The organism is Poseidonocella sedimentorum (genome assembly GCF_900116005.1).
GTDB classification, from domain to species: domain Bacteria; phylum Pseudomonadota; class Alphaproteobacteria; order Rhodobacterales; family Rhodobacteraceae; genus Poseidonocella; species Poseidonocella sedimentorum.
This window is the reverse complement of record NZ_FOYI01000004.1, coordinates 224996-281433: the sequence shown is the minus strand read 5'-3', so window position 1 is coordinate 281433 and position 56438 is coordinate 224996. Positions and strand designations below refer to the sequence as shown.

51 protein-coding genes and 1 riboswitch (1 of these 52 cut by a window edge) are annotated in these 56438 nt (G+C 68.6%); of the genes, 29 read left to right on the top strand and 22 right to left on the bottom strand.

The genetic code is table 11. From position 1 onward, the window contains the following. Nucleotides 1-181: 181 nt before the first annotated feature. The 3 genes from BM353_RS08320 to cynS are packed head-to-tail and all read left to right on the top strand — an operon-like array spanning nt 182 to nt 3297. Entirely contained in the window at nt 182-1015 is an 834-nt protein-coding gene (locus BM353_RS08320) for a formate/nitrite transporter family protein (RefSeq protein ID WP_092079194.1), read from the top strand. A gap of 60 nt (nt 1016-1075) precedes the next feature. Then, on the top strand, nt 1076-2812 hold the full coding sequence (locus tag BM353_RS08315) for a bifunctional protein-serine/threonine kinase/phosphatase (RefSeq protein WP_092079191.1): 1737 nt from the start codon (nt 1076-1078) through the stop codon (nt 2810-2812). Nucleotides 2813-2853: 41 nt separating this feature from the next. After that, nucleotides 2854-3297, top strand: coding sequence for a cyanase (gene cynS / locus BM353_RS08310; protein WP_218155473.1), 444 nt, complete (start codon nt 2854-2856; stop codon nt 3295-3297). Nucleotides 3298-3385: 88 nt separating this feature from the next. Here cynS and BM353_RS08305 read toward each other — a convergent pair whose 3' ends face one another. From BM353_RS08305 to BM353_RS08295, 3 genes are all read right to left on the bottom strand, one after another. After that, the gene (locus BM353_RS08305) at nt 3386-3985 is read right to left on the bottom strand and encodes a fasciclin domain-containing protein (RefSeq protein WP_092079188.1); all 600 of its coding nucleotides are present in this window, start codon (nt 3983-3985) and stop codon (nt 3386-3388) included. A gap of 173 nt (nt 3986-4158) precedes the next feature. Next, complete coding sequence (locus BM353_RS08300) at nt 4159-6192, bottom strand: ASKHA domain-containing protein (RefSeq protein WP_092079186.1); 2034 nt, start codon at nt 6190-6192, stop codon at nt 4159-4161. A gap of 154 nt (nt 6193-6346) precedes the next feature. After that, nucleotides 6347-7168, bottom strand: a complete 822-nt coding sequence (locus BM353_RS08295; RefSeq protein WP_092079253.1) for a hypothetical protein — start codon at nt 7166-7168, stop codon at nt 6347-6349. A gap of 198 nt (nt 7169-7366) precedes the next feature. Here BM353_RS08295 and miaB point away from each other — a divergent pair, with 198 nt between their 5' ends. From miaB to BM353_RS08275, 4 genes are all read left to right on the top strand, one after another. After that, nucleotides 7367-8689 carry a tRNA (N6-isopentenyl adenosine(37)-C2)-methylthiotransferase MiaB gene (miaB, locus tag BM353_RS08290; RefSeq protein WP_092079184.1) on the top strand — a complete coding sequence of 441 codons (1323 nt, stop codon included), beginning with the start codon at nt 7367-7369 and terminating at the stop codon, nt 8687-8689. A gap of 166 nt (nt 8690-8855) precedes the next feature. Next, nucleotides 8856-9092 carry a hypothetical protein gene (locus BM353_RS16905; RefSeq protein ID WP_092079181.1) on the top strand — a complete coding sequence of 79 codons (237 nt, stop codon included), beginning with the start codon at nt 8856-8858 and terminating at the stop codon, nt 9090-9092. Nucleotides 9093-9096: 4 nt separating this feature from the next. Next, nucleotides 9097-9447 (top strand): hypothetical protein, encoded by a 351-nt coding sequence (locus tag BM353_RS08280; protein ID WP_092079178.1) that lies wholly within the window; start codon nt 9097-9099, stop codon nt 9445-9447. Nucleotides 9448-9594: 147 nt separating this feature from the next. Next, nucleotides 9595-10608, top strand: coding sequence for a PhoH family protein (locus BM353_RS08275; RefSeq protein ID WP_092079176.1), 1014 nt, complete (start codon nt 9595-9597; stop codon nt 10606-10608). A gap of 6 nt (nt 10609-10614) precedes the next feature. Here the strand turns inward: BM353_RS08275 and htpX are convergent, their stop codons facing one another. After that, nucleotides 10615-11535, bottom strand: coding sequence for a zinc metalloprotease HtpX (htpX, locus tag BM353_RS08270; RefSeq protein ID WP_092079173.1), 921 nt, complete (start codon nt 11533-11535; stop codon nt 10615-10617). Nucleotides 11536-11617: 82 nt separating this feature from the next. Between htpX and ybeY the strand changes: the two genes are divergently transcribed. The 5 genes from ybeY (at nt 11618) to trmB (ending at nt 16682) form a co-directional block, all read left to right on the top strand. Further along, nucleotides 11618-12121, top strand: coding sequence for an rRNA maturation RNase YbeY (gene ybeY, locus BM353_RS08265; protein WP_092079170.1), 504 nt, complete (start codon nt 11618-11620; stop codon nt 12119-12121). An 18-nt stretch (nt 12122-12139) separates the two neighbouring features. Beyond that, nucleotides 12140-13027 carry a hemolysin family protein gene (locus tag BM353_RS08260; protein ID WP_092079167.1) on the top strand — a complete coding sequence of 296 codons (888 nt, stop codon included), beginning with the start codon at nt 12140-12142 and terminating at the stop codon, nt 13025-13027. After that, nucleotides 13024-14553 carry an apolipoprotein N-acyltransferase gene (gene lnt / locus BM353_RS08255; RefSeq protein ID WP_092079164.1) on the top strand — a complete coding sequence of 510 codons (1530 nt, stop codon included), beginning with the start codon at nt 13024-13026 and terminating at the stop codon, nt 14551-14553. Before BM353_RS08260 ends, lnt begins: the two co-directional genes overlap by 4 nt. 35 nt (nt 14554-14588) lie before the next feature. Beyond that, nucleotides 14589-14637: riboswitch (SAM-SAH riboswitch) on the top strand. Nucleotides 14638-14644: 7 nt separating this feature from the next. Next, entirely contained in the window at nt 14645-15826 is a 1182-nt protein-coding gene (gene metK, locus BM353_RS08250) for a methionine adenosyltransferase (protein WP_092079161.1), read from the top strand. A gap of 139 nt (nt 15827-15965) precedes the next feature. Next, on the top strand, nt 15966-16682 hold the full coding sequence (gene trmB, locus BM353_RS08245; protein WP_092079159.1) for a tRNA (guanine(46)-N(7))-methyltransferase TrmB: 717 nt from the start codon (nt 15966-15968) through the stop codon (nt 16680-16682). Between the two features lie 70 nt (nt 16683-16752). Here the strand turns inward: trmB and BM353_RS08240 are convergent, their stop codons facing one another. Together BM353_RS08240 and BM353_RS08235 are read right to left on the bottom strand one after the other, a co-directional pair. Further along, on the bottom strand, nt 16753-18045 hold the full coding sequence (locus BM353_RS08240; protein ID WP_092079156.1) for a surface lipoprotein assembly modifier: 1293 nt from the start codon (nt 18043-18045) through the stop codon (nt 16753-16755). 58 nt (nt 18046-18103) lie between these two features. Further along, nucleotides 18104-19006 carry a transferrin-binding protein-like solute binding protein gene (locus BM353_RS08235; RefSeq protein ID WP_092079153.1) on the bottom strand — a complete coding sequence of 301 codons (903 nt, stop codon included), beginning with the start codon at nt 19004-19006 and terminating at the stop codon, nt 18104-18106. A 222-nt stretch (nt 19007-19228) separates the two neighbouring features. Between BM353_RS08235 and aroA the strand changes: the two genes are divergently transcribed. Genes aroA through BM353_RS08220 form a run of 3 tightly spaced genes read left to right on the top strand, consistent with a single transcriptional unit; the run spans nt 19229 to nt 22186 of the window. Next, a complete protein-coding gene (gene aroA / locus BM353_RS08230; RefSeq protein ID WP_092079150.1) occupies nt 19229-20581 on the top strand; it encodes a 3-phosphoshikimate 1-carboxyvinyltransferase in 1353 nt (450 codons plus the stop codon). Beyond that, nucleotides 20578-21192, top strand: coding sequence for a (d)CMP kinase (gene cmk, locus BM353_RS08225; RefSeq protein WP_092079148.1), 615 nt, complete (start codon nt 20578-20580; stop codon nt 21190-21192). Before aroA ends, cmk begins: the two co-directional genes overlap by 4 nt. 7 nt (nt 21193-21199) lie before the next feature. After that, complete coding sequence (locus BM353_RS08220; RefSeq protein WP_092079145.1) at nt 21200-22186, top strand: aldo/keto reductase; 987 nt, start codon at nt 21200-21202, stop codon at nt 22184-22186. 42 nt (nt 22187-22228) lie between these two features. On the opposite strand, the gene BM353_RS08215 is transcribed toward BM353_RS08220, so the two are convergent. Beyond that, complete coding sequence (locus tag BM353_RS08215) at nt 22229-22603, bottom strand: winged helix-turn-helix transcriptional regulator (protein WP_092079142.1); 375 nt, start codon at nt 22601-22603, stop codon at nt 22229-22231. 149 nt (nt 22604-22752) lie between these two features. Here BM353_RS08215 and BM353_RS08210 point away from each other — a divergent pair, with 149 nt between their 5' ends. The 11 genes from BM353_RS08210 (at nt 22753) to BM353_RS08165 (ending at nt 33533) form a co-directional block, all read left to right on the top strand. Continuing rightward, nucleotides 22753-23397: an NAD(P)H-dependent oxidoreductase gene (locus tag BM353_RS08210; protein ID WP_092079139.1), complete on the top strand. Its 645-nt coding sequence runs from the start codon at nt 22753-22755 to the stop codon at nt 23395-23397. 563 nt (nt 23398-23960) lie between these two features. Further along, complete coding sequence (locus BM353_RS08205) at nt 23961-24608, top strand: P-loop NTPase fold protein (protein ID WP_092079136.1); 648 nt, start codon at nt 23961-23963, stop codon at nt 24606-24608. Nucleotides 24609-24718: 110 nt separating this feature from the next. Further along, nucleotides 24719-26497: a 30S ribosomal protein S1 gene (rpsA, locus tag BM353_RS08200; protein ID WP_281248112.1), complete on the top strand. Its 1779-nt coding sequence runs from the start codon at nt 24719-24721 to the stop codon at nt 26495-26497. Nucleotides 26498-26820: 323 nt separating this feature from the next. Continuing rightward, on the top strand, nt 26821-27108 hold the full coding sequence (gene ihfB, locus BM353_RS08195) for an integration host factor subunit beta (protein ID WP_092079130.1): 288 nt from the start codon (nt 26821-26823) through the stop codon (nt 27106-27108). Then, complete coding sequence (locus tag BM353_RS08190; RefSeq protein ID WP_092079127.1) at nt 27108-27458, top strand: LapA family protein; 351 nt, start codon at nt 27108-27110, stop codon at nt 27456-27458. Before ihfB ends, BM353_RS08190 begins: the two co-directional genes overlap by 1 nt. Before the next feature lie 39 nt (nt 27459-27497). Continuing rightward, complete coding sequence (locus tag BM353_RS08185) at nt 27498-28139, top strand: phosphoribosylanthranilate isomerase (RefSeq protein WP_092079124.1); 642 nt, start codon at nt 27498-27500, stop codon at nt 28137-28139. Beyond that, on the top strand, nt 28136-28582 hold the full coding sequence (locus tag BM353_RS08180; RefSeq protein ID WP_092079121.1) for a GNAT family N-acetyltransferase: 447 nt from the start codon (nt 28136-28138) through the stop codon (nt 28580-28582). Before BM353_RS08185 ends, BM353_RS08180 begins: the two co-directional genes overlap by 4 nt. Before the next feature lie 72 nt (nt 28583-28654). Continuing rightward, a complete protein-coding gene (trpB, locus tag BM353_RS08175; protein WP_092079250.1) occupies nt 28655-29890 on the top strand; it encodes a tryptophan synthase subunit beta in 1236 nt (411 codons plus the stop codon). A 216-nt stretch (nt 29891-30106) separates the two neighbouring features. Continuing rightward, nucleotides 30107-30274 (top strand): hypothetical protein, encoded by a 168-nt coding sequence (locus BM353_RS16900; protein ID WP_177220496.1) that lies wholly within the window; start codon nt 30107-30109, stop codon nt 30272-30274. Between the two features lie 317 nt (nt 30275-30591). Continuing rightward, entirely contained in the window at nt 30592-32895 is a 2304-nt protein-coding gene (locus tag BM353_RS08170) for a cache domain-containing protein (RefSeq protein ID WP_245759603.1), read from the top strand. Next, nucleotides 32892-33533 carry a response regulator transcription factor gene (locus BM353_RS08165; protein WP_092079118.1) on the top strand — a complete coding sequence of 214 codons (642 nt, stop codon included), beginning with the start codon at nt 32892-32894 and terminating at the stop codon, nt 33531-33533. Before BM353_RS08170 ends, BM353_RS08165 begins: the two co-directional genes overlap by 4 nt. 9 nt (nt 33534-33542) lie before the next feature. Here the strand turns inward: BM353_RS08165 and pth are convergent, their stop codons facing one another. Beyond that, nucleotides 33543-34268 (bottom strand): aminoacyl-tRNA hydrolase, encoded by a 726-nt coding sequence (pth, locus tag BM353_RS08160; RefSeq protein ID WP_092079115.1) that lies wholly within the window; start codon nt 34266-34268, stop codon nt 33543-33545. Nucleotides 34269-34338: 70 nt separating this feature from the next. Here pth and hmuQ point away from each other — a divergent pair, with 70 nt between their 5' ends. The 3 genes from hmuQ (at nt 34339) to BM353_RS08145 (ending at nt 37817) form a co-directional block, all read left to right on the top strand. Beyond that, complete coding sequence (gene hmuQ / locus BM353_RS08155; RefSeq protein ID WP_092079113.1) at nt 34339-34650, top strand: heme-degrading protein HmuQ; 312 nt, start codon at nt 34339-34341, stop codon at nt 34648-34650. Nucleotides 34651-34830: 180 nt separating this feature from the next. Continuing rightward, the gene (locus tag BM353_RS08150; RefSeq protein WP_092079110.1) at nt 34831-35553 is read left to right on the top strand and encodes a cyclic nucleotide-binding domain-containing protein; all 723 of its coding nucleotides are present in this window, start codon (nt 34831-34833) and stop codon (nt 35551-35553) included. A 2-nt stretch (nt 35554-35555) separates the two neighbouring features. Beyond that, on the top strand, nt 35556-37817 hold the full coding sequence (locus tag BM353_RS08145) for a CHASE2 domain-containing protein (RefSeq protein ID WP_092079107.1): 2262 nt from the start codon (nt 35556-35558) through the stop codon (nt 37815-37817). Here the strand turns inward: BM353_RS08145 and BM353_RS08140 are convergent. The 14 genes from BM353_RS08140 to BM353_RS08075 form a co-directional block, all read right to left on the bottom strand. Continuing rightward, nucleotides 37814-38725 carry a FecR family protein gene (locus BM353_RS08140; protein WP_092079105.1) on the bottom strand — a complete coding sequence of 304 codons (912 nt, stop codon included), beginning with the start codon at nt 38723-38725 and terminating at the stop codon, nt 37814-37816. The genes BM353_RS08145 and BM353_RS08140 overlap by 4 nt on opposite strands. Then, on the bottom strand, nt 38725-39933 hold the full coding sequence (locus BM353_RS08135) for a porin family protein (protein WP_092079102.1): 1209 nt from the start codon (nt 39931-39933) through the stop codon (nt 38725-38727). The genes BM353_RS08140 and BM353_RS08135 overlap by 1 nt, the downstream gene beginning before the upstream one ends. 141 nt (nt 39934-40074) lie before the next feature. Then, nucleotides 40075-40560 (bottom strand): hypothetical protein, encoded by a 486-nt coding sequence (locus tag BM353_RS08130; protein ID WP_092079099.1) that lies wholly within the window; start codon nt 40558-40560, stop codon nt 40075-40077. Nucleotides 40561-40580: 20 nt separating this feature from the next. Next, the gene (locus BM353_RS08125; RefSeq protein ID WP_092079096.1) at nt 40581-43931 is read right to left on the bottom strand and encodes a DUF6519 domain-containing protein; all 3351 of its coding nucleotides are present in this window, start codon (nt 43929-43931) and stop codon (nt 40581-40583) included. 57 nt (nt 43932-43988) lie between these two features. Then, on the bottom strand, nt 43989-46073 hold the full coding sequence (locus BM353_RS08120; RefSeq protein WP_092079093.1) for a hypothetical protein: 2085 nt from the start codon (nt 46071-46073) through the stop codon (nt 43989-43991). Beyond that, entirely contained in the window at nt 46070-48766 is a 2697-nt protein-coding gene (locus tag BM353_RS08115) for a putative baseplate assembly protein (protein ID WP_092079090.1), read from the bottom strand. Before BM353_RS08115 ends, BM353_RS08120 begins: the two co-directional genes overlap by 4 nt. After that, nucleotides 48766-51300: a baseplate J/gp47 family protein gene (locus BM353_RS08110; protein ID WP_092079087.1), complete on the bottom strand. Its 2535-nt coding sequence runs from the start codon at nt 51298-51300 to the stop codon at nt 48766-48768. The genes BM353_RS08115 and BM353_RS08110 overlap by 1 nt, the downstream gene beginning before the upstream one ends. Beyond that, nucleotides 51297-51680 (bottom strand): GPW/gp25 family protein, encoded by a 384-nt coding sequence (locus BM353_RS08105; RefSeq protein ID WP_092079084.1) that lies wholly within the window; start codon nt 51678-51680, stop codon nt 51297-51299. Before BM353_RS08105 ends, BM353_RS08110 begins: the two co-directional genes overlap by 4 nt. After that, on the bottom strand, nt 51677-52000 hold the full coding sequence (locus tag BM353_RS08100; RefSeq protein WP_092079081.1) for a hypothetical protein: 324 nt from the start codon (nt 51998-52000) through the stop codon (nt 51677-51679). Before BM353_RS08100 ends, BM353_RS08105 begins: the two co-directional genes overlap by 4 nt. A gap of 14 nt (nt 52001-52014) precedes the next feature. Then, on the bottom strand, nt 52015-52530 hold the full coding sequence (locus tag BM353_RS08095; RefSeq protein WP_092079078.1) for a phage baseplate assembly protein V: 516 nt from the start codon (nt 52528-52530) through the stop codon (nt 52015-52017). Next, complete coding sequence (locus tag BM353_RS08090; RefSeq protein ID WP_092079075.1) at nt 52527-53672, bottom strand: hypothetical protein; 1146 nt, start codon at nt 53670-53672, stop codon at nt 52527-52529. The genes BM353_RS08095 and BM353_RS08090 overlap by 4 nt, the downstream gene beginning before the upstream one ends. 10 nt (nt 53673-53682) lie before the next feature. Beyond that, on the bottom strand, nt 53683-54042 hold the full coding sequence (locus BM353_RS08085) for a hypothetical protein (protein ID WP_092079072.1): 360 nt from the start codon (nt 54040-54042) through the stop codon (nt 53683-53685). Next, a complete protein-coding gene (locus BM353_RS08080) occupies nt 54039-54683 on the bottom strand; it encodes a hypothetical protein (protein WP_092079070.1) in 645 nt (214 codons plus the stop codon). Before BM353_RS08080 ends, BM353_RS08085 begins: the two co-directional genes overlap by 4 nt. Further along, a protein-coding gene (locus tag BM353_RS08075) for an eCIS core domain-containing protein (RefSeq protein WP_177220495.1) crosses the window boundary here: on the bottom strand, nt 54683-56438 show its 3' portion. 575 nt of this gene lie beyond the right edge of the window; 1756 of the gene's 2331 nt are visible here — the last part of the coding sequence; its start codon lies off the right edge, out of view — the gene reads right to left on this strand; its stop codon occupies nt 54683-54685. The genes BM353_RS08080 and BM353_RS08075 overlap by 1 nt, the downstream gene beginning before the upstream one ends.

Here is a 56438-nt window from a genome sequence, read left to right as displayed (position 1 = left end):
TCCTCTGCGAGCTCATCCACAGCAGCAAAGGATCGAAACCCGGCAGCCACGCCCCCGCCTTCATACCCCCAACACCTGCTGCGTGCGGCCGCCCGACGACCTCGCCGCATCACCCTTCGGGGCCTTGCCAGACGCGCGGCCCCCAACGCCAGATCAACCAGATACAGAAGGACAGATCGAGATGTCATATGTTCAACCCGCCGAGTTCGCCGCCAAAATGGTGGATGCCGGTGAATCCAAAGTCATGATGTCCACCAAGGACACGCTCATCCGCGCCTACATGGCCGGCGCCATCCTCGCGCTGGCCGCCGCCTTTGCCGTCACCGTCGCGGTCAACACCGGCAGCTTCATCATCGGCGCGCTGCTCTTCCCTGTCGGGTTCTGCACGCTCTATCTGCTCGGCTTCGATCTGCTCACGGGCGTCTTCACGCTGGTGCCGCTCGCGCTCTTCGACAAGCGCCCCGGCGTGACCACGAGCGCCATGTTGCGCAACTGGGGTCTGGTCTTCGTCGGCAACTTCGCCGGCGCGATGACCACCGCTGTCTTCATGGCCATCACCTTCACCATGGGCTTCACCACCGAGCCCAACGCGGTGGGCGATCGGTTGATGAACATCGGCCACTCCCGCACCATCGGCTACGCCGAAGCGGGCGGCGGCGGGATGCTGACGCTCTTCGTGCGCGCCGTGATGTGCAACTGGATGGTCTCCACCGGCGTGGTCGCGGCGATGATGTCGACCTCGGTTTCCGGCAAGATCATGGCGATGTGGATGCCGATCCTGATCTTCTTCTATCTCGGGTTCGAGCACTCCATCGTGAACATGTTCCTCTTCCCCATCGGCATCCTGCTCGGCGCGGATTTCACCTGGGGCGACTACCTGCTTTACAACGAGATCCCGACCGTGGTCGGCAACCTCGTGGGCGGGCTGACCTTTGTCGGCGCGATGCTCTACTCGACCCACTACAAGACCTCGCCCAAACGCGTGGTCCAAGCTGTCGGCACCCCGGCCGAATAAGCCCCACCGCAGGCCGGGCCCCGCGCATCGCCGCGGGGCCCGATTGCGTCCGAGCGCCTCATGCCAAAAGACACCGCCAGCACCCTCGCCCTGCGTATCGGCCAAGCCTCCTCGGCGGGGGTGAAGCCGGTCAATCAGGATTTTCACGGCGCGCTCGTGCCCCGGGGCCGCGCGCTGCACCTCAAGGGCGCGGCGCTCGTTCTGGCCGACGGGATCTCCACCTCCCAGGTCAGCGCCGAGGCCGCCGAGATGACGGTCAAAGCCCTGCTCACGGATTATTTCGCGACCCCCGCCTCCTGGACCGTGCGCACCGCCGCGTCCCGCGTGATCGCCGCCACCAACAGCTGGCTCCATGCCCGGAGCGGCTTTGCCGGGCTGGCGGGCGATGCCGATCGCGGCCATGTCTGCACCCTCGCCGCGCTCATCCTCAAGGCCCGCAGCGCCCATCTGTTTCACGTCGGCGACAGCCGCATCTGGCGCCTTTCGGGCCAGAGTCTCGAACCGCTGACCGAGGACCACCGCATCGCGCTGGAGGGGGCGGAAAACGTGTTGACCCGCGCCATGGGCGCCGCGCCGCGTGTCGAGCCGAGCTATCGCTGCGTGCCGGTCGAGCCGGGCGATGTCTTCGTGCTGAGCACCGACGGCGCGCATGAGCACTGGTCGGCCCGGGCCGTGGCCGCGCGCATCGCCGAGGGCCCCGATCTCGATACCGCCGCGCGCGGCATTCTGGACGATGCGCTGAAGGCGGGCAGCGATGACAACCTCACCGTCCAGATCGTGGCCATCGACGCGCTCCCCGCCGCCGAGGACACCGGGTTCGAGACCGAGCTTGAGGCGCTCCCCGTCCCGCCGCTGCCGCGCGACGGCGACGTGATCGACGGGATCACCATCCTGCGCCAGATCCATTCGAACCACCGCTCACACATCTATTTCGCGCGCCTCCCGGGTGGGCGGCGCGTGGCGCTCAAGATCCCGTCGTCCGACGCCCGTCAGGATCGCGACTGGCTCCGCCGGTTCCTCATGGAAGAATGGATCGCCCGGCGCATCGACAGCCCCCACGTGCTCGGCGCGCCGGACCTTCCGCAGGAGCGCAGCAGCCTCTACGTCGTCACCGATTTCATCGAAGGCCAGACCCTGCGCCAATGGATGCGCGACACCCCCGCGCCCGATCTCGAACAGGTCCGCGACATCGTGGAACAGGTGATCCGGGGCCTGCGCATGTTCCACCGCCGTGAGATGCTGCATCAGGATCTGCGCCCCGAGAACATCATGATCGACCGCGACGGCACGGTGAAGATCATCGATTTCGGCGCGGCCTATGTCGCCGGGGTGCAGGAGGCCGCGCCGGCGCGGGCCGAGGATGGCGTCATGGGCACGGTGCAATACTCTGCGCCGGAGTATTTTTCCAACGATCCGGTGAGCTGGAGCGCCGATCTCTTTTCGCTCGGGGTCATCACCTACGAGATGCTGACCGGCGCGCTGCCCTATGGCAATCACGTCGGCCGGATCCGCAGCCCGCGGGATCGGATGCGCCTGCGCTATCGCTCCGCGCGCGATGCGGCGCACCCCATCCCCGGCTGGCTCGACGATGCGCTGCGCCGCGCGGTGCATCCCGATCCGGCCCGCCGCCACCCCGCGCTCTCGGAGTTCGCCGCCAACCTGCGCGCCCCGAGCCTCGCCTATCGCGCGCGCCATCAGGTCCCGCTCGCCGAGCGCGACCCCGAGCGTTTCTGGAAGACGCTCTCGGGCCTTCTGGCGCTGCTCTGCCTGATCCTCGCCGTGCTGGCGATGCGCTGAGACACACCACACCAACCCCGACAGAAAAGGACAAAAGCCCCATGATGACCAAGGAAGACGTCACCGCGATGATCATTTCGGCCAAGAAACAGGCCGGGCTGACATGGGAGGATATCGCCGAGAAGATCGACATGTCGCCGGTCTTCACCCATTCGGCGTCGATGGGGATGAACGCCTTCCCCGAAGCCAAGGCCGAGGCGCTGGTCACGGCGCTCTCGCTGCCGCAGGAGGCGGCCGCGGTGCTGGCCGAAAGCCCCAACAAGGTCTGGGAGCAGACCGTCCCGACCGACCCGTGCGTCTATCGGTTCTACGAGATCGTCGGCGTCTACGGCCCGACGCTCAAGGCGCTGATCCACGAGAAATTCGGCGACGGGATCATGTCCGCGATCGATTTCGAGATGTCGGTCACCCGTGAGCCCAACCCCAAGGGCGACCGCGTGAAGGTCGAGATGTCGGGCAAGTACCTGCAGTACAACGCCTGGTGACGGGGGTCACGCGCGCGAAAAAAGACCGCCCGGAGCGCGATGCTTCGGGCGGCCTTGGCGGCAGGAATACCAGCCGTCGTCGGTCGTCTTACGACGCGGGCATCAACACACCGTCGATCACGTGGATCACGCCGTTCGAGCCGGCGATGTCGCCTTCGATGATCTTGATGCCGACTTCTTCGCCGCCCAGCGTGCTGGACACGTAGGTCGCATCGCCAACCTTCTTGAACGTCACGTCAGTGCCGATGGTCAGCGTGTCGACCGAAAAGCCTTCGCCTTCGACCTCGGTCACGGCGATGTCGAGCCCGCCGTCGTCATCATCCAGCAGCAGCTTGTCGATGTCCGCGTGGGTCAGCTCGGCCGGGATCACGTGGGCGCGCAGCAGGCTTTCCAGCTGGGCCATGTTCTCGGGCTTCAGCAGCTCCTCGACCGTGCCTTCGGGCAGTTCGGCAAAGGCGGCGTCGGTCGGGGCGAGGATGGTGTAGGGGCCTTCGCCCATCAGGTCATCATCCAGACCGGCGGCTTTGACCGCGGCGACGAGCGTCGAGAAGTTCTGCACCTTCATCGCGTTTTCCACGACGGTCTTGTTTTCGTCGAGCAGGTGGCCGTTGATGATCTCGGCGCTCACCGGAGCGGCGGCGGTCAGGATCGTTGCGCTAAGCAGTGCGGTTTTACCAAAGCGGGTCATGGAAGACTCCTTTTCATAACAGTTCACAGTCATGCAGCGCCCGTCTCGGACGCCGCTTGGGGAGACAACTGGCCCCGCGGTGAAAAGGTTCAGATTTTTATCGGGGTTTGACCGGTGCGGCGATCAAGTCATTGTCAGATCGCTGTTGGGAACCCCGCTGCGCCGGGGCCCTCTTACCGGCGCCTGCGCCGCCGCCGCCCGCCGTCCTCGGTCTGTCCGGTGTTGAACGAGACATCGGGCAGGCGCACCACCTGCGCGAGGTGGGGGAAGGGCTCGGCGGCGTTGGGCAGCGCCGAGGCGTTGACGAAATGCTCCTGAAAGCGCGGCTCGATGGCGGTCTCGATCTTCTCGATCTGCCGCACCGTCGCCTCGATCTCGCCGCGGGCGGCCTTGTTCAGCAGCGCGATCCGCGCGCCCGTGCCCGCCGCGTTGCCCGCGCTCGTCACCTTGTTCAGCGGGGCATCCGGGATCATGCCAAGCACCATCGCGTGTTTGGGCGAGATATGCGCGCCGAAGGCCCCGGCAAGCACCACCCGGTCCACCACATCCACGCCGCGCTTGTCCATCAACAGGCGCGCGCCCGCGTAGAGCGCGGCCTTGGCCATCTGGATCGCGCGCACGTCGGGGTTGGTCACGGTGATGACCGGCCCGCCCTCGGCGCTGCCGTCGTGCAGCAGGTACGCGTGGGTCCGCCCGTCGGCGATGCAGCGCGCGGTGCCGGTCTGCGCGGCCGAGCCGATGAGGCCGGAGGCGTCCACGAGGCCCGCCATGCGCATCTCGGCAATCGCCTCGATGATGCCCGAGCCGCAAATCCCGGTGATCCCGGTCTCGGCCGTGGCGGTGGCGAACTCTGGATCGGTGGACCACAGCTCGCAGCCGATCACCTTGAAGCGCGGCTCCTTGGTCTCGGGGTCGATCTCGACGCGCTCGATGGCGCCGGGCGCGGCGCGTTGGCCCGCGCTGATCTGGGCGCCCTCGAAGGCCGGGCCGGTGGGCGAGGAGCAGGCGAGCACGCGGGTCTTGTCGCCCAGCTGGATCTCGGCATTGGTGCCCACGTCGACGATGAGCACGAGGTCCTCGCTCTTGTCCGGCGCCTCGGAGAGCGCGACGGCGGCGGCATCGGCGCCAACGTGGCCGGCGATGCAGGGCAGCAGGTAGGCCCGCGCCGCCGGGTGCAGCTCCAGCTCAAGATCCCGCGCCATGAGGCGCAGCGCGTCGGAGGTGGCCAGCGCGAAGGGCGCCTGCCCAAGCTCATAGGGGTCGATCCCGAGAAAGAGGTGGTGCATCACCGGGTTGCAGACGAAAACCGCATCCATGATCAGCCCGCGCTCGATCCCGGCCTCCCCGGCGATCTGGCCAAAGAGGGTGTTCATCCCCTCGCGCACCGCCGCGGTCATTTCGTCTGCGCCGGTCTCGTTCATCATCGCGTAGCTCACGCGGCTCATCAGGTCCTCGCCGAAGCGGATCTGGGGGTTCATGAGCCCGGATGACGCCACGACCGCGCCGGTGCGCAGATCGCACAGATGCGCGGCGATGGTCGTGCTGCCCAGATCGACCGCGAGCCCGTAGATCGCGCCCTCGTAGAGCCCCGGCCAGAGGTGCATGATGCTGGGGCGCGGGCCCGCGTCATGATGCAGCGCGACGGTGATTTTCCACCCGCCCTTGCGCAGCGCGGTCTGAAGCTGGCCGAGGATTGCCAGATCGGCCTCCACCTCGGGGATCTCCCACTGCGCGGCCAGCGCCGCCTTGACCCGCTCCAGATCGCCGGTCGGGTCGTGCATGTCGGGCTCGGCCACCTCGATGTAATGCAGCCGCACGGTCGGGTTGAGGGTGATGTCGCGCGCCTCGGCGCGTTTGCGCACCACCTGTTTGTGGACCTGGCTTTCGGGGGGCACGTCGATCACCACATCGCGCTGGATCGTCGCCTGACAGCCCAGCCGCCGCCCCGGTTTCAGCCCGCGTTTCTCGTCGTAGCGCTGCTCGACCTTGTTCCACTCTGAAAGCGCGTCGTCATGGACCGTCAGCCCGTGTTTGGCGAATTCGCCGTAGGAGGGCTGGACCTGGCATTTCGAACAGATGCCCCGCCCGCCGCAGACGCTGTCGAGATCGACACCAAGCTGCCGCGCGGCGGTGAGCACGGGCGTGCCCGCCGGGAATCGGCCGCGTTTGCCCGATGGGGTGAAGATGACGAGCGGGTCTTGGGTCATGGGTCGCCTCTGGGGTCGCCTCTGGCTTGGTTCGGGCGCCAACATAGCGGGCCGGGCGGGAAGGGGAAGGGAGGGGATGGCGAAATCGGATGCAGGCAAAGTTGGTGCTGGAGGGCGCGGCTCGGGGCTGGTCGCCCCGCGCCAGCTTACCTGCTCAAAACCACTGCCCCGGCTCCATCAGCCCCAGATCGAGCAGTTGCCCCGAGGACCACTCGAACCGCACCGAGTTGCGCCACATGAAGCTGGGGATGTCGAAGCTGCTGCCGGGATTGCGCTTGAGCGCCTTGGCGGTGCGGAAGGAGACGACCGCGGCGGTGAGGTTGTGGTGCCAGGGGCAGGCGTAGGTGTTCATTTCCTCGTCGTTCAGCCGGTGGTCGGGCAGCAGGCGCAGGCCAGCGCGCGCGCGGAAGAGGGCGATGCGGTCGATGCGGCGGCGGTCCTCGGGGACGTGTTCCTCGAAGCGCCAGCGCAGGCCGCCGAAGAAGTCGAGTTGCCGCTCCTTCGGGTGATCGTCCTCGCCGTCGCGCCGGGCAAGCGCGTAGTAGCCCGCGCTGTCGAGAAAGGCGTCCTGCCGCGAGACGGCGCCGGGATGGGCCTCCAGATCGTCGGCATAGAGATCGACCACGTAAGCCAGCATCGCCGCGCGCCGTTCCTCGCCGTGAAAGGTCAGCATCTCGCCAATGCTGCGACTCTCGCAGAACGGGTAGTAGAGGTACTCGGCGTTGTAGCCATAATAGAACCAGACCCCGGGCGCGGCGGCGATGAGCGCGTTCATCGCCTCGGTCAGCATCCCCGGCGCGCGGGTGTCATAGGCCACGGGCTGGACCGTCTCGGGCAGGGCGTCCGACAGGGCGATATCGGCGGGGGCAAAGGCGAGGACGGTGCGAAAGCCGCGCGCGGCGTGGTGGCGCAGGGTGCTTTCGATCTCGACCTCGTCCTCGATGAAGATCGCGGCCACGGGCCCCGAACCGAGCATCTCCACCCGCGCGGTCAGCACGTCCTGCAACGTGAGCGCGCCCTTGTCCGGGGTCTGAGCCGCCATCCGATCCCTGCCTGCCTTTGTTGGTCGGCGCGGAGAGTCGGCCAATTTCCGCGCCATTGCAAGCACGCGCCCGGTGCGCTATGCCCGCGCCTTGATCCCGCACGCCTACCCGCCCGCGAAGGACCCCTCGACATGACCGCGCCCAAGAAGCTCTTCATCAAGACCTATGGTTGCCAGATGAACGTCTATGACAGCGAGCGCATGGCGGAGGCTCTGGGCGGGCAGGGCTATGTCGAGACCAAGACCCCCGATGACGCGGATATGATCCTGCTCAACACTTGCCACATCCGCGAGAAGGCGGCCGAGAAGGTCTATTCCGAGCTGGGGCGGTTTCGCGGGCTGAAGGCGGAAAATCCGGACCTCAAGATCGGGGTTGCCGGCTGCGTGGCCCAGGCCGAGGGCGAGGAAATCATGCGCCGCCAGCCGCTGGTCGATCTGGTGGTCGGCCCGCAGAGCTATCACCGCCTGCCGGAGCTGGAGGCCAAGGCGCGCAGCGGCGAGAAGGCGCTCGACACCGATTTCCCCGAGGAAGACAAGTTCGAGCGGCTCAAGGCCCGGCCCAAGGCGGCGCGCGGCCCCACCGCGTTCCTCACCGTGCAGGAGGGCTGCGACAAGTTCTGCGCCTTCTGCGTGGTGCCCTATACGCGCGGGGCCGAGGTTTCGCGGCCGGTGTCCCGCATCCTCGACGAGGCGCGCGATCTGGTGGAGCGCGGCGTGCGCGAGATCACGCTGCTGGGCCAGAACGTCAACGCCTATCACGGCGCGGGCCCGGACGGGCGGGACTGGACGCTGGCGCAGCTGATCTGGGCACTCGACGGGATCGACGGGCTCAAGCGCATCCGCTTCACCACGAGCCACCCCAACGACATGGACGACGCGTTGATCGAGGCGCACGGCTCTTGCGCCAAGCTCATGCCCTACCTGCACCTGCCGGTGCAATCCGGCTCGGACCGCATCCTCAAGCGGATGAACCGCAAGCACACCGCCGAGAGCTACCTGCGCCTGATCGAGCGGATCCGCGCGGCACGGCCCGATATCCTGATCTCGGGCGATTTCATCGTCGGCTTCCCCGAGGAGACCGAAGAGGATTTTCAGGCGACGATGGATCTGGTGCGCGCGGTCCGCTACGGCACCGCCTATTCCTTCAAGTATTCGACCCGCCCCGGCACCCCCGCCGCCGAGCGCGCGCAGGTTGACCCGGAGGCCGCGACGGACCGGCTCCACCGGCTGCAGGCGCTCCTCACCGAGCAGCAGCGCGCGGTGCAGGACGAGATGGTCGGGCGCGAGCTTGACGTGCTGATCGAAAAGCCGGGGCGCAAGCCGGGCCAGATGGTCGGCAAATCGGGCTATCTGCACGCGGTCCATATCGAGGATTGCACGGCTGCGCGGGGCGAGATCGTCCGGGCACGGATCGTCGAAAGCGGGGCCAACTCGCTCGCCGGGCGGATGATCTGAGCGGGGTGGCGCCGCGCCACGAGCCCGCGCAGTTTTGCCCTTTTCCCGGACGGCGGATGGGCTAAGCTGAGACCAGATCAAAGGCCTCGCCGCGCGCCCGCCCGCGCGGCACTGCATGGGAGTGGGTATGATGAATGGTACGGTCCGGTTGAGCCGCCCGGGACGCATGGTAACAGGGGCCCTGCTGGCCGCGGCGCTCGGCGCGCCGGCGCTGGCGCAGGAGAGCCTTCCGGTCACCGGCTATATCGAATGGGGCATCTGGGTCGATCCCGACGGCTGCACCCACTGGGTCGCCGATGGCGGGTTCGAGGGCTACATGGTCCCGCGCATCAACCCGGCGACGGGCCGCCCGATCTGTGGCGCGCGCCCGAGCACGACGTCCCAATCCCAGGCCGGGAGCTGAGCCGATGAAGACAGCACGTCTCCTCTCCGCCGCCGTGACGCTCGGCCTTGCCGGCTGCGGGATCGAAGGCACAACCTCCTATTTCGGGCCCGACTCGCTCATTGCCCGCGCCGATGATGCCGGCGATGGCACCGGCGCGATCCCCGACGGGGCGGCCGCGCTCGCGATCCTGCCCGATGGCTGCCAGATCTGGCTCATCGACAACGGTGTCGAGGGCTATGCCACGCCGCGCCTGAGCCGCTCTGGCCGCCAGATCTGCAACGACCGCTACCCGCCCGGCGCGGTGCTCGGGCGCTACGACTGGAGCAACGCCGGCGGCGAGGATGGCGTCTTTCGCCGGGCGGCCGCGCGCTGAGCCCCGCCCGCGAATTGAGCAGAATCGGTAACGGTCTGATGACATTTTCACCGCGGCGCTTGCCATATGGACACCGGCGCGGCACATTTTCCCCATTGGCCACGAGACGGGCCCTCCGCGAGAGCGCCCCCTGAGCAGGAGATCTGATTGCCCACAACCGCGCTGCCTCCGCGCCCCGATACCGGAACCCCGGCGGAAATCCTGCTCGAGTTCCCTGACAACCGCCTGTTGATCGAGCTCTGCGGCGAGTTCGACTGTAACCTGGCCGAAATCGAGGCGCGCCTGTCGGTGCAGATCCTGCGGCGCGGCAACCAGCTTGCGGTCCACGGCGAGGAGGAGCTTCAGGCCGAGGCGGTCAAGGTGCTCCGCGCGCTCTATCAACGGCTCGAATCCGGGCGCGGCATCGAGCCGGGCGACATCGACCGGGAGATCCGCATGGGCGAGAGCGTCGAAGAGACCGGCACCCGCGACGGCGACCAGCTGGAGATGTTCCGCGGCGGCCGGGTCGAGATCCACACCCGCAAGAAACGCGTCGAGCCGCGCACCGAGGCCCAGAAGACCTATGTCCGCGCGCTGATGGAAAACGAGCTCGGCTTCGGCATCGGCCCGGCGGGCACCGGCAAGACCTATCTCGCCGTGGCGGTCGGGATCTCGCTCTTCCTCGAAGGGGCGGTGGACCGGATCATCCTGTCGCGGCCCGCGGTGGAGGCGGGCGAGAAGCTCGGCTACCTGCCCGGCGACATGAAGGACAAGGTCGATCCCTACATGCAGCCGCTCTACGACGCGCTCAACGATTTCCTGCCCGGCAAGCAGGTGGCCAAGCTGATCGAGGAAAAGAAGATCGAGATCGCGCCGCTGGCCTTCATGCGCGGCCGCACGCTGGCCAACGCCTTCGTCGTGCTCGACGAGGCCCAGAACGCCACGACCATGCAGATGAAGATGTTCCTCACCCGTCTGGGCGAGGGGAGCCGCATGGTCATCACCGGCGACCGGAGCCAGGTTGACCTGCCCCGCGGCGTGACCTCTGGGCTGGCCGATGCCGAGCGGCTGCTGGGCCATATCGACGGGATCAGCTTCAACTATTTCACCGCCAAGGACGTGGTGCGCCACCCGCTCGTGGCCAAGATCATCAACGCCTACGACGCCGACAATCCGGCCTGACCGGCATCAGCTCCACGGCCCCTTGCGGCCAGTCGAGCGGCCAGTCGAGCGGCCAGTCGCGCGGCTCGGCGCGCGCGCGGGCCGCGCGGCGGGGCGGGCCATCTCGCCCGCCATCTGGCGCAGCGCCGCGATGCGGTTTTCCGTCGCCGGGTGGGTGGCGAAGAGGTTGTCGCGCTTGTGGGCGTGCAGCGGGTTGATGATGAACATATGCGCCGTGGCGGGGTTGCGCTCGGCGGCGTCGTTGTCGATCCGCGCGGCCCCGGCCTGAATCTTGGCGAGCGCGCCTGCGAGCCAGAGCGGGTGGCCGCAAATCTCCGCCCCCGCCCGGTCGGCGGCATATTCCCGCGTCCGGCTGATCGCCATCTGCACCAGCGCCGCCGCCAGCGGCGCAAGGACCATGAGCGCCAGCGTGCCCAGAAGCCCCGCGCCCCCCTCGCGCCGCCCGCCGAAGAAAATCGCGAAATTGGCCAGCATGGTGATCGCGCCGGCGAAGGTCGCCGTCACGGTCATGATCGCGGTGTCGTGGTTGCGGATATGGGCGAGCTCGTGGGCGATGACCCCGGCGAGTTCCTCGCGGCTGAGCCGCTGCATCAGCCCGGTGGTCACCGCCACGGCCGCGTTGGCCGGGTTGCGCCCGGTGGCAAACGCATTGGGCTGGGCCTCGTTGATCACGTAGGTCGCGGGCGTGGGCAGGCCGGCATTGGCGGCCAGCTCGGCCACCATCCGGGGCAGCTCCCCGGTCGTCACAAGCTCGGCGTTGTGCATCCGCAGGACCATCCGGTCCGAATTCCACCAGGTGACGGCATTCATCCCCGCCGCCACGACAAGCGCGATCACCATCCCGCCGCTGCCCGCCAGCAGGTAGCCGATCCCCATGAAGAGCGCCGTCATCGCGGCCATCAGCATCGCGGTCTTGACATATCCCATAAGCTCGCCTCCAAAGCGCCGGTGTCTCGCCCCTTGATATAGGCGCGGCGCGTGCGGGATGAAGGGCAGGCCGGGAGCGCCGATGATCGTCGAGACCATGATCGAGGAGGCCCGCTGGGCCGAGCTGGAGCTGGAGGCGCTTGCCGAGCGGGCGGCGGCGGCGGCATTGGTGCATCTGGGGCTCGGGGAGGCGTGGGAGATTTCCCTGCTGGCCTGCAACGATGCGCGGGTTGCGGAGCTCAACGGGGAGTTTCGCGCCAAGGACCAGCCGACCAACGTGCTCTCCTGGCCCTCCGAGGAGCGCGGGGCCGAGGCCGACGGCGGCGCGCCGATCCCGCCCGATCCGGCAGGCGATCCCGAGCTTGGCGATATCGCCATCGCCTGGGAGACCTGTGCGCGGGAGGCCGACGCGGCGGGCAAGCCGATGGCCGATCATGTGACCCATCTGGTGGTCCATGCGGTGCTGCACCTGTTGGGTTATGACCACACCCGGGAGGCAGATGCGACCCTTATGGAAGATTTGGAGCGCGAGATACTTGGCAAACTGGGGCTGCCTGACCCATATTCATTGGATAATGGAGTATGACTCCCATGGAAAGGGACGATGGGCGAGAGTTCTGACGGGTCTTCTGCTGCGGCGCAGAGCGCGCAGCCGGAAGGCCAGAGTAGTAGTGTGAAGGGCGGCGGGTTCCTGCGCCGTCTGTTTGGCGGGCCTGGGCCCGGAGCGGTACAGGGGCCGCAGTTCAACACCGATATCGTGGACGTGGCCAAGCGGCCAAAGCACGGGCTGTTCAACCTGCGCCAGAAGCGGGTCGAGGATGTGGCGGTGCCCAAGGCCGAGATCGTGGCCGTGCCGGACGATATTTCCAAGGATGACCTGCTGGGCGTGTTCCGCGAAAGCGGGCTGACGCGGCTGCCGGTGTTCAAGGGCACGCTCGACACGCCCATCGGCATGGTCCACCTCAAGGATTTTGCACTCACCCACGGGTTCAACGGCTCCGGGCGCTACACGCTTTCGGAAATGCTGCGCCCGCTTGTCTTCGTCCCACCGTCGATGCCGCTCGGGGTCCTGCTCGCCAAGATGCAGACCGAACGGCGGCACATGGCGCTGGTGATCGACGAATATGGCGGGGTCGACGGGCTGGTGACGATCGAGGATCTGATCGAACAGGTCGTGGGCGAGATCGAGGACGAGCACGATCTGGAGGAAGACACGCTCTGGACCGAGGAGCGGCCGGGCAGTTTCCTCGTTCAGGCGCGCGCGCCGCTGGCCGATTTCGAGCACGCGGCGGGGCTTGCGCTCACCGATGATCCCGAGATCGACCGCGAGGAAATCGACACGCTCGGAGGGCTGGTCTTCATGCTGGCGGGCCGGGTGCCCGCGCGCGGAGAGGTGGTCCCGCACCCGTCGGGCCTTGAGTTCGAGGTGGTCGACGCCGATCCGCGCCGGATCAAGCGGCTGCGCGTCCGGTTGCGCGAGGCCGCGGAGTGACAGCAGACAAGGCCGCCCCCGCCGGGGCAGCACCGAAGGCCGCGCGCCGAGCCGCTCGCGGGGGGCGTGTGCTTGCCGCGCTCGGAGCCGGGGCGCTGGCCGCGGCGGGGCAAGCGCCTGTCAACCTGCCGCTTCTGGGTCTCGCCGGTCTTGTCCTCGCGGTCTGGCTCTTCGGCCGGAGCGGGACGGTGCGCGCGGCGCTGCTGACCGGGCTCTGCACCGGCGTCGGCTATTTCGCGATTTCGCTCGCATGGATCGTCGAACCCTTCCTCGTGGATGTGGCGCGCCACGGCTGGATGGCGCCCTTTGCGCTGGTGCTGATGGCCGGCGGGCTCGCGCTCTTCTGGGCGGGGGCATTCGGCGCGGCTCGCTATCTCGTTCCGGCGCGCGGTGCTGTGCTGCCGGCGCGGGCGGCGCTTGTCGGGCTCTGGACGCTGGCGGAACTCACCCGCGCCCATGTGCTGACCGGCTTTCCCTGGGCCATGCCGTCGCAGGCGCTGGTCGATGTCATCGCGGGGCAGGGGGCGGCCTTGATCGGCCCCCACGGGCTCAACCTCGCGCTCTTCGCCGCCGCCGCGCTCATTGCCCCGCCGAGCCCGCGCGCCTGTGCCATTCCCGCCGGGCTCGCTGCGGCCGCGCTCCTGCTCTGGCCCGTGCCGCCCGCGCCGCCCGGCCCCGAGGACCGGCCCACCGTGCGCCTCGTGCAGCCCAACGCGCCGCAGGATGAGAAGTGGGATCCGACCCGGACCCATGTTTTCCTCAACCGCGCGCTCGACTATACCGCCGCGCCGGGCGCGCCGGACGTTATCGTCTGGCCCGAAACGTCGGTGCCCTACCTGCTGGACTACGCCGAGCCGCTGCTCGCGGACATTGCCGAGGCCGCCCGGGGCGCACCGGTCGCGGTCGGGGCGATGCGCTTTGAGGGCGAGGCGCTGCATAATTCGCTGGTGCTCGTCGGGCCGGAGGGGCGCGTCTCGGCGCTCTACGACAAGCACCGGCTGGTGCCCTTCGGTGAATACATGCCGCTCGCGGGGCTCGCCGCCCGGTACGGGCTCTTCGGGCTCGCCACCGACCGGCTCGGCGGCTACACGCCCGGCGCGCGGCCCACGCTGCTGGAAATCCCCGGCATCGGCTGGGCCCAGCCGCTGATCTGCTACGAGGCGGTCTTTCCGCAGCAGATCCTGCGCGGCCATGACCGCCCCGATCTGCTGCTGCAAATCACCAACGACGCCTGGTTCGGCCGCATCTCGGGCCCCTATCAGCACCTCGCACAGGCGCGAATGCGTTCCATCGAACAGGGGCTCGCCGCGATCCGCGTGGCCAATACCGGCGTCTCCGCGGTGATCGACCCGCAAGGGCGCATCCGGGGGCAGATCAGCCTCGGCGAGGCCGGGTTTCGCGATGTCGCGCTGCCGGAGGGGCGCAGCCCGACGCCCTACGCGCGCTTCGGTGACACTCCGTTAACCCTCGCCGTCCTAGCACTTCTGGCAGCCACAGCGCTCCGCCGCGCACGGCACAGTCATTGACCTTTCGCACCACAAGGCATAGGGCCTTTGGTTCAACACCGTCACAACGGCTTCCTGACGTGGCGGATTACACATATTGGAGCACTTCCCGATGAGCCGCCAAAGTTATGTCTTCACTTCCGAGTCCGTCTCGGAGGGCCACCCGGACAAGGTCTGCGACCGGATTTCCGACGCCGTTCTCGACGCCTTCCTCGCGGAGGAGCCCGAGGCGCGCGTCGCCTGCGAGACCTTCGCCACGACCGACCGCGTGGTGATCGGCGGCGAAGTGGGCCTGTCCGATCCGGCACGTCTGGCCGAGAAGAAGGACGAGGTCGAAGCCATCGCGCGCGAGTGCATCCGCGACATCGGCTATGAGCAGGACAAGTTCCACCACGCAACCTGCACCGTGACCAATCTGCTCCACGAACAGTCGGCCCATATTGCCCAAGGCGTCGATGCGGCGGCCGACAAGGAGGAGGGTGCGGGCGATCAGGGCATCATGTTCGGCTACGCAACGAACGAAACCGAGGCACTCATGCCGGCCCCGATCCAATACGCCCACGCGATCCTGCGACGGCTCGCCGAGGTGCGCAAGGACGGCACCGAGCCGACCCTGCGGCCCGATGCGAAAAGCCAGATCTCGGTGCGCTACGAGGGCGGAAAGCCGGTGGGCGTGACGTCCATCGTTCTGTCTACCCAACACGCCGACGAGAGCCAGTCGAGCGCCGACATCCGCGCGATTGTCGAGCCCCATATCCGCGACGTGCTGCCCGAGGGCTGGATCACGGGCGAGACCGAATGGTGGGTCAACCCGACCGGCAAGTTCGTCATCGGTGGCCCGGACGGGGACGCCGGGCTCACGGGCCGCAAGATCATCGTCGACACCTACGGCGGCGCGGCGCCCCACGGCGGCGGCGCGTTTTCGGGCAAGGACCCGACCAAGGTGGACCGCTCAGCGGCCTATGCCGCGCGGTATCTCGCCAAGAACGTGGTCGCAGCCGGGCTTGCCGAACGCTGCCTCATCCAGCTCAGCTACGCCATCGGCGTCTCCAAACCGCTGTCGATCTATGCCGATACCTTCGGCACGGGCGAGGTCGCGCCAGAAGCCATCGAGCGCGCCGTCGCCCGGGCGATGGACCTGACCCCGCGCGGAATCCGCGAACACCTCTCGCTCAACCGCCCGATCTACCAGCGCACCGCGGCCTACGGCCACTTCGGCCGCGCCCCGGAAGACGATGGCGGGTTTTCGTGGGAGCGCACCGACCTCGCCTCGGCGCTCACCGCCGCCCTCTGATCACGCGGAGGCGCGCGTTCCGCGCGCCACGACATCTCTCGGCACAGGCCCTCACGGGCCCGTGCCTCGGGCCGCCCCGTCCCACCGTCATGCGGGAAAGGGATTGATGCGCCCGGCCCCCGGCGCTAGGACGCGCGCCATGACGAAGGACAGCTCTCATCCCAGCGGCGCCCCGTGGCGCAACTTCTATGGCCGGCTCAAGGGCAAGTCCCTGCGCCCCTCGCAGCAGGCCTATCTCGCCGAGGATCTCGCCAAGCTCTCGCCCGGCCCCGTCACCTGGGAGGACAACCCCGATCGCGCGCCGCTCGATCTCGCGGCGCTCTTCGGCGATCGACCGGTCTGGCTCGAGATCGGCTTCGGCGGCGGCGAACACCTCGTGCATCAGGCCACGCTCAACCCCGATATCGGCATCATCGGCTGCGAGCCCTACATCAACGGCGTCGCCATGCTCCTGGGCAAGATCCGCAAGGCCGAAGTCTCCAACCTCGCGATCCATCCCGGCGATGTGCGCGATCTCTTCGACGTCCTGCCCGCCGCTGCGCTCTCCCGCGCCTATCTGCTCTATCCGGACCCCTGGCCCAAGAAACGCCACCACCGCCGCCGTTTCGTCACCCCGGACTACCTTGCCCCGCTGGCCCGCGTCCTGGCCCCCGGTGCCGAGCTGCGCGTCGCGACGGACATCCCCGACTACGTGCGCCAGACGCTCGAAGAAGTCCCGCGACAAGGCTTCGAATGGCTCGGCGAGTCCGCTTCCGACTGGCGCGACCCTTGGGAGACGTGGGAGAGCACGCGCTACGAATCCAAAGCCCTGCGCGAAGGCCGCACGCCCCACTACTTGCGCTTTCGCCGCCTCTGACCGCTTCTTCTCTTGAGAAATACTCCGGGGGAGGCCGCGGCAGCGGCCGGGGGCAGCGCCCCCCGAACGCTCAGAATTCCCAGCCGAGCGAAATCTGGCATTCGTTGACCGAATACTCGGCAAAGGCCACGTTCGAGCGGCTGCGCAGGTGGCTGCAGCGCAGCTGCGGGCGCAAGCCAAACGCCGTCACGCGACTGTGTGACGCTGTCAGGCGCAGCGAGGAAAACCGATCGGCGCGCGGGCTGCTCAGCAGGGGGTAGTCGGCATCGAAGTCTCGGCGTCCGATCTCTGCTCCCGCGCCAAGGGCAAGGCCGCTGTCCCATCGCCGCTCCACGTCAAGAGACAGGCTGCGCGCGTGATAAGCCTGATGCGCGGCCTCCGGCTCCGCCAGCGTGAACGAAAGGCCCGCGCGCCCGCGCAACCTCGGCGTAAAGAGATGCTCCCAGCTCAGGGCAAGGCGGCTCACCGGCCCGTCGCGGTAGCTCTGTTCGTCGTAAGCGCGCCACTCTCGACTGAGCGTGACCCCGACCAGATCCCGAGGGGAGACCTGCCGCCCCAGAGCGAGGTGCATCCCGCGCGCCGTGACGCTCGCGCCATCGTTGCGCGCTTCCCGCCGGGTGTAGAGCTGCAGCTGCCAATGCCCCCGGGCGCCGCGCGCCTCGTAGCCGAAGGAGAGCTGGCCCGTGCTGCGGTCGAACGTCGTCTCGCTGTAGCGGGTCTGTCCGAGCGACCAGCGCAGGATCGGCCCGCGCCCCGCCGCGCCGGGGGGCTGCAGCCGCCCGGATATCCCGTAGGAGAGGCCCACGCCGGAACGCGCTTGCGAGCCCTCTGCGATCTCGAAATCGCCCAGATCGGTCTCCATCCGGCCGCGCAGGGTGCCGCGGTTGATGTTGCTGGAGGGGGCGAGCGCCACATGGCCTGTAAGGCGCAGCGGCCGGCGCGCCGAGAGTTCGGCGAGAAACCGGCGGTAGCCCGCGCGCATCCGGGGATTGTCGTCCTCGGCCAGAAGCATTGCGAATTGACGTTCGGCGGCGGCGTACTTCCCCTCCATCAGGAGCGTATGGGCGAGCTCGCGGCGGGCATTGATCCGGTTGGGGGCTGCGCGGAGCACCTCGCGAAACGCTGCGCTGGCGGTATCCAGCGCGCCGCGGGCCTTGGCGATGCGGCCTTCGAGGAAGAGCACGTCGAGCGCATCGCCGCCGCTGGCCTCCAGCCGGGCGCGGGCGGTCTCGATCTGGCCGGTGTTGATCAGACGGGAGAGGTCGCTGTCGGAAACCGGCGCGGCCTCGGCGGCGGGCATGGCAAAGCACAGGGCCGCGAAAATCGCGCCTGCCAGATGCCGGATGCCGAAAGAATATGCCATGGAGCCTTATGCCCAGAACATGGTTACCGATGTGTAAGCCCGGCCCCGGGCTCCCGGTTCAATCGGCGATGAAGACCCCGGTCAAAACCCCATCCGGCCCGCTCTCGGCAAAGGCCCCGCCGACCTCGTCGGGGATGCCGTCCTCAAGCCCGTAAAACCCGCCCGCCGCTTCGCTCAATGTCGCGCCGCCGGTCAGGTCCGTCGCGGCGCCGCCGCTGCGAGCTGAGAAGCTCCCGCCGGAAAAGCCGTTTCCGGAGATCGTCATATCGCTGATTGCGATGCTGTCGAGCGGGGCGGCCACGCTCGCGCCGCCGCTGTCGCGGGCGGAGAAATTGTCCATCGTGACGCTCACCCGGCCGGCCCCGAAATCGGCGCTCACGCGGCTGTCGCCGGTCATCGAGGTCTGGCCCGAGGATTGGAAAACGTCCACCACGGCGTCGCCGTTGTAGCTCGCCGAGCCCGAAGCGGGGACGTCCCCGGCGCTTGTGGCGATCCCGACCACGCCGACCGCGTCGTAGTCCGATCCGCCATCCTCGTAGCCCATGATGAAGGTCGAGACGTATTCGTATGTGCCGCCGTCATCGGCCAGCCCGCTGACGAAGGCCGCGCCGCCCGCCCCGTCGGAGAGGAAGCCCACAGAATCGGGCCCGTCACCGTCGGTCAGGCTGTAGACATCATCGGCGAGGGTGGTCGCGCCGGTGCGGTGATTGATCGTGCCCGAGAGCGTCGCCGTCTCCAGCAGGACCGTGCCTGAGCCGTCGCGCGCGGTGCGGTAGGCCTGCCCGGCGAGGGTGCTGCTGGCGTTGTCGGTGCTTTTGAGGATGCGATAGGCTTGGGTCTCGCCGTCCGGCCCGCCCGGATCGCGCACCGTCTCCTCGCCCTCGCCGCCGCCACCGCCGCCGCATCCCGCGAGCGCCAGCCCCAGCAAACCAATCGATCCGATCTGTCTCAGCACCATCATGCGCTCCGCCAACCTTTCTGGCCTTTGGGGGCATAGAACGCGCGCAGCATTTCTATTCCGTTTACCCTGTCGCGCAGGATAGATCGCATTTGAATGATTTCGTCGCTGCGGGCCTCCTGACAGCGGCGGCGCGCCCCGCGCCCGCAGGCGATGGACGCCGCTTGCCCCCTGCGCTATCAGTCCGGCGAGTTTCGCATTCGCGCCCGAAGAGAAGGCCCGCCCATGTCCGCCCACGGCACTCCCATCCCCATGACCGCCCGCAAATCCGGCCCGCTGACCGGCGTGGCCGAGGTGCCCGGCGACAAGTCGATCTCGCACCGCGCGCTCATTCTCGGGGCGCTCGCGGTGGGCGAGACCCGGATCACCGGGCTGCTGGAGGGGCAGGACGTGCTCGACACGGCCCGCGCGATGCGCGCCTTTGGCGCCGAGGTGACGCAGGAGGGGCCGGGCGCCTGGTCGGTCTATGGCGTGGGCACGGGCGGGTTCGCCGAGCCAGATCAGGTCATCGACTGCGGCAATTCCGGCACCGGCGTGCGCCTCATCATGGGCGCGATGGCGACCACACCGATCACCGCGACATTTACCGGCGACGCCAGCCTCAATTCCCGCCCCATGGCCCGGATCACCGATCCGCTGGCGCTCTTTGGCGCGCAGGCGATGGGCCGCGCGGGCGGGCGGTTGCCGATGACGATCCGGGGCGCGGAAAGCCCCATCCCCGTGCGCTATGCCACGCCGGTGCCCTCGGCGCAGGTCAAATCCGCCGTGCTGCTCGCGGGGCTCAACGCGCCGGGCGAGACGGTGGTGATCGAACGCGAGGCGACGCGCGATCACTCCGAGCGGATGCTGGCGGGCTTCGGCGCGACCGTGCGCACCGAGCAGAGCGACGAGGGCCGGGTGATCACGCTCACCGGCCAGCCGGAGCTCAAGCCCCAGACCATCGCCGTGCCGCGCGATCCCTCCTCGGCGGCCTTCCCGGTCTGCGCCGCGCTGATCACCGAAGGCTCGGACGTGCTGGTCCCGAATATCGGGCTGAACCCGACGCGCGCGGGGCTCTTCACCACCCTGCGCGAGATGGGCGCGGACCTCACCTACGTGAACGAACGCGAGGAGGGCGGCGAGCCTGTGGCCGACTTGCGCGCGCGCTACTCGCCCGACATGCGCGGCATCGAGGTCCCGCCCGAGCGCGCCGCCAGCATGATCGACGAATACCCGATCCTCTCGGTGATCGCGGCCAATGCGACCGGGCGGACGGACATGCCCGGCGTGCGCGAGTTGCGGGTCAAGGAAAGCGACCGGATCGACGCGATGGCCGTGGGGCTCCGGGCCTGCGGCATCACGGTCGAGGAGGGCGAGGACTGGTGGGCCGTGGAGGGGCGCGGGCCCGGCGGCGTGCCCGGCGGCGCGCGCTGCGCCAGCCGGCTCGACCACCGCATCGCCATGTCCTTCCTCATCCTCGGGCTCTCGACGCGCGAGGCGGTCAGCATCGACGACGGCGGGCCGGTGGCCACCTCCTTCCCGATCTTCGAGCGGCTGATGGGCGATCTCGGCGCCAAGCTGGAGCGGGACGGGGCATGAGCTTCACCGTTGCCATCGACGGCCCCGCCGCCGCCGGCAAGGGCACGATCAGCCGCGCCGTCGCCGCCGAATTCGGCTTTGCCCATCTCGACACCGGGCTGCTCTACCGCGCCGTTGCGCGCCGCAGTCTCGCGGGCGAAGATCCGGTTGCCGCGGCGCAAGCGCTCACCGCTGAGGACCTCGCCGACGAGGCCGCCTTGCGCACCCGCGCGGTGGCGAGCGAGGCGAGCAAGGTCGCGGTCTTGCCCGAAGTGCGCCAGGCGCTGGTGGACTTCCAGCGCGCCTTCGCCGCCCGCGCGGGCGGCGCGGTGCTCGACGGGCGCGACATCGGCACGGTGATCTGCCCCGAGGCCGCGGTGAAACTCTTCGTGACGGCCAGCGCCGAAGTGCGCGCGCGCCGCCGCTGGAAGGAGCTGGCCGAGGCGGGCGAAGAGGCCGAATTCGAAGCGATCCTGGCCGATGTGAAAGCCCGCGACGAAAGAGACCGCTCGCGCGCCACGGCGCCGCTTTTGGCGGCAGCGGACGCGGTGGAGATCGATACCTCGGATCTCAGCATTGATGAGGCCGTCGCCGCCGCTATTCTCGCCGTGACCCGCAAACGCGACGCCTGAGGATAAAATGCCAAAATTTTTCGACCGCGAGATGCCCGCCTTCGGGGTGGGCGCCATGTCCTTCGCCGAGTTCTATGGGCCCACCACGGAGGCGAATTCCTACGCCATTCTCGACGCCGCGCGCGAGGCGGGCGTGGTGCATATCGACACCTCGAATGTCTATGGAATGGGCCGCTCCGAACGCGCCATCGGCGCCTGGCTCAAGGCCAACCCGGGCGCGCGCGCGGGGTTACACATCGCCACCAAGGGCGGGATCACCAAGGACGCGGAGGGCCGGCGCTGTTTCGACAACTCGCCCGAGCATCTGGAGGCGGAGCTCGACGGCTCGCTGGCGCGGCTCGGGGTCGATTGCGTCGATCTCTACTACGTCCACCGGCGCGAGGCCGAGCGGCCGATCGAAGAGGTGGCCGAGACGCTCAAGGGGCTGATCGCCAAGGGCAAGACCCGCGCCATCGGGTTCTCCGAAATCGCGCCAAGCTCGCTGCGGCGGGCGCAGGCGGTGGTGCCGGTCGCGGCGGTGCAATCGGAATATTCGCTCGCCACGCGCTTCCCCGATCTGGGCCTCGTCCAGACTTGCGCCGAGCTTGGGGTCGCGCTTGTGGCCTTCTCGCCCGTGGGCCGTTCGCTCCTGACGGACGCGCCGCTGGGGCCGGACGCCGTCGCCAAGCTGCCGTTCCTGACCTCCAACCCCCGGTTTCAGGCGCCGAACCTCGCCGTCAACCTCGCCATCACGGACGGTTTCCGCGCGCTTGCCTGCGAGATGGGGGAGCCCGCCGAAGCGCTCGCGATCGCCTGGCTGCTGACCCGCGGCGAGCATGTCTTGCCGATCCCCGGCACCCGCAGCGTGGCCCACTTCAAGGCCCTCCTGCGCGGCACGCAGATCACGCTCTCGGCGCAAGACCTCGCCCGAATCGACGCGGCGCTCCCCGTCGGCTGGGCCCATGGCGACCGCTACAACGCCGAGCAATGGATCGGTCCGGAGCGCTATTGCTGACGGGGTAGGGGCCGCGTCAGCCCTTGGCCTTTGTTTCGCGCGTCAGGCCTCTTCGCCCTGTTCCGCGTCGAATGCCGTGCGGGCGGAATCGATTGTCGTGAGGTTGTCGAGCGCCCATTGCGCCATGCCTTTCACCGGGCCCGCGAAGGAGAGGCCGAGGTCGGTCAGGGCGTATTCCACCTTGGGCGGAATCGTCGGGTATTGGGTGCGGCTGACGAGCCCGTCGCGCTCCATATGGCGCAAGGACAGGCTGAGCATCCGCTGCGAAATCCCCAGCTGACGCTTGAGTTCGTTGAACCGCATCTTGCCCGAGAGCAGGCTGAACACGATCAGCACGCTCCAGCGATCCCCCACGCGGGAGAGCACTTCGTTGATCTGGCCGCATTGCGGGCAATGTGTGCCGTCCGGTCCTTGCATGTCCTTGAGTTCCTTGAGGTAACACCGGTGTAACCGGGTATGCGGAATGTGCCTTCTTGCGGCGGGCTCAGTATCGAATATATCGCCGGTATCTGAATTATACCACCCCTCGGGCGCCTGTGGCACCCCGGGCAGAAAGGACGCAAGACATGACACAATCGACCCTCACAGAGGCTCTCAACTGGCGCTATGCGGTCAAGAAGATGGACCCGGCCAAGACCGTGCCCGAAGAGAAGCTGGCCAATATCCTGGAGGCGATCCAATATGCGCCGACGTCCTCGGGCTTGCAGCCTTTCGAGGTGTTTGTCGTCACCAACCCCGAGGTCAAGGCCAAGCTGCGCGCGGCGGGTATGAACCAGCCCCAGCTCGAAGAGGCCTCGCATGTGCTCGTCTTCGCGGCCTGGGACAACTACTCCGCCGAGCGGATCGACGATGTGGTCGCGCTGCACACCGAGGCGCGGGGCGGCATGACCGAAGACGGCAAGGCTTACTACGAGATGCTGAAGTCGATGTACCTGCCGCGCGATGAGCAGGTGAACGCCGACCACGCGGCGCGGCAGGCCTATATCGCGATGGGCTTCGGGCTGGTCGCGGCGTCGATGGAGAAGGTGGATGCCACGCCGATGGAAGGCTTCATTCCCGATCAGGTCGACGAGATCCTCGGGCTGCGGGACAAGGGCCTGCACGCGGCGGCGATCGTGGCGCTCGGCTATCGGGCCGAAGAGGGCGACTGGCTGCAACCGCTGAAGAAGGTGCGCAAGCCGCAGGAGACGCTGTTTACGAAAGTGGCGTAAAACTGGCGCGGGGCGATGTGCCCCGGGCCGCGCCCTCCTTTCCCCGCAGGAGGGCGCGGCCCTCTGACGCAAACGAGTGACCGGGGTTCACCGATCAGAACACAGCTTCAGCCCCCCGGGGGCAAAACCCCGGTTGGCGGCTGGCGTCTGGGGACGCGGCTGTGTCGTATCTGGTGCACACCGCCACCGAAGCGGCGATCACGTGGTAAGGCGAGGTGGCGCCACCCCTTGGGGTGCGGCGGTCTCGTGATCCTGCGGAGGCATTACCTCCCGGGCCGGCGGTCGCGGAAGTCCCCCCGGTCTGGGGAGGCGAGACCTGTCGTCGTTGCGGCGGATGATCCGCCCGGTACCGGGGAGAGGGTTTAAAGCCCGCGCCTTTCCGGGATCTTACCCCACCGCGCGCCCGCGCCCCGGCGCGGTACCCCATCCGCCGCAAACGCCCTGTCGCAGCGCGCATGTCCCCATCCGGCAAGTTGCCAAGTTCGGGGCATCACGGCAGTATCGCCGGCATTGATCCGCAGTGACGCGGAGGTGCCATTTGATTTGGAAAAAGGCGATTGGCCATGGCCGAACACGCGGAGACGGCGCCCGGGGCGGCGGCGATCTGGGAGAGCGACCTTCTTGAGTTCGCCGCATTGGGCGACGCTTACACCAATCTCGTGCAATCGCTGGATGACAGCCGGACCATTTCCATCGAAGCCGGATTCGGGAGGGGTAAAACGTTCTTCCGCGAGCGCTGGGCGAAGCAACTGACGGAAGCAGGCGAACTTGTTGTCGAGATCGACTTGCAAAAATCGGACCACACTGGCGATCCGGTCATTACATTGCTGGGGGCTTTGCTCGCAAAGGTGCCCAAAAAGGAAACTGACCGCTGGAACAGGGCCGTGGACGCCAGCAAGAAATGGGGTGGCGTGGCGGCAAAGGTGACGCTCAAGGCTGTGCTGAGGGACGGCGCGGGAGAGTTGGCCGATGCGTTTTCTTCGGGCGAGGCCTCTGTTGTTGGTGATCTTGCGGACTCGGTTGTGAAGGACGCGGGTAAGGAGATGTCCAACTTCGCGGGGCGGATGATCGAGGCGCAGCTTGCCACCGAGGAGGCACGAGCGAACATCAAAGACAACCTTACAGCGCTACATGAAGCTCTCACCGAGGGGCGGGACCGCCCCAATCACGAAGCGATCCTCGCCGCCGTGCACCGGATGAAGGCGGAGTAGGCCCCGGGCTTGCCTTTCCGCGCTCAGGGGCCTATACCCGCGCGCGTCGACACAAGGCGAGCAGGGCCTGAGACATCAACGAACAGGCAGGGTCGGACCACCGGCCCTCTTTGTTTATTTGTGCTTCAGGCTTCGTCAATGACCAACCCCAAGACCGGCGGAGACAACCGCGCGGCCAGCAACATGATCAAAAGGACATACAAAGCCACATGGCTCAGAACACATCCATGGAGGAATTCGAGGCCCTCCTGAACGAAAGTCTCGAAATGGACACGCCCGAAGAGGGCTCTGTCGTCAAAGGCAAGGTCATCGCGATCGAAGCGGGACAAGCCATCATCGACGTTGGCTACAAGATGGAAGGCCGCGTCGAGCTCAAAGAATTCGCAAATCCCGGTGAGGCCCCCGAAATCGCCGTTGGCGACGAGGTCGAGGTCTACCTGCGCGCGGCCGAAAACGCCCGTGGCGAAGCGGTCATCTCCCGCGAGATGGCGCGCCGTGAGGAAGCCTGGGACCGTCTGGAGAAAGCCTATGCCGACGACGCGCGTGTCGAAGGCGCGATCTTCGGCCGCGTCAAGGGCGGCTTCACTGTCGATCTCGGCGGCGCCGTGGCCTTCCTGCCCGGCTCCCAGGTTGACGTGCGCCCCGTGCGCGACGCGGGCCCGCTCATGGGCCTCAAGCAGCCGTTCCAGATCCTCAAGATGGACCGCCGCCGTGGCAACATCGTGGTGTCGCGCCGTGCGATCCTCGAAGAGAGCCGCGCCGAGCAGCGCGCCGAAGTCATCGCCAACCTCACCGAAGGTCAGGCCGTTGACGGCGTGGTCAAGAACATCACCGAATACGGCGCCTTCGTCGATCTCGGCGGTGTCGACGGCCTGCTGCACGTGACCGACATGGCCTGGCGCCGTGTGAACCACCCCAACGAGATCCTCTCGATCGGGGAAACGGTCAAGGTGCAGGTCATCAAGATCAACAAGGAAACCCACCGCATCAGCCTCGGCATGAAACAGCTGCAGGACGATCCGTGGGATACCGTGGTCGCCAAGTACCCGCTCGATTCGGTCCACACCGGCCGCGTCACCAACATCACCGACTACGGCGCCTTCGTGGAGCTGGAAGCCGGTGTCGAGGGTCTGGTCCACGTTTCCGAAATGTCCTGGACCAAGAAGAACGTCCACCCGGGCAAGATCGTCTCCACCTCGCAGGAAGTGGAAGTCATGGTGCTCGAGATCGACGAGGCCAAGCGCCGCGTTTCCCTCGGCCTCAAGCAGACGATGCGCAACCCGTGGGAAATCTTCGCCGAGACCCACCCCGAGGGCACTCAGGTCGAGGGCGAGGTCAAGAACATCACCGAATTCGGTCTCTTCGTCGGTCTGCCCGGCGAGATCGACGGGATGGTTCACCTCTCCGACCTCACCTGGGAAGGCCGTGGCGAGGACGTCATCGGCAGCTACGCCAAGGGCGACATCGTTCAGGCGGTGGTCTCTGAAGTGGACGTCGAGAAGGAGCGCATCTCGCTCTCCATCAAGGCGGCCCAGGGCGATCCCTTCGCCGATGCCATCGGCGGCGTGAAGCGCGGCTCGATCATCACCGTCGCGGTCACCGCGATCGAGGATGGCGGCGTCGAGGTCGAGTACGAGGGCATGAAATCCTTCATCCGTCGTTCCGATCTCAGCCGTGACCGTGCCGAGCAGCGCCCCGAGCGCTTCCAGGTCGGTGACAAGATCGACGTGCGCGTGACCAACATCGACAGCAAGACCCGCCGTTTGGGCCTGTCGATCAAGGCGCGCGAGATCGCCGAAGAGAAGGAAGCGGTCGAGCAGTACGGCTCCTCCGACTCCGGTGCATCGCTGGGCGATATCCTCGGCGCGGCGCTCAAGACCGACGACTGATCGCCATTGCGGCGTGATCCCGCGGGCAACCGCGGCACGACATAAAGAGGGCCCCGTGGGAGACCGCGGGGCCCTTTTTCGCGCTCGCCCGCGCCTGATTTCGATTCGCGCCCGCCCCGATCCCGGCCCGCCCATGGCGCAAACAGCGGCTGCGCAAGGGGCCAATCGGCGGCCTCTCGGCCCGCGCAAGGGGCGCGGATCTCCGCGCAAGCGCATGATTTGTGCGTTTTATCCAGACCTTACACTTCTCGAGCCGCCGGTTTTCTGCATATACTTGGGGAATGGCGGTACGTTGCCGGCAGATGGTGAGGGGACCGAGTGACATGATCAGATCTGAACTGATCCAGAAAATTGCCGAAGACAATCCACACCTGTATCATCGGGATGTAGAGCGTATAGTGAACACCATCTTCAACGAGATCACCGAGGCGATGGCGCGTGGCGACCGGGTCGAGCTCCGGGGCTTTGGCGCCTTTTCGGTCAAGAAGCGCGAGGCGCGCGTCGGCCGCAACCCGCGCACGGGCGAATCGGTCTCGGTGGAGGAAAAACACGTGCCGTTCTTCAAGACCGGTAAACTCCTGCGCGATCGCCTGAACGGACACGAAGACTGATGCGTTACATTCGACTGGCGAGCATCGCCATTTTCGCCCTTGCCCTGGTGACGGTCGGGCTGGCCAACCGTCAGATGGTCACGCTCAAGATGCTCCCCGAAGAGCTCTCGGGCATGGCCGTGGTGACGCCGCAGATCAATCTGCCGCTCTTCGCCGTCATCTTCTTCAGCATCCTCGTCGGCGTGCTCGTGGGCTTCGTCTGGGAGTGGTTCCGCGAATACGGCATCCGCATGGAGGCCGACCGCAAGGGCTACGAGGTCGAGAAGCTCCAGCGCGAGGTCAAGCGCCTCAAGGGCGAGACCCGCAAGGACAAGGACGAGGTCCTCGCGCTGCTCGAAGATGCGGGCTGAGGGCCGGGCCACCGACGCAATACCCATCGGCGCCACAACATGACAGCACGGGTCAAGATCTGCGGGCTGCGCGAAGCGGCGCATCTGCGCGCCGCTGCCGAGGCGGGGGCGGGCTACGGCGGATTTGTCTTCTTTCCCAAATCCCCGCGCAATATCTCCATCGCGGCGGCCCGGACGCTGGCGCAGGCGGCGCCGCCCGGGCTGGCCAAGGTTGCGCTCGTGGTCAACCCCGATGACGCGCTGCTCGATGAGCTGATGGCGCGGGTTCCGCTCGACATGATCCAGCTTCACGGCGGCGAAAGCCCCGAGCGGGTGGCCGAGGTGCGTGCGCGCACCGGGCTGCCGGTGATGAAAGCGGTCGGGCTCGCGACCGCCGAAGACCTGCGCGCGATCGCCCGTTTCGAGACCGTGGCCGATCAGATCCTCGTCGACGCCAAACCGCCCCCCGGCGCGGCCCTGCCCGGGGGCAATGCCATCGCCTTTGACTGGGAGCTTATCGCCGGACGCGACTGGTCCCGGCCCTGGATGCTCGCCGGGGGGCTCACCCCCGGCAATGTGGCCGAAGCGATCCGCCGCACGGGCGCGGTGCAGGTCGATGTCTCCTCCGGCGTCGAATCCGCGCCGGGCCTGAAGGACGAGGCCCTCATCCGCGCCTTCATCGCCGCGGCCCGGCAGGCATGATCAGCTTCCGCCCGGCGCGGCGGTCGGATGTCGCCGCCGTGGTTGCGCTCCTGCGCGATGATCACATGGGCGCCGCGCGCGAAGCGGAGGGCCTCTCCCCTTATCTCGCGGCCTTCGACCGGATGGCGCAGGAGGGCGACAACCTCCTCATCGTCGGGGAGCAGTCGGGCCGCATCGTGGCCACGTTCCAGCTCACCTTCATCACCGGCCTGTCGCTCCGCGCCGCGCGCCGGGCCCAGATCGAGAGCGTCCGCGTGGCCGCCGACCTGCGCGGGCAGGGGATCGGGGCCGCGCTCATGGCCGAGGCAGACCGCCGCGCCCGGGCCGCGGGCTGCACCCTGATGCAGTTCACCAGCAACGCCAGCCGCAAAGACGCCCACCGTTTCTATGCGCGCCACGGTTTCACCCCGAGCCATACCGGGTTCAAGAAGCCGCTGGACTGAGGTTTTGCGCTGGAAAACCCCGGCGCGCTCGCCTATCCACGGGGGCGATCCATGCACTGGGAGGCCACGGCGATGAATGACCTTTTCAACTCCTTCATGACCGGCCCCGATGAAAAGGGCCGGTTCGGCGATTTCGGCGGGCGCTTCGTCTCCGAGACGCTGATGCCGCTCATCCTCGAGCTGGAAAAGCAATACGAGCACGCCAAGACCGACCAGAGCTTCTGGGACGAAATGGAGTATCTGTGGAAGCACTATGTCGGCCGGCCCTCGCCGCTCTATTTCGCCGAGCGGCTGACCGAACGGCTGGGCGGCGCCAAGGTCTATTTCAAGCGCGACGAGCTCAACCACACCGGCGCGCACAAGATCAACAACGTGCTGGGCCAGATCATCCTCGCCCGCCGCATGGGCAAGACCCGGATCATCGCCGAGACCGGCGCGGGGCAGCACGGGGTGGCCACGGCCACGGTCTGCGCCAAGTTCGGGCTGAAATGCGTGGTCTACATGGGCGCGCATGACGTCAAGCGCCAGGCGCCCAACGTCTTCCGGATGCGGCTTCTGGGCGCCGAGGTGATCCCGGTGACCTCCGGGCGCGGGACGCTCAAGGACGCGATGAACGATGCGCTGCGCGACTGGGTGACCAATGTGCGCGACACGTTCTACTGCATCGGCACGGTGGCGGGCCCGCACCCCTATCCGGCCATGGTCCGCGATTTTCAGGCGATCATCGGCAAGGAGGTGCGCGAGCAGATCATGGAGGCCGAAGGGCGCCTGCCCGATACGCTGATCGCCGCGATCGGTGGCGGGTCCAACGCGATGGGGCTGTTCTATCCGTTCCTCGATGACAAGGACGTGGGCATCATCGGCGTTGAGGCCGGGGGCAAGGGCGTCAACGCCAAGATGGAACACTGCGCTTCGCTGACCGGCGGGCGGCCGGGCGTGTTGCATGGCAACCGGACGTACCTTTTGCAGGACGATGACGGCCAGATCCTCGAAGGCTACTCGATTTCCGCCGGGCTCGATTATCCGGGCATCGGGCCGGAGCATTCGTGGCTGCATGATACGGGCCGCGCGCAATATGTCTCGATCACCGATGCCGAGGCGCTGGAGGCGTTTACCTTGTCGTGCGAGACCGAGGGGATCATCCCCGCGCTGGAGCCCTGCCACGCGCTGGCCCATGTGACCAAGATCGCGCCGGAACTTCCGGCTGATCACTTGATCGTGATGAACATGTGCGGTCGCGGCGACAAGGACATCTACACCGTGGCGCGTCACCTCGGCTTCGACATGGGCGACACCGAGGGGCGCTGAACGCGAGGGCTCCCATGGGGACGGGCGGGGCGCGCTCCCTTGCCCCGGTGGGCCATCCGCCACCGGCCTGACCTGCTGGGCTCAAGCCGGGGCCGGCCTTGTTGAGTGATCCGGCCCGGATCACGGCGGGCGCTCCCCAAAAAACCCTGCGCGGCGAGAAACTTTCGGCAGGCCAACGGGTTATGTTTTCGATGAGAGGACATAATCGAGGGTAGAATGTCGCGACCGACCATCTCCGAACGCCAGGTTCCCCCGCTTGACGAGCGCGCGCAGAGCCTCGAAATCTCGACCTATGTGCAGGGGCGCATTGCCCAGGATCGCCGCGAAAGCGCGGCCCCTGAGCGCGGTGAAGACCCCGCCAGAGACGCGCCCAAAAGCCGCTGAAACCGGCCCCGGGGCGAAAGCGTGAGCCCCCTTTTTTTCAAGAGTTCGAACCGCTTTGAGGCAACACTGCCTAGGCAACACTACGAATAGCTCGCGGAGCGCGATTCGCGTAGACCGGTGTCATCAGTTTCGTAACGAGTTCTCTTCTATAATCCGACGGGCATCCCCATTCCTGTCGCATAGTTTTACGAGTGCACAGTGTTCCGAGTGCATGTTGCGTCCTGTCCGTCTAGGGCAGGGCGCAATTTTTTTGTCCCGGGGGCGCTGTTTGCGAAACGGACTTGTTCTGCGCCTGCAAACCCGGAATAAATCGCGCGATGAAGTCGCTTGGTGTCATTCTCGCGCTGGCCCTGGCCGGTTTGCAGCTCTTCGCTGTGACCATCGTGGTGTTTTCCTCCTATTTCACCTCCGAGCGGACCCTGCTCAATCATGCCCGGACCCAGCTTGTCGACGCGGGCCAGAACGTGATCGAGCACACCAAGAGCTTCCTTGCCCCCGCCCGCAGCGCCGCCGAGCTCTCGACCGCGCTTGCGGAGAACGAGATCGTGCGGCGCGAGCAGCGGGCGTTGCTGGAGGGGCTATTGTTCGAGCAGTTGCGCGCCGCGCCGCAATTTGCCGGGGTCTATTACGGCGACGAGGAGGGCAATTTCGTCTATGTCTCGCGCAACGGGCCGGAGCGGTTCCTGTCCAAGATCGTCCGCGCCAACGCCGAGCTGCGCACCATCCTGCTCGACCGGAACACCGAGTTCGAGCTGCTCGCCGAGCGCCCCGACCCGACCGACACCTATGATCCGCGCACCCGGCCCTGGTACCAGTCGGCCAAGGGCACGCTGCGCAGCATCTGGACCGATCCCTACATTTTCTTCACCTCGCGCTCGCCCGGCATCACCGCCGCGACGCCGGTGATCGGGTTTGACGGGGTGGTGCAGGGGGTCGCCGGGGTCGACATCGAGATCCGCGAGCTGTCGAACTTCCTCTCTCGGCTGCGCATCGGGCAGACCGGGGCGGCCTTTGTGCTCAACCGCAACGGCGATGTGATCGCCCATCCCAATCCGGCGCTCCTGACCACGGCGGGCGAGGATGGTGCGCTGGAATTCCCCTCAATCGAAGAGATCGCCGACCCGCTCGCCCGGGCGGCGTTCGGGGACCGGCTGCGCTCGGACGGGACGGTGAACGCCCGCGAGGCGCAGTATGATTTCGTCTATGGCGGCGAGCGCTACGTGTCGCAGATCATGCCCTTTGGCCTTGGTGAGATACCCTGGACGATCGTGGTCTACGCCCCCGAGAACGACTTCATCGGGACGATCAAGGACAACCGCCGGCTCAACACGTTGATCGCCATCGGGATCGCGGCGGTGACGGGGCTTCTGGGGCTCGGGCTCGCCAACCGCATCCACGCGCCGGTGCGCGCCTTTGCCGTCCGCTCCAGCCTCGTCTCGCAAGGCGAGGTCGCCCCCGATGCGCCGATGCCGCGGACCTACAAGGAGCTGGAGAACGCCAACACCACGCTGGTCAACGAGATCTCGCAACGCAAGCGCACCGAGCGGGAATACCGGCTGACCTTCGATCTCGCCTCGCGGGGGATGATCTATCTCGACGAGATGACGGGGCGGATCTTGCGGCTAAATGCGCGCTTCGCCGAGATCTTCGGGGCGGACCCTGCTGACCTGGAGGGCCGCGCGTTTCAGTCGCTGCTCGCGACGGGCGAGGAGGACGTGGTCGCGCTGTTCGCCGCCAACGCGGGCGTGCAATCGGGTGTGAGCTTCAAGGCCGAGGCGCGGCGCTGTGACGGCGCCCCGATCTGGATCAACTTCACCGGCGTCTTCATCCGCTCGGGCGATGCGTGCGAGAGCTACGTGGTTGCCACAATCGATGACGTGACGCAGGCGCGGGTCTCGGAGGAAAAGATCGACGAGCTCAACCGCGAGCTGGCCCATGTGGCGCGCCAGCAGATCATGGGCGAGCTTGCCACCGGCCTTGCCCACGAGCTCAACCAGCCGCTCACCGCGATCACCCAGACGGTCGACGCCGCGCAATACATCGTCGAAAACCGCCCCGAAGACAGCGCCGAGGTCGCCAAGCTGCTGGGCGAGATCGACCAGCAGACCCATCAGGCCGCCGACATCATCCGCGCGCTGCGCGGCTTCATCCGCAAGGAGGACAACCGCGCCACCCGGTTCTCGATCAACGAGCTTCTCGAACAGGCGCGGCGCCTTGTGCTCTCGGAGGCGCGGCGCCAATCGGCCGAGATCCTGCTGCGCCCGGGGCCGGATGTGAAGGTCTCGGCGGTGCGGGTGCAGGTGGCGCAGGTGCTGGTCAACCTGCTGCGCAACGCGGTGGAGGCGATGGCCGAGGCGGGCAGCCCCGAGCGCAAGGTCGTGGTCAGCACGCGGCTCGGCGGCGACGATCTGACCATAGAGGTGGAGGATTCCGGGCCCGGCGTGTCGCCCGATCTGCGGCTCTTTTCCCAGTTCGAGACCACCAAGGCCGAGGGCATGGGGCTGGGTCTCTCGATCAGCCGGACATTGATCGAATCGAACGGCGGGCGCATCTGGTATGACAATTCCGAGCGCGGCGCGCGGTTCAGCTTCACCTTGCCGCTCAAGCCGGAGGATCCATGACCGAGCCCGCCACAGCCACCCCTGTCGTGTTCCTCGTCGACGATGACGAAACGATCCGCGTCTCGCTCGCCCGGGCGCTGGGTCTGCGCGGCTACCGGGTCCGTGCCTTTGCCTCGGCGCAGGCGTTTCTCGACGCCTATGACGGCAAGGCGCCGGGCTGCCTCATCCTCGACTACGGGATGCCCCAGATGGACGGGCTCGCGCTGCAGCGGCGGCTGATCGAGACCGATATCCGCATCCCGATCATCTTCATCACCGGCCATGGCGGCATTCCCGAATCGGTTCAGGCGATCAAGCACGGGGCGCTGGATTTCCTCGAAAAACCCTTCAAGCAATCGGTGCTGATCGAGCGGATCGAGGCGGCGATCGAGCTTGACCGGGTGCAGCGCGTCGAACATGCCGAATCCAGCGCCGCCCGCGCGCGCTTCGATGCGCTGACCGACCGCGAGCGTGAAATCGCGCGTTTCATGGTCGCCAACCCGGGCGCCAATTCCTCCAAGGACGTTGCCCGCCATCTCGACATCAGCCCGCGCACCGTCGATCACCACCGCGCGCGCATCCTCGAAAAGATCGGGGTCAACACCGTGGCCGAGCTGGTCGGTCTGGCGATGGAAGTGGACTTCGGCAAGGACGCGTGAGTCGCGCCCTTAGCGGAACTTGTCGACGAGCTTCTGCATCGGGCTGCGGGTGTCGGGGCCCGGCGCGTTCTGCGGTTCGGGTGCTTGCGGTTCGCGTGCTTGCGGTTCGGGCGCTGGATCCGGCCGGCCCGCGCCGCGCTCGGGCAGCTTGGTCTTGGAGGAGCGGGGCGGCGCGGTGCGCAGGGCGACCGCGTTCATGAACCGGCCCCCGTCGCCCGCCGCCAGCGCCGCCGCGCCATCAGAAGCGCCCCGGATCACATCGTCGAGCCAGCCCTCGTCGGCTTTGGCGAAATCGTGCAGCACGTAAGCCGCAACCCGGTCCTTGTGGCCCGGATGCCCGATCCCGAGCCGCACCCGGCCATAGGCCTCGCCGATATGACCGTGGAGCGAGCGCAGCCCGTTGTGGCCCGCATGCCCGCCCCCCTGCTTCACCCGGACCTTGCCCGGCGCGAGGTCGAGCTCATCGTGAAACACCGTCACGTCGCCCGGCTCGAGCTTGTAGAACCGCAGCGCCTCGCCCACGGACTGGCCCGAGCGGTTCATGAAGGTCTCGGGCTTGAGGAGCAGCACCCTTTCCGAGCCCAGCCGCCCCTCGGCGATCTGTCCCTGAAACTTCGCCTTCCACGGCCCGAAGCCGTGATCCTCCGCGATCCGGTCCAACACCATGAACCCGATGTTGTGACGATTGCGCGCATATTTGGCTCCGGGATTGCCGAGCCCCACAAAAATCTGCAAACCTGCCTCCGGTCCAGCCAGTTCCAGCCAGACATAGCCCCATCGCCCGCAGTACGACAAGGAGTGCCCGATGTATCTGACGATGAACCGGTTCAAAGTCCGCCCCGAAGCCGTCGAGACCTTCGAAGAGGTCTGGCGCAGCCGCGACAGCCATCTCAAGCAAGTGCCCGGCTTCATCGCCTTCCATCTGCTCAAGGGCCCCGAGCGCGACGACCACGTGCTCTATGCCTCGCACACCACCTGGGCCGATGAGGCCAGCTTCACCGCCTGGACCACTTCCGAGGCCTTCCGCGCCGCGCATCGGGGCGCGCGCAGCTCAGGCGATCTCTATCTCGGCCCGCCCGAGCTTGAGATCTTCGGCTCGGTGATTGAGCTGAGCTGATCCGGCCCCGGCCCGCGCACCACACGCGCGGGCCGTAGATGTTGATTCGACACAGCTTTCCACCTAAGGACAGATTGGGCGGAGGCCGCGCGGGCACTGGACTCCCCGTGTGCGGAATTTCCCCTCAGGCCGCCGCCCTGCGCAGGGATTACTGCGTCCGCCGTGTGTTGAGGATTGCTGATGAGTATTGATCAAGGCCTTGCCGTTGTCCTGTTTGCCGGCCTTCTGTTCAAGGCGGCGGGCTTTCTGGTCCGGGATGAGTTGGTCTTGCGGGCGCTGGTGGTGATCGGGATGGCCTGCGACATTGCCTTTTACACGCTTCAGCCCAATCCGATCCTGCATTCGATCCTGACCAATGGGTTCCTGACGGCGATCAATCTTCTGCTGATCGTGCTGATTGTCCTTGAGCGGACGACGCTGAGCATGTCCGATCGCGAGAAGGCGCTCTTTGCCGCCTTTCCCACCCTGCGCCCGGGCCAGTTTCGCCGCGTGGTCCGCCATGCGCGCTGGCATCGGGCCGAGGCGCAGGCGCAATTGATCGATGAGGGCGCACCGGTCGAGCGGCTTTTCTACATCCAGTCGCCCCGCTTCGAGATCGAGAAACAGGGCCAGCGCTATTCGGCCGAAGGGCCGGCCTTTGCCGGCGAACTGGTGTTCCTCAAGGGCGGGCTGTCCTCGGCCTCGGTCTGGGTCCCGGCAGGGAGCGACTACATCAGCTTCGACAGCGCCGCCCTGCACCGGACGATGGCGCGCTCGGTTCCTCTGAGCAACGCGATGATCGCGCTCTTCGGCGAGGATCTCGCGCGCAAGGTCGCCAATTCGGTGCCGCTGCCCTGCCCGCCGCCGCAGGATCCGCCGCCCACCTCGCCGAGCCCCGCTCCCGAATTCGAACAGGCGGGCTAGGTTTGCCGCCCCTCGGCCCGGAGCGCCGGTCGTGGCGGGCCTTGCGGGGCGGCGTCTCGGTCGCCCGGCTGACAGCGGCGCTCGGGGCCGCGCTGACCCTCGCCGCGGTGCTCCTCTGCGGGGCGGGCTGGCCGCTGGCGGATCGCGCGCGCGAGGCGGTCTTCGACAGCTACCAACGCGCCGCGCCCCGGCCCTATGACCCCGGCGCCCCGGTGCATGTCATCGACATCGACGACCGCGCCCTCGCGCTCTATGGCCAATGGCCCTGGCCCCGGACATATCTCGCGGCGCTTGCGGACAAGCTCTTTGCCCATGGCGCGGTCGCGGTCGGCTTCGACATGCTCTTTGCCGAGCCCGACCGGACCGGCCGCGTGGAACGCCCCGGCCCGGATCTCTCCCCCGCCGCGCCTCTGCCCCTGCCGAGCCCGCCGCCGCCGGACAATGACGCGCGCCTTGCCCGCGCCATCGCCGCGGGTCCGAGCGTGCTCGGGCTGGCCGGATCGTCAGGGCCGGTCGAGGCGGGTGCGCCCCCGCGGCCCAAGGCCGGAATTGCGGTGACGGGTGAGACAGCCGGCGCCGCGCTCACGCGCTTTCCCGCCGCCCTGCCGCTGTTGCCGGCGCTTGGCGAGGCCGCGTCCGGGATCGGTCTGATCAGCCTCGGGGCAGGCGGAGACGACACCCTGCGCGCCGTGCCCATGGTCGCGGATCTGGGCGGTGTGCTTGTCCCGGCGTTCTCGGCGGAGCTTTTGCGCGTGGCGCAGGGCGCCGGCGGCTATGTGCTGCGCACCAGCGAGGCCTCCGGCGAAGGTGCGGGCGGTGCGGCGGTCGCGGCGGTGGCGCTGCGGGTCGGGGCGGCCGAGATCCCGCTTTTGCCCGATGGGCAGCTCCGTCTCTACCTCGCCGGCCACCGCGATGCGCGCCTCACCTCAGCTGCCGATCTGCTGCAAGCGCCCGCGCCCGACGCCGCCATCACCCCGCGCCTTGAGGGCCGGATCGTGCTGGTGGGGGCCTCGGCGACGGGCCTTGGCGATCTGCGCAGCACCGCGCTCGGCGCCCGCGTTCCCGGCGTGATCGTCCATGCGGAGATCATCGAACAAATCGCCGCCGGAGCGTTCCTGCGCCGTCCCGACTGGGCGCGCGGGGCCGAGGTCGCGGCGATCCTGCTCGCGGGTCTTCTGGTCACGCTCGCGCTCGTGGCTGGCCGGCCGCTCCTTGCCCTCGGGCTCCTGCTCGGCACCGCCGGCGCCGCCATCGGCGGGAGCCTCTGGGCCTTCGCCGGCGCGCGGCTCCTGCTCGATCCGCTGTTTCCCGCGCTCACCGCCGTCGCGATCTTCCTGCCCGGCGCGGCGCTCGGCTTCGCCGCCAAGGATCGCGCCCGGCGCCGGGTGCGCGCGCGCTTTGCCTATTTCCTGCCGCCGGGCCTTGTGGACCAGATCGCCGAAGACCCGGAGGCCAGCCTGACGCCGCAGGGCGCGGAGCGCGAGCTGACCGTGCTCTTTGTCGATATTCGCGGCTTTTCGGCCCTCACCGAAGCCATGCCGCCCGCCGATGTGTTGCGCCTTGTGAACACCTATCTCTCGGCGGTGAGCGATGCGCTTGTCGCCACCGGCGCGACCATCGACAAGTTCATGGGCGACGCGGTCATGGCCTTCTGGAACGCGCCGCTGCCGCAGCCCGATCACCGCGCCCGCGCGCTCGGGGCGATTGGCGCGCTGGAGGATGCCCTGGCCCGGATCAACGACACGCTCATGGCCCAGGGCCTGCCCGCGCTCGACATCGCCATCGGGGTCAACACCGGGCCCGCCTCCGTCGGGCTCATGGGCTCGCGCGACCGGCTCTCCTATACCTGCGTCGGCGACAGCGTGACGCTCGCAGCACGGCTCGAAGGGCTCACCCGGCTGTACGGCACGCGCTCTTGCGTCGGCCCCGAGAGCCTCGCCGGGATGCCCGATACACTGATCGCGGTGGAGCTTGACCGGATCGCGGTGAAGGGGCGGAGCGCGGCGCAGCCGGTCCATGCGGTGCTGCGTAGAAGCCCCGAGGCCGAACGGCTGGCGCAGGCGGTGGCCGAGGCCCGCGCGGCCTATGTCGCGCGCGACTGGGATGGGGCGGAGGCCGCGTGGCGCGGGCTCTCGGCCGAGGCGTTGGAGGGCCGGCCGCTCGCGCCCCTCGCGGCAGAGTACCTCGCCCGGATCGCGCGCCACCGCGCGGCCCCGCCCCCCGCCGATTGGGATGGCAGCAACCGCGCGCAGGCCAAACGCTAACCGCCCATTTCGGCGAGGCAATCCGAGAGATTTCCGCCGAAGAACTCGTCCACAAAGTCGGGAGTACAGGTGTTGGTGTAGCCCTCCGACGGCCCGTCCTCGGGGCCGTCCATCGCCCCCGCACCGGCACCATTGGGCAGCAGGACCTCAAGCTCCCGGCGCAGAATGCCCTCGTCGAACGCATCCAGATCGTAGCGCTCGCCCTTGCTGGACAGCGGCGCGCCGCCTGGAGGGGCGAGCCCCGCGATGCCCGTGCCCGTCGCCGCTCCGGCCGGGGGGGCTGCGCCGACCACCGGCGCGCCGTCGATCCGCGCCAACGCCCGGGCCAGCGCCGTCGGGCTGACCGTGCCGCGATAGCCGGTCTCGTCGAGCACCCCGCCGCGCCGGTTGGTGCAATGCGCGGGCGCTGCGGCCGGGGTGAGGCATAGCTGGTCGCCGGCGATGAAGATCGCGGTGCTGCGCCCGTCCTCGATGAAGACCAGCGCCGAGCTGCCGCGGATGCCGATGGTGGCGGTGGGCGTGGTGATTTCGGCCGGTTGCGCCCGCGTGGCCTTGCCGCCGATGAAGCGCAGCGCGCCGCGCGCGAGCGTCAGCCCCACCGCGCCGCTGCCGCGCGCGGGATCATAGACGAACCGGTCGAGCACGATCTCGGTCGAGGGCGCGATGCTCAGCGTTGTCTCGTCGCGAAAGAGCAGCTGGCCGCGCCCGGTTGCGGAGGTTGTGATCGTCTCGTCGGCCACGACCCCGGCACCGGGAGAGAGCGCGCGCGCCGTGGCCCCGGGGGGCGCCCCGCGCAGGCTCGGGGTCTGGGAGGCGACCTTGCCGATGTCCTGCGCCGCGAGGGGGCTGGCGAGACAGAGCGCGAGGCCGAGGGACCGGGTCAGGCGGGTGAGGCATTGGGCGATCATCAGAACGTCCTCCCGATCAGCAGGCCGAAGACCGGCGTTATGTCGTCATGAGCGGAAAGGCTGGAGTCGCGCTCCACGCGCCGCGCGCTGGCCTCCACGAAGAGATCGCCCCGGAGCGGGGTCCGGACCGAGAGGCCGGCGGCGCTGAGGCGATCCTCGCGCCCGCCCGGTGTTTCGAAATAGTCGATCTGGTCGAGCTGCACAAAACCGGTGAGCCGGACCGGGCGCGCGCCGGGCCCGGATCCCAGCGAGAGGCTGTGGTCGAGCGCGGCGCGGGCGCCGGTGGTCAAGCGGCTGCTCGCGGCGTCGTCCCGCTCCGCGTGGCTGCGGCGGAGGGTGAGGCGCAGGGCCGTGCGGGCGGTCGGGCGGAACGTGATCCCGGCCAGAGCCGACCAGCTTCGCGCGTCATCCTCGCCGGCGACGCGGCCGATGTTGAGATCGGCGAAACTCGTGAGCCGCGCGCTGTGGGCGTTCATGTAGAGCAGGCCGAGGCGCAGGGCGGTCTCGTCCTCGCCATCGCCGTCGCGGCTGAAATCCGCCGCCACGTAGGGCCGGAGCTTCGCGCCATAGGCCAGACCGTCGAGGCTCAGGACCGGGCCCGTGCGCAGCGCCAGCACCGCGCCACCGGATGCAGTGTCCGCGCCCGAACGTGTGGCGCGGGCGAGCAGGTCGGTCTGCCAGTGGTTGGCGTTGGCGCCACCGAGATCGCGCAGCCAGCGCAGGTCGAGCTGGAGCGCGCCGCCGATGCCGTCCTCGCCGCCCACCGCCGAGACCCCGAGCCCGACGCTTCCGGAGAGCTGATCGCGCGCGCCGCGCCGGGCGATCCGGGCGAGGTAGTCGTCGATCTCGGCCTGCGCTGCCGCGCTCTGGCCGGGGGCTGCGCGGACGATGCGGAAGTGATGCGCGGCGATCTCGTTGCTGCCGAGAGCGAAATAGGCGACGGCGAGCTCGGTGCGCGCGGCCACGTGGGCGGGCGCGATGTCGAGCAGACGCTCAAGCGTCGCCACGGCCGGTTCGATATCGCGCATCGCGATTGCCGCGCGGGCATAGCGCATCATCGCGGCCGGATCCCCGGGGGCGGCATAGACCGCCTGAAACGCCGCCTCGCGCTCCGCGTCGAGATCCGCCAAATCCGCCTGCGCCGCGCCCCCGACACATAGGAAAACCCCCAGGGCCGTCGCTTGCGCCGCCCGCAAAAAATCTCTCATTTCAAAATTCCAAACACCGTTAACCAAAGGTAAACGGACCTTAGGCCGCGCCCTGCCGCGCTGTTAAGCAAAAACTGCGCGCGCCCCCCGGAAGGTCGGGAAAACCCGACCCTGGGGGCCCCGATACGGCGCGAGAGCGGCTCAGCCCTTGGGCGTCCGGGTGCGCGCGCCCGGTTTGGTGGTGGCTTTGCCGGTGCTGCGGGTCGCGGCTTTTGCGCGGGTCAGCTTGGTTTGGGTGGGCGCGCGCGTGGAGGCCTTCGTGGCGGTTTTGGTGGCTGCCTTTGTCGCGGTCTTGGCCTTTGTGGTGGCTTTTGCCTTGGTCGTGGTCTTGCCGGTCGTTTTCCCGGAGCTCGCCTTTCCGGGCGCGATCCTGGTCAGGTCGATGCGCGCCTGTTTGAGCTCGGCCAGTGCGCTCTGTTCGGATTTGATCGCCGCATCATACCGCGCCAGTGCCGTGGCCTTCTCCGTCTCCAGCGTCTTGATCCGCGCGGCGATGCGCGCTTCCTGCTGGTCGTTTACGGCGCCGAGGCGGGCCTGAAGCGTCTTGGCGGTCGGGACCTCCTTGAACCGGGCATCGAGCCCGTCGAGGATCTTGGTCCGGTCTCGGATAAGTTTGGTCACGCTCATGGCGGCATTCCTTTCGGGTCTCAGATCTGACGGTTGAAATCGGCCTCGTTGACCGGGAAATTCGGGTCCTGGGCGAAGCCTGCGCTGGTGATGTTGCCGACCATTGTGCCGGTCATGTTGCGCATGTTGATCGAGGGGATGAAGCGCTCCTGCGCCTTGACCTGATTGCCCATGACGACCCCGGCCGAGCCGGTGAGGATCACGGTCGCGTCACTGTCCGCCGCGTCCCCGGGCCCGGCGTGGAGGCAGTAGTTGTGGTTGAAGAACACCCGCTCGAAGCGCAGCCGGATCGTGTCGTTGAGGTCGGTCTGGCGCAGTTCCACGAGCGCCGACTGGCCCTTGCCGATGAACTTGTTGTTGGTGATCTGGCAGGGGAAGCCGAAGGCGAGCCGCCGGTCCGAGACCGGGATCGAGATCTCCAGAAGGCCCTGAAGCTGGAGCGCGCGGTCCTCGCGCCCGTCGGGCAGATCGGCGATGTTGGAATAGGTCACGGTGTTGGCGTCGATCCGGCTCTCGAGGATCAGCGCGCCGCGGATGCCCGCGACCGCACTGCCGTTGGGCGCGCCGTCCAGCGGCAGGCCGGTGTTGAGGATCTCGTTGCCCTCCACCTCCCAATCGCCGAGCACCATGATCCCGCCGATGGCGCAGGCCGCGCCGCCGCTCCAGCCGACATTGCCGAACCGGTTGCCGCTCAGCTTGGTCTGCGCCACCGTCAGCAGGGTGAGCGCGCCGAACATGGCGATGTTGGTGAGGGCGTTTTGCGCGATGGTGGGCTGGGTCTCGGTCGCGGCGACGATGCCGAAGGCGCAATCGGTGATCGTGTTGCCCGCGCAATGCAGCAGCCGCCCGCCGGTGGCGAAGATGCCGCCCCAGGCCTCGCGGATCGAGTTGTCGGTCACGCGCGGGCGTGTCGCGCCGTCGAGCATGATCCCGGGCAGGATGGTGCGCCCCGGGCTCGCGTCGATCTCGTTGCCGGAAATCTGGATGTCGGTCACCTCGCGCGCGACGATCCCCGCCGTCACATCGCGAAGGCTGTTGCCGGTCACGGTAATCTGGCGGGTGAGGTGGGGCGTGTCCTCTTCGGGGCCGATGAAGATGCCTGTGTTCTCGCCGTCGTCGTCGGCGTTGAGGTCCACCTCGATGAGGTTGCGTGTGATCTTGCCGCCGGTGCCGCTGTAGCGGATCGCGACGCGCGCGCCCCCGGCGAGGTAGAGGCGGTTGGCGTCGATCACCGTGTCGCCCGCGCCGCTGTCGATGCCGAAGAAGCGCGCCGCCCCGTCGCCGGTGACCGGTTGCAGGGCCATGCTGATCTCGTTGCCGCTGACCGTGCTGCCTGCCGCGAGAGAGCCGCGGTTCGCGCCGGTGGGATCGTCGTTGACGCTGATCCCGGTGAGCGCGCCGGCGATGCGGTTCTGGCGCAGGTGGACGGGGCCGGTCGCGCCGCGCGCGGTGATGCCGAACTGGCCGGGGATCTGGGGCCCGCCGAGGGTCATCGCGTTGCCCTCGACCGTGATTTCATCGCAGCGCGAGAGCATCGCCACGCCGATCGCCACCCCGGCGAAGCGGCTGTCCAGCAACGCGACCTCGCTGCACCCTGAGAGCAGAACGCCCACCGAGCCCGCCTCGTCCGGCGCGCGCAGCACGCAGCCGGTGAGCCGCACGCCGGCGCAAAGCTGCATCTCCACGAGGCCGCTTCCGGTAGTGTTCGCGCCGTCTTCGGGGCGATGCTCGAAGGCGATCTTGTCGATGTCGATGCCGACCGCCCCGGTCAGGCGCAGAACCGTCCCACCGCCCAGGCGCCGCACCGTGACGCCCCGGCTCTCGCCGCGCAGCACGATGTTGGGCGTCTCGATCCGGAGGGCCTCGCGGATCTCGTGCAGCCCCGGCTTGAGGCAGACGCAGCCGCCGAAATCATCCGGCAGGCTGTCGATCGCGGCCTGGATATCCTCGCCCGGCGAGACCACGACCGTGCAGCAGCAGGCGCCGCCAAGGTCGATCGGATCGCGGCAATCGGAGAGGACCGGGCCGAGCCATTCGCCGTCGTCCGCCTCGACGAGCGCGAGGCGGCAGCGGTGGTGATGCGTGTCCTGCGGCGGGGCGGCGTCGAGCGCTTCGACGGAGTTGTCCGCATAGCGCGCAACGAAGGTCCAGCAGTCGTTGATCCGCGGGGCCTCGCCGGTGGGCGCGATGTCGAGCGCCGCCTCGACCCCGTCTTCGAGCGCGATGAAGGTCCCGTCGGCGGGCGCGGGGATGAGCCCGCTGGCGCCCGGCGCATCGAGATCGACGATGAGCGCGCCGTCATGGTCGCGGATCTGGCCGCTCTGGTCCCAGCGGCGCAGGATCGGCTGGAGGCTTGCGTCCACGTCCGGCCCGGCGCCGTCGAGGCGGAGCGCGCCGGCGGGCAAAGGGTCTTCCAGTGTGATCGTGTTGGCGGGATCGTCCACCGAGAGCACCCGCGCCATCGTCCCGGGTTGCTCGGCGAGGACCCGCGCCTCGTCGGTGATCTCGACCCAATCGCCCGGGTTGAAGCGCAGGAAATCATCCTTCGCGACCTCGACCACTTCGAGCACATCCCCCTGTGGCTGGCTCAGGATCCGCGTCGCGATGACCCCGTGGCTGCGGGAGAATTTCATCAGCGGTGTGCCGTCCTCGTCGAAATCGTGCAGGCAGTAGAGATAGCTGCGGTTGTCGATCCCGCGGAAGGCCGCGCCGGGGGGCAGCAGGCACGGATCGCTCGCGGCCTGAGCCGGGTCCGCGCGGGTGGTGAGCCGCGCGCCGGAGGGGGCGATCAGCTCGGGCCAGCCGGGGATATCGTCATCGGGCGTCGCGCAATCGACGCCCTCGGGCAGGGGGCCGAAGCTCTTGACCTGCCAGACCGTCTGGCGCCGGGCGAAGGTGTCGACCGGGATCGCCGGATCGAGGATCGTCGCATCCTGAAGCGCGGTCACGTCGCGCTGCCAGACGTCGAGATAGATCAGGTGCCGCCCGCCCTCGGGCGCGTCCGGCGCCGCGCCGGGCCGGTAGGGCTGGGCGTCGAAGGCCACCGGCCCGTCGCGACGCGCCTCGGAGAGCACCGGATCGAAGATCCGCGCCTCCGCGCCGAAGAACTCCGCCACATGCCCATCGACGTAGTACCGCCCCGGTCCGACGAAGAGCGCCCCGCCCGCGACGGTGATCTCGAAGGAGGTCGGCCAGGCGGCGGGATAGCCGCAGCGCCCGATGAGGTCGGTCATCAGCGCGCGCAGGCGCCGGTCGACCAGGGTGCGATCCTCGTTGACCGGCGCATCGGTCGCCACGCGGCCCTGCATCGTGGTGGTCCAGGCGGTGTTGCGCGCTGGATCAAAGGTTTTCCGGCTGATGTCGATGGTCATCTGTCCCCCTCCTGCCGCGCCGTGCCGCTCGGGCGGGCGCTTATATGGGTGCTGCAATCACGTTTCATGATGAAATCCGGCGTCCATGCCGCTTGGTAGAAATTCGTCGAGCCGCGCGCGCAGGTTGCTCTCCCGCTGGGGCTGGTGGATGTGCTGCCACGCGCCCATCTCGCTCTCGTCATCGGCCCCGGTGCGGATCTCGCGCGGGGCGGCGGTGAGGAGCTGCATGTAGCCCGCCCGGCCATAGCGGCGCTCTGTGAAACCGGGGCGGAGCGGCGCGGTCACGCGGCGCAGGATCGCGGCCTCCTCGGCGGGGCTCAGCATCGGGTTGGCCTCCTCGGCGGCGGCCAGGGCCTGTGCGCGTGCAAGGCTCGGCTGGCAGCGGTAGCGGCGCGGCACGCGCGCGCCGGGCGGGATGTAGCTGAACCGGGCGCAGCCGGTCTGGGTGTCCTGGGCCGCGATGGCGATGTCCCACGGATCGCCGGGGGCGAGGGCCGCGTCGAGCAGGCTGTTGGAGACGAGCGTGAAGACCCGCGCCGAGATCTTGCCGATCACGGTGCATTCCCGGAGGCTCACCCGCGCGGCGGGGCTGGTCCCGTCCGGGGCGGCGAGCGCGATGTTCTCGCGGGCGGTGGCGTCGATAATGCTGTCGGTTGCGGTGAGGACCGTGCTGGGGTGGCAGCGGATTCCGCCCAGAATGCAGCGGTCCAGCTCGACGATGACATTGGGTGCCTCGATGATGAGCGAGGGCGCGGCGGGCTGGTCGGGCGTGCCGTTCGCCTGCGCGGTGATCCCCGGCAGGAGCGTCACGTGGCGCAGGGTGAGCCGCCTGAGCGCGTTGGCCCCGTCGTCCGGCACGATGAGCGCGCCGCCCGCGATCAGCAGGCCGTTCAGGGTGATCTCGGCCTCCGCCGCCCCGGTGAGCGCCATGTCGGCCCCGAGCGACAGGGTCGGGCGCTGGCCGTTGGCGGCGCGCAGCTCCAGCCGCTGATCCTCGGCAATGTCGATGGCGACGGCACCGGAATAGGTCTCGCTGTCGGTGATCTCCACCGCGCCGCCGGTGGCCACCTCGGTCAGCTCGGCCTGCAGATCGCCGGCAGCATCGACGGGCCGCAACGGGCTCAGCGCCTCGGAAAACCCTGCTGCCCGCTCATAGGCGCCGCCGCCCAGATCGCCCATCAGCGCGGTCTGCGCCTCGACCTCGACCAGCTCCGGCGCGGGCGCGTCGGCGGGGGTGTTGATCCGCCCGAGAACCGGATCGATCGCGACGACGCCATCCGGCGCATGGGCCCAGCCGCCGCCCGCATCCGAGAGGTTGCACACGCGCAGGCCCGAGGGCGGCACCTCGTTCCCGTCGACCCAAATTCGAAAGGCGCGCGGGGTGAACGCGGCGAGATTGGCCGCGAGGTGCCGCCGCTCCAGCGGGATCGGCAGGTTGACGGCGCCCGCGAGCGTGTCCGTCCCGGTCTCGCTTTCGGGGAGGTTGAAGAGCCGGGTGTCGAGGCCCAGCGGATGCACGGTGAAACGCCGCGCACCGCGCACGAACGCCCGGTGGCGGGGCCAGGCATCGGGGCGCAGCCGCCAGAGCGCGATGCCGATGTTCTGGACATTGTGCCGCCCCTCGCCGAGCGGGATGCGGCCGGTGTCCACGGTGTAATGCGCGCTGTCAAACGCGCTGCCGAGCGCCTCCAGCCGGGGGACGCGGCGCATGTCGAGCGCGCCGTGGGCCTCGGGGCGGATGTGGTTCATGAATTGCGGGTGCGCAAGCAGTTGGAAATACTCGGTCACCTTGGCGGGCCAGTTCGTGGCCCCCCGCGCGACCTCTTCCAGCGCCGCCGCCGTGCCCTTGGCGCGGGTGAGGGCGATCCACCGCCCCACCAGAGCGCGCTGGCTCACCGGGCCGACGTCATGCACCGGCCGGTAGCCCACCAGCGCCCCGAGATAGGGCACGAGCCAGTCCTCGCAGGTCTCGATGAACTGGTTGTCGTAGAGCCGGTCGGCCTCCTCGAAGAGCGTGTCGCCCTGCTCGCCAAGGAGCGCCAGAAGCGCGCGCAGGGCCTCGCCCGTCTCCGCATCGCGGGCGCGCAGGATCTCGGGCAGCGCGGCATAGAGCCAGTCGCCGGAGGGCATGGGCCGGGTCATGAGAGGACCTCCAGGTAATCGAGTGGTTCGGGGTGCAGCATCAGAAGCTCGGCGCCCTGCGCGGGCCCTGCGCTGTCGGCGTGGAGCACCTCGCGCCGCTGGGCTGCCGCACCGCGATAGAGCCGGTCGAGCGTGACCGCCTCGACACCGGCCACGCCCTGCATCACGGTGATGACCTCGGAGGCAAAGACCGGGGCGGAGAAGGCGCGCGCTTCGAAGGCGTAGGCGGCGCGCAGGGCGGCCTCGACCGCGGCGAGCACGTCATCGGCGATGTAATCGGGGTGGGGTTTGACCTTGGCGGCGAGGCGGAAGTAGCGGGGCCGGAAGCTCCGGAGGCGGAAGCGCGCGAAGGGCAACCCATCGGCGGTCAGCGCATCGCGCAGTGTGGTGTGGAGCGTGGTTTCGGGGGGCAGTTCGGCGGCCTCTTCGCCCGCGACGGTCACGACCACGCCGGGCTTGATCGCGCCGGGCAGGCGGACCCACTCGGCCCGGGCCTTGGCGATGCCAGCGTAGGACCGGCTGTAATCCTCGAAATCCGACAGCGAGACCACGCGCCCCAGCGTCCGCAAGCTCATCGGCAATTCGCTCCGCAGCGCTTCGGCGCTGGCCGGATCGGCCCCGCCCTCGGTGGCGAGCGGGTTTTCGACCCCGTCGAGCCCGAGCGGACGGGTCATCAGGATGTTGAGCTGGCCCGCCTCGACGCGCCCCTCCAGCCCGAGCCCGGTGCGATAGCTGACCGAGATCGTCTCGGCCCCCTTGGCCGGGCTCGCCGCGAAATCGGGATTGCCGAAGCCCACCGTCGCCACGCCCTCGGGGTCGGTGGTCAGGGTGAAGCCGCGCAGGTTCGGCTGGGGGTCGAGGAAGTCGGGGACGCGGTCCCACCGCACGCCGTTGACACGCAATGTGAGCTCCGGGCGCACCCCTCCGGCGACATCGGCGCTTACATGGGTGAGCGGCTTTTGCCGCAGGGTGAAGCTCTGGAACCGTTGGCCCGGATCGCCGCCGCCGAGGATCTCTTCGGTGGTCTCGCCATGGTTGGCCGCGGCGACATTGGCGTTGATCCGCAGGGCCGTCCTGTCGAAATCCTCGCGCAGCGGTGCGCTCAGGGTGAGCTCGGTGGTCCCGCCCGCGCGGATCTGGTGCTCCACCCCGGCGATCTCGACCAGCCGGGTGATCGGCGCGGCGAGCCCATCGGCGAATTGCCCGCGCAGGAAGATCTTCTGGCCGTTCTGCAACCCCGGCGCCCAGGTGTCGAGCGCAAGCTGGGTCTCGCCGGCTCGGAGCGGCGTGCGCAGCGGGCTGCGCGGCAGGTCGATCCACTCGGAGCCCGCGTGGATCGTCGTGCCGCGGGTGGAGAAGCTGCCGAAGCCCGCGGCGCTGTGGAGCGTGAGCCGCGTGACCTTGCCGGTGATCGCGAATTCCGAGAGCGAGACCTCGCCCGTATCCTCGATTCCGTAGACGCCCCAGCTTGCCCCATCGCGCAGAACCGCGTAGCCGCCCGCGCCGATCTCCTTGATTACCCGGTCGAGATAGACCGCGCCGTCGCCGTCTTCGAGCACCGTAAGCGATGCGTCGGCCCACTCGGCCGCGCTTGCATCGTGGTAGGGGGCGGGGTCGAACCCGTCGATGAAGACGTTGCCAGCGCTGTCCGAATTGTAGCGCGGCACGTCTCCGGTCAGCGAGGGGGGAAGCGTGTCGAACGCCGGGGCGGCGTTGCCGAAGGCGCCCGCAGCTTCGCGAAAGACGAGGATCCGCGGCGGCGTCTCGGCCAGACCGCGCAGCGGGTCAAACAGCGCGGCTTCGCTGAGCGCCTCGGCCTCCAGCAGCTCGGTCAGCGCGCCGGCACTGAGCGTCTGGCCAAGCTGCGCGGCAAGGACCGGGGGCAAGACGGGCGCCGTGGGGGCGGGCGGGGCTGTGGCGGCCTGCTCTCCGGGGTCTGTGGCGAGCGGGTCGATCTCGAGCCGGGTGAGGTCCACCGCGCCGGGATCGGCGGCGATGTCGGCGGGCTCCAGCACCACGGCGCGGATGAGCGCGAGCACCGGCGCGCCATCCTCGGCAAAGAAGACAAGCGCATCGCCGGGCACGAGCCCGGTCGAGAGGCCCGAAAGGTACAGCGTCCGGGTGGCGGCGGTGAGCGTCTGGACCGCGCCCTGCTGGGGCCGCATGGCGTTCCAGGCGGGCCGGGCCGGAATGGCCTCGGTTGTCTCGAAGATGACCGGGCTTTCATCGGGGCCCGGCGTGCTCTGGACCTTGATGCCCGAGGGCAGCGTCGTGGATTGCGGCGCGCCGGGCGTGGTGCTCATGGTGAAGGCGAGCGTGGTCTCTGCGGCGGCGCCCGGGTTGGGCCGGTAGCCGACAAGCGCGGCGAGCTGGTGCAGCGACCAGAGCTCGCCCGCCGTGTCCAGCAGCGTCTCTGAGGTGAGGCGATTGGCATAAAAGCTCAGCACCTCGCCACTCACGGCCCAGGCATCGAGCAGCGCGATGGAGAAATCGCGCCCCGGATCGCGGGTCTTGAGATCGGCAAGCGGGCCGTACTCGGCCGAACTCAGCCGGGCGGTGAGCGTCTCGTAGTAGGCCCAGTAATCGCCCGCGCGGGCGTCAATCGCCGAGAGGCCGGGGCGCTGCCAGCTCGCGCGCGGGGTCGAGACGGTGATCCCGTCGCAGGCGTCGCAAAGGCTGTGGGTCTCGCGCATCAACGTCCTCCCGTCATCTCAAACCGCAAGACGCCGTTGCCGGGGCGGCTTGGGTCATTGTCGAGCCGCGCGATTTCGCGCCGGCCGAGCTCCAGCTTGCGGGCCTCGAGCCCCGAGCTGCCCGCGTCTCCCATCCGCCGGAAGCGCGTGACCGAGACGGCGCGCACCCCCTCGACCGATTGCGCCAGCGCGATGAGCGGCGAGAGGTAGACCGTCTCGCCGAAGCGCATCCGGTCGGGGTGAAAGGCGCCGAGTGTGCCGTCGGGGAGGGTGCGGTTGGAAAAGCGCGCGAGCACCGCGGCCTTGACCTGCCCGCGCAGGTAGTCGCCGCAGACGCAGACCGTCATGTCGATCTCAAGCCCCACGTCGATCGGCCCCTCGACCTCCAGATCGCGCCCCGCCATGCGGTAGCGCTCCATGTGGGCGCGCAGGTCCGTCTCGAACTCCGGCGTGACCGGGCGGCCCCCGCGGCGATCCACGGTCATGAGCGAGGTGAGCCAGGAACCGGTGTGCATGATGTCGGTGACGCTGCCCTGAATCGGGCCTTCGGGCGGGGTGAAGCGGCGGGCCATGTCGTCATGGTCGGCGCGGGTGACGGCGCGGTCCTGCCGGCGGAAGGCGAAGGGCGCGCGGCGTTTCATCTCGGCGACGCTTTCCGGCATCCGCCCGCCGGTGCCCGGCGTCATGTTGCGCAAGGCGGCGATCTCGGCGACATCGCTGCGGATATGAGCGAGCTGATCGGCGCCGATATTGCCGCGCGGCCCGAGCCCGACGCGGTAGCGCGCGGTGAACGCGGTCCCGGCGTTGGGCCGCATCCCGTTCACGTCATCGCCAAAGCGCAGGGTCGCGCGGCCGTTTGTCTCGACCTCGGGGACCACGTCGCGCGCGGTGGCGTCGCTGCCCAGAAGGTCGCGCCGGGCGGTGTAGGGCCGGGTCGCGCCGCCGGACGTGGCCTCCAGCGTGAGCGCAGGCTGCGGCGCGCCGGGGGCGGCGAGCAGGGCCGTGGCGCCGGCGCCCGGATCGAGCGGGGCGGCGAAGCTGAGCGGGATCTCGGCGAGCACGGGGGCGAAGCGCGGCGTGATCCGCTCGGCCTCCTCGGGGGCGCAGAGCGTCTCGGTGCAATCGCGCGTCGCGGCCTCGGCGAGCGCCCGGGGGCCGCGCCCGGGGGCCCAGCTGCGCGTCGGGGCGGGCACTGTGCCGAGGTCCTCGTCCGCCACGGTGCGCCCGTGGTCCGCGAGAAAAACATTGCCGCGCGCAACCGAGACATGGGGCAGGAAACGGCTGCCGAACCGCGCATCCGTTTCGGCCGAGAGGCAGAGCGGGCGGGCGAGCGCATCGTCCGCCATCCATTCAATCTCGGTGATCTCATCGCCGGTGACCGGGTCGGTCAGCGGCACGCCGGGGCTCTCGAAGGCGCGGACCTCGCTGAGCCGGACGACCGGGCGGTTGGCGCGGTCGCGGTCGGCGGGGTTGCCGGTGCGCGGGCCGACGACTTCTTCGAAGGCGAGGAAAAGGGCGGGGGCGAGATCGGGGTGGTGGCCCGCGAGCGTCGCGGCGGTCGCCCCGGCGGGCAGGGCGCAGCGCTGGTCGGACCAGGTGTAGAACCGCAGCTCGTTGTGGTCGGCAAACAGCGCCTCGAGCGGGGTCAATGCCTCGAAGACGATGGGCGCGCGGGCGAGGATCTCCGGGTCCGCAGGCAAGCGCAACGGCTGGCCCGAAAGCCGCGTTGTGAGCGCGGTGCCGACCGGGATGACGGGCTCGAAACCCGGCCCGGCGGGGGCGGCATCCGCGCGCGCCTCGATGTGAACGAAGAGCCGCGCGGTCTGCCCCTCATCAAGGTCATAATCCACCAGCTTGCCGAGCCGCCGCGCCGAGATGCGCGATTGCAATGTGGTGATATAGGCCTCCGAATGGCCTGCGTCCTGAGCATAGGCGACGCGGTCGGCGAGGACCGAGAGCGCCTCGATGACGGCCATCTTCTGGTCCACGGGGTGCGGCGCGGGCACGTCCGGCTGGAGCGTGGCCAACCTGTCGAGCATGGCGGCGCGGAAGCTGTCGGTGTCGCGCGCGAGGTAGGAGATTTCGGGCATCTGCTTCGGCTCGGGGCCGCAATCGCAGGGGCTCAGGCAGTCGAAATCCGACGGGCATTCGACCTTGAAGCTGAACGCCACCGCGGCAAGCTGCGGGTCGATCTCCACCGGCGGGCGCTCGTCCAGAAGCCCGCGGCGCAGGCGGATCACATGCGGATCGAAATCGCCCGCGCTCACCAGCTCGACCACGACGATGTTTGTCTGGCCCCCGAGCCCGGTGGTCACGCCCGCCAGATCGAGCGGCCCGGCGGGCCCCTCGACGACGACCTCATCGGGCCCGTAGCTCTCGGGGGCGGGGTCCTTCAGCAAGTGGATGTGAACAAAGCGCTGTCGATCGGCCTCCACCGGCGCGCTCATGTCGATGACCTCGACGAAATCGATCCCGTTGAGCGGGCTGAGGCGCGTCGCCTCGCGGCGGCGGTCATCGCAGCAGAAATACATCATCCGTCCGCTCCGGTCTCGGCGTCAAAGCGCGCGTGGCCCGCGTCGCCGGTGGCGCGGATGCGGTAGGCGATGTCGATGCGCAGGCTGCTGCCCTCGGGCCGGACGTCGAGCCCGGTGAGCTCGATTTCGCGCGCAAGATGCTCCAGCACGGCGACCTGGATCGTCATCCGCGCGGCCTCCGCCGTCTCGGGCGAGGCGGGGGCGAAGAGCAGGTCCGGCAGGCCGCAGCCCATCGCCGGGCGCAAGAGCCGCTCGCCCTGACGCGTGAAGAGCAGCTGTTCCAGCAGGTCGGTCACGTGATCCGCGCGGCCCACCTCGGCGGTGGTGCCATCGGCGGCAAAGCCGAAGGGGAAGGCGATGGAGTAGGCGGCGTCGGTCATGTGGCGATCACCCGGGTTTGCGTGGCGGCGGGCAGGAGCGGCGTGCCGGTGGGCGCGGCGATGGACTGGCTGTCCATCAGAACGAAGGGCTGGCCGAGCGAGCTCACGCGGAGCGAACCGGTAACGAAACTCGCGGTCACGCAGGGCCCGTTGCCCGCAGGGGGCGGCGGCATGGCGCAGCCGGCAACAACCCAGGGCGCGGTCTGGAGCACCGTGGGCTGGCCCGAGACCAGCACGCGCGGATTGGGCACGGTCGGCTGGGCCTGACCGCCATGCGCGCAGAGCACGGTCGCGCCGATATGCAGCATGGGTCCGGGCATGTCGGCTCCTCCTCCTATATGACCGTGAGCGCGCCGGCGTTGATGTCGACCGTCGGGCCGACGAGCGTGATGGCGGCGCCCTTGCCGTTGTTGATGAAAATGCCGGTGTCGTTGATTGCGATGGTGGCGCCGGTGGTGCTCTGGAGGGTGATCCCGCCCACGCCCATCGGCCCGCCCGCATCGGCCACCACGATCCCGTTCTTGGCCAGCGTCTGGACCGTCACCGCCGAGATCGCGGGCGGCACGGTATTGGCCAGCGCGGGCTTGTCGGCGACCGATCCGGGGAAGGTGCCCATCCAGACCGGGTAGTCCGGATCGCCATCGAGATACATCACGTAAACCCCCGTGCCCGGTTGCGGCACGGTGAAGAACCCCTGGTTGATGCCGCCCATCGGAAAGCAGGGCGCGGCCCATGTGGAGACGCCGAGCCCGGTCACATTGGGGACGATCACCTGAATCCGGCCGATCTGTTCGGGGTCGGGCGTGCCCATGACTGTGCCGCTGTAAATGCCGGTGAAACGTTCCATCATGCAGGTACCTTTTCGACTGTGGAGAGGACGCCGTTGCGGGTGAGCTCGAAATTCTGGGTGAGACTGCCGGGAGCGAAGTCGGTACGCACCATCGCGGCATAGTGCAGCCCGTTGAACGGCGCGCCAAAGCCGCGCAGGCTGACGAGCTTGTGGGGCTTGAGCAGTCGGCCGTAGCGGATCACGTCGAGCTGGCCCGAGACCTTCATCGGCGCCTTGTTGATCTGGGCGGCCTTGGCCATGCCGATGAGCGCGCCCTGCACCGGGTTGTATTTGGCCGAATCCGTGATCGGCGTGATCTGGAGCGGGATCGGCGGGATCGCCCCCAGAGGCGGGTTGAGCAGCGGGTTGGCCACGGTCGGGATCGGGATCGGAACCTTGGTCTCGGGGTTGAGGATGACGACGATCGGCAGCGTCGCGTCCTGGGTGTTGAACCCGCCCGAGGCGCTCGTGAGGTTCTTGGCCGCGTCCATGTCGAAATCGAGCGGCGGTTGGACCTCGCCCATCGGGATCTCGGGGCCCCAATAGGCGAAGGACATCCCCACCTCCGGCCCCGGCTCCATGCGGAAGATATAGCCCACGTCATCGGCGAGCTTTCGGATATAGGCGAGGTCCTTGCCCTGCTGGTGCGGAATGCGCGAGGTCGGCAGGGGCACGTCGAGCAGCACCGAGGGAATGACCTTGGGGATGATCCCGAGGAAGGCGTATTTGGCGAGGATGAGGCCGACGCGGGCGAAATCCGGCGAGGCCGGGTAGATCATCTCGCGGAAGGCGATGTAGTCGAGCACGCGGCTCATGTCCTCGCCGGTGACGGTCAGGCGGGCGCTGCCCGGGGCGGGGCCGGGGCTGACCTCGTGGTTGGTCATGACACCGTCCATGAGCACGCTGTCGCTGCCGTTTACCCGCGCCGAGATCACAACCCGGATCATCGGAATCGGCGCGCCGCCCGAGAGCATGAAGACGGTCATGAGCGGCGAGTTCTGGTCGATCTCGAAGACCAGCTGGAAGACGCCCGGCGCTTCGGCGGTGGCGCTGGTCACGCTCGCCGAGACGAGCGCCTTCATCACATCCTCACCCACCGGAATCGGCACGGCGGGGCCGATGTGGAGCCGCAGCTCCGCGCCGGTATGGGCGCCCGATGTCATGGCTGAGCCCTCATTTGAACCGGTCCCGCGAGAAGGCCGGAGCCTCGCCGATCGCCAGCCGCGCGCCGACCTCGTCCAGCGCGGTGCGGGCGTCGCGGATCTGGTTGGCGTCGAGCAGTTTCCAGCCCTGCGACGGCGTGCCGAAATGCTCCGCCGCCAGAAGGTCGAGCCGGTCGCCGCCGCGCACCCTGGTCATGCTGCGGATGTCGACCGTCCCCGGTTGCGGCAGGAACCGCCGCCCGGTGAAGCGCACCTCGCGCCCATCCGCGAGCGTTGCCGTCTTGAGCGGCGCGCCGTGGTAGCGGCTGTCCTCGGGGAAGGGGGCCGTGCCGGCATCGACCGGGGTCAGGAGCTTGGCGATATCGTTCATAGCGCGCCCTCCACGCCCATCGCGCTCGCCGCGCCCGCGGGCAGTTTCGCCGCACTCGCCTCGACCGCGCGCAGGTAGCTGAGGTAGAGCGCGCCGCCCCGGCTGGAGGCGCCGAGGTCGTCCACGGTCAGCACCCGCAGCGAGAGGTTGACGCTCGCCTGCAGCGGGTAGAGGCGCGTGTTGTGGAGGCTTTCCGCGACGCTCATGGACTGGATCCGCACCGGCGCGATCTGGTCCGGCCCCCAGACAAAGAGCGTGAGCGGCTGGATCATCGGCAGGATCTCCAGCGCGCCGGATTGCTGCAGCGCCTCGTTGTCGGTGATCTGCTGCGCGGTCGGGGAAATGAGCGACTGCAACAGCGCGATCCGGGGCCGGACGCCCTCACGCCCGGTTAGCTCATCCCCCGCATCCAGCCCGTCCGCCGCATCGAGCCGAACCTCCACGGTGATGGTCTCGGTCGCGGGTCCAGTAAGGCGCAAAGGCGCGGCCCGGTTCGGCCCGTCACCGCCGGAATTGATCTGGAAACTCCGGCTGAGCCGGTCGGGATTGACCTGCAACGGCAGGCTGTGGCGTACGGCCCCGGTGACCGGGTCCAGCACCACGAACCCGCCCTTGAGAAACTTCGGCTGCATGCTGGTCATCACCCGTCCTCCGCCTGTTGCGCGCCCTGCGATCCGCGCTCTTGCTCGGGCGCGACGCCCACTGGATCAACCTCGCCATAGGGGTTGCGGACAACGCGGAAGCTGAGGTTTGCGGAGTCCACTTTGGGCACCAGCAGGTTGCGCCGCAGGGTGACGCTGCTGGACGAGGAGCGGCGGTGCATGTCCTCAAACGACTGGGTCTCGCTGATCGTGTCGGTCGACCCGGAACTCTGGCTCGCTTCGCTCTCGACCGAGCGCCCGAGGGAGGATTGCCGCGCGCGTTCATGGACCGCGCGCGCCCCCCGTGTGCTGCCCTCGCGCTCCTCCTGTGACCGCCGTTCCGCGCCGCCGGTGCCCTCTTGCTCGACGGTCTCATCGCTCGTGGTGGAGGATCGGCCGATGTTGAAACTTCGGGTGCGGGCCTCGCTCCAGAGCCGCGCGGCCCGACCGTTCAGCGTCCCACCGACGGTGAGCTGCCCTTCGCTCCCGACATCACCGCTGAGCCCGATTTCAAGCCCCGCGCTTACCCCGTCCACCAGGCTCAAGAGCCCGCCCAGCACCCGCGCAGGCGCCGCAGGCAACTTAGCAAGCACCGTCCCGATAAGCCCCGAGCCGATGTCCTCCAGCCCGACCGACCCGGAGCCGGTGATCCCCAGCGTGGCGCGCAGCGCTGTCATCGCCTCGGCGGAGAGCGACGCGCCGATTTCCAGCTCGGTCGAGGTGGTGTCGGTGGTCGATTGGGCCATGCCCGTCTCCATCGTGACGAGGTCCTGATGGGATTGCTGCACGCTGCGGTTCCAGCTTTCCTCAAGCTCCACCGCCCGCATGCTTTCGGTCGAGACATCATTGCTCAGCTCGATCGAGCTGGTGTCCGTGTCCGTGGTGTCGCGCCGGTCTTCCACGCGCTGGCGCGTGCCCTGATCCTGGCGGTCCTCATGGCTGTTGGTCTGGCTGCCGCCCCTGCGCTCCTCGCTTCCGCGTTCGTTCGCCCGCTGCTGTTCGATCTCGCCAATTGTCGAGGCCCCGAGCTGCACATCAAGATTTGCTTCGATCTCCTGATTCTCGACCGCGTTCACCGTCGGGTACGGCTTCGCCGGGATGACCTTATCAGTGGCAAAGGCATAGGCAGGCGCGTCCGCGGGATCCTGCGGCACCACCCAGATCGCCATCGACGCTTGCCCCCCCTGATCGATCGGATGAGCGGCCCCGGTCGTGATCGGGACATCGGTGGCGTTCCGGCCCGGGACCATCAGGTTGTTGCGCAAATCGCGAAAGGCCGAGAGGCCTTGGGGCTTGTGCTTCATGTTCTTGACCATGATGCCACGAAGCTGGCTGCCCAGGACCGGGGTGCTGTTGAGCGTGGTGTTGATCTCCCATCGCACCGGCACGGTCTGCCCGCCTTGACTCCCGCCGCCGCTCGGCTCGACGCCGAGCCCGAGCAGGGTGGCCAGTTCGTTGGCCTGCTGGCTATCCAGCGCACTCAGGATCGCCTGTTCGCCATAAAGTCGCACGATCTGCCGCCGGTCGATGTCGCTCGCCGCGCGCAGGATCTGGAGCACCGCCTCGCTGTCGCTGCCGGCGACATGGCCTGAGAGCATGTGGCGGATCATGTTGAGCCGGACCCGGACCGATTGCACTGCGGGCGGCAGGGCCGCGCGGGTGTCGGCCGTGGCCTCGGGGCCGAAAACGCGGGAGGCGATTTCACGGGCCATGTTGTCGGTGTCGGCGTGATCGACCGCGCTGAACTCGTAGCTT

Excerpts from the sequence above, each read along its gene's own strand:
- BM353_RS08320 (WP_092079194.1), top strand. The coding sequence starts at position 182 with ATGTCATATGTTCAACCCGCCGAGTTCGCCGCCAAAATGGTGGATGCC.
- BM353_RS08315 (WP_092079191.1), top strand. The coding sequence starts at position 1,076 with ATGCCAAAAGACACCGCCAGCACCCTCGCCCTGCGTATCGGCCAAGCC.
- cynS (WP_218155473.1), top strand. The coding sequence starts at position 2,854 with ATGATGACCAAGGAAGACGTCACCGCGATGATCATTTCGGCCAAGAAA.
- BM353_RS08305 (WP_092079188.1), bottom strand. The coding sequence starts at position 3,985 with ATGACCCGCTTTGGTAAAACCGCACTGCTTAGCGCAACGATCCTGACC.
- BM353_RS08300 (WP_092079186.1), bottom strand. The coding sequence starts at position 6,192 with ATGACCCAAGACCCGCTCGTCATCTTCACCCCATCGGGCAAACGCGGC.
- BM353_RS08295 (WP_092079253.1), bottom strand. The coding sequence starts at position 7,168 with ATGCTCGGTTCGGGGCCCGTGGCCGCGATCTTCATCGAGGACGAGGTC.
- miaB (WP_092079184.1), top strand. The coding sequence starts at position 7,367 with ATGACCGCGCCCAAGAAGCTCTTCATCAAGACCTATGGTTGCCAGATG.
- BM353_RS16905 (WP_092079181.1), top strand. The coding sequence starts at position 8,856 with ATGGTAACAGGGGCCCTGCTGGCCGCGGCGCTCGGCGCGCCGGCGCTG.
- BM353_RS08280 (WP_092079178.1), top strand. The coding sequence starts at position 9,097 with ATGAAGACAGCACGTCTCCTCTCCGCCGCCGTGACGCTCGGCCTTGCC.
- htpX (WP_092079173.1), bottom strand. The coding sequence starts at position 11,535 with ATGGGATATGTCAAGACCGCGATGCTGATGGCCGCGATGACGGCGCTC.
- ybeY (WP_092079170.1), top strand. The coding sequence starts at position 11,618 with ATGATCGTCGAGACCATGATCGAGGAGGCCCGCTGGGCCGAGCTGGAG.
- BM353_RS08260 (WP_092079167.1), top strand. The coding sequence starts at position 12,140 with ATGGGCGAGAGTTCTGACGGGTCTTCTGCTGCGGCGCAGAGCGCGCAG.
- metK (WP_092079161.1), top strand. The coding sequence starts at position 14,645 with ATGAGCCGCCAAAGTTATGTCTTCACTTCCGAGTCCGTCTCGGAGGGC.
- trmB (WP_092079159.1), top strand. The coding sequence starts at position 15,966 with ATGACGAAGGACAGCTCTCATCCCAGCGGCGCCCCGTGGCGCAACTTC.
- BM353_RS08240 (WP_092079156.1), bottom strand. The coding sequence starts at position 18,045 with ATGGCATATTCTTTCGGCATCCGGCATCTGGCAGGCGCGATTTTCGCG.
- BM353_RS08235 (WP_092079153.1), bottom strand. The coding sequence starts at position 19,006 with ATGATGGTGCTGAGACAGATCGGATCGATTGGTTTGCTGGGGCTGGCG.
- aroA (WP_092079150.1), top strand. The coding sequence starts at position 19,229 with ATGTCCGCCCACGGCACTCCCATCCCCATGACCGCCCGCAAATCCGGC.
- cmk (WP_092079148.1), top strand. The coding sequence starts at position 20,578 with ATGAGCTTCACCGTTGCCATCGACGGCCCCGCCGCCGCCGGCAAGGGC.
- BM353_RS08220 (WP_092079145.1), top strand. The coding sequence starts at position 21,200 with ATGCCAAAATTTTTCGACCGCGAGATGCCCGCCTTCGGGGTGGGCGCC.
- BM353_RS08215 (WP_092079142.1), bottom strand. The coding sequence starts at position 22,603 with ATGCAAGGACCGGACGGCACACATTGCCCGCAATGCGGCCAGATCAAC.
- BM353_RS08210 (WP_092079139.1), top strand. The coding sequence starts at position 22,753 with ATGACACAATCGACCCTCACAGAGGCTCTCAACTGGCGCTATGCGGTC.
- BM353_RS08205 (WP_092079136.1), top strand. The coding sequence starts at position 23,961 with ATGGCCGAACACGCGGAGACGGCGCCCGGGGCGGCGGCGATCTGGGAG.
- ihfB (WP_092079130.1), top strand. The coding sequence starts at position 26,821 with ATGATCAGATCTGAACTGATCCAGAAAATTGCCGAAGACAATCCACAC.
- BM353_RS08190 (WP_092079127.1), top strand. The coding sequence starts at position 27,108 with ATGCGTTACATTCGACTGGCGAGCATCGCCATTTTCGCCCTTGCCCTG.
- BM353_RS08185 (WP_092079124.1), top strand. The coding sequence starts at position 27,498 with ATGACAGCACGGGTCAAGATCTGCGGGCTGCGCGAAGCGGCGCATCTG.
- BM353_RS08180 (WP_092079121.1), top strand. The coding sequence starts at position 28,136 with ATGATCAGCTTCCGCCCGGCGCGGCGGTCGGATGTCGCCGCCGTGGTT.
- trpB (WP_092079250.1), top strand. The coding sequence starts at position 28,655 with ATGAATGACCTTTTCAACTCCTTCATGACCGGCCCCGATGAAAAGGGC.
- BM353_RS16900 (WP_177220496.1), top strand. The coding sequence starts at position 30,107 with ATGTCGCGACCGACCATCTCCGAACGCCAGGTTCCCCCGCTTGACGAG.
- BM353_RS08170 (WP_245759603.1), top strand. The coding sequence starts at position 30,592 with ATGAAGTCGCTTGGTGTCATTCTCGCGCTGGCCCTGGCCGGTTTGCAG.
- BM353_RS08165 (WP_092079118.1), top strand. The coding sequence starts at position 32,892 with ATGACCGAGCCCGCCACAGCCACCCCTGTCGTGTTCCTCGTCGACGAT.
- hmuQ (WP_092079113.1), top strand. The coding sequence starts at position 34,339 with ATGTATCTGACGATGAACCGGTTCAAAGTCCGCCCCGAAGCCGTCGAG.
- BM353_RS08150 (WP_092079110.1), top strand. The coding sequence starts at position 34,831 with ATGAGTATTGATCAAGGCCTTGCCGTTGTCCTGTTTGCCGGCCTTCTG.
- BM353_RS08140 (WP_092079105.1), bottom strand. The coding sequence starts at position 38,725 with ATGATCGCCCAATGCCTCACCCGCCTGACCCGGTCCCTCGGCCTCGCG.
- BM353_RS08135 (WP_092079102.1), bottom strand. The coding sequence starts at position 39,933 with ATGAGAGATTTTTTGCGGGCGGCGCAAGCGACGGCCCTGGGGGTTTTC.
- BM353_RS08130 (WP_092079099.1), bottom strand. The coding sequence starts at position 40,560 with ATGAGCGTGACCAAACTTATCCGAGACCGGACCAAGATCCTCGACGGG.
- BM353_RS08125 (WP_092079096.1), bottom strand. The coding sequence starts at position 43,931 with ATGACCATCGACATCAGCCGGAAAACCTTTGATCCAGCGCGCAACACC.
- BM353_RS08120 (WP_092079093.1), bottom strand. The coding sequence starts at position 46,073 with ATGACCCGGCCCATGCCCTCCGGCGACTGGCTCTATGCCGCGCTGCCC.
- BM353_RS08115 (WP_092079090.1), bottom strand. The coding sequence starts at position 48,766 with ATGCGCGAGACCCACAGCCTTTGCGACGCCTGCGACGGGATCACCGTC.
- BM353_RS08110 (WP_092079087.1), bottom strand. The coding sequence starts at position 51,300 with ATGATGTATTTCTGCTGCGATGACCGCCGCCGCGAGGCGACGCGCCTC.
- BM353_RS08105 (WP_092079084.1), bottom strand. The coding sequence starts at position 51,680 with ATGACCGACGCCGCCTACTCCATCGCCTTCCCCTTCGGCTTTGCCGCC.
- BM353_RS08100 (WP_092079081.1), bottom strand. The coding sequence starts at position 52,000 with ATGCCCGGACCCATGCTGCATATCGGCGCGACCGTGCTCTGCGCGCAT.
- BM353_RS08095 (WP_092079078.1), bottom strand. The coding sequence starts at position 52,530 with ATGATGGAACGTTTCACCGGCATTTACAGCGGCACAGTCATGGGCACG.
- BM353_RS08090 (WP_092079075.1), bottom strand. The coding sequence starts at position 53,672 with ATGACATCGGGCGCCCATACCGGCGCGGAGCTGCGGCTCCACATCGGC.
- BM353_RS08085 (WP_092079072.1), bottom strand. The coding sequence starts at position 54,042 with ATGAACGATATCGCCAAGCTCCTGACCCCGGTCGATGCCGGCACGGCC.
- BM353_RS08080 (WP_092079070.1), bottom strand. The coding sequence starts at position 54,683 with ATGACCAGCATGCAGCCGAAGTTTCTCAAGGGCGGGTTCGTGGTGCTG.